Source organism: Actinoplanes sp. TFC3, assembly GCF_001553785.1.
Classification (GTDB): domain Bacteria; phylum Actinomycetota; class Actinomycetes; order Mycobacteriales; family Micromonosporaceae; genus Actinoplanes.
Genome location: NZ_LOJP01000001.1, coordinates 3,219,510 through 3,270,347, shown reverse-complemented (window position 1 = coordinate 3,270,347; position 50,838 = coordinate 3,219,510). Strand labels below are relative to the sequence as shown.

Sequence of the window (50,838 nt, the reverse complement as noted above, 5' to 3'; positions counted from 1 at the left end):
CACCCAGGCCCCGGTCACCCAGCCCGCCGAGGAACCGCCCACCCAGGACCCGGCGCCTCCCGCGGCGAGCGACCCCGCCCCCTGGCCGCCGCTGCCCTCGGACCTGCCGACGGTGATCGGCTAGCGGGTCATACGATCTCCTGCGGGAACATTTCGTACGCACGGAGGGACACCATGAGTACCGAGACGCTCGAGTTCCAGGCCGAAGCCCGCCAGTTGCTGCAGCTGATGGTCCACTCGATCTACTCCAACAAGGACATTTTCCTGCGGGAGCTCGTCTCCAACGCCTCCGATGCCCTGGACAAGCTGCGTCTGGCTGCCCTCACGGACGACGCGCTGACCGCCGAGGACCTGCACATCGAGATCGAGGTGGATGCCGAGGCGCGCACGCTGACCGTGCGCGACAACGGCATCGGCATGGCCCGCGACGAGGTGGTGGCGCTGATCGGCACGATCGCCAAGTCGGGCACCGCCGAACTGCTCAACAAGCTCAAGGAGAGCAAGGACAAGGAGTCCGCCGAGCTGATCGGGCAGTTCGGCGTGGGCTTCTACTCCACGTTCATGGTTGCCGACCGGGTCACGCTGCTGACCCGCCGGGCCGGCGAGGAGATCGGGACGCGCTGGGAGTCCGCGGGCGAGGGCACGTACACCATCGAGGAGGACCCGGACGCCGCGCCCGGCACCTCGGTGACCGTGCACCTGCGCCCCAAGGACGAGGAGGACGCGCTCTACGACTACACCGATGAGTGGAAGATCAAGGAGATCATCAAGCGGTATTCCGACTTCATCTCGTTCCCGATCCGCCTGGTCAAGCCCGAGGGTGACCCGGAGACGCTGAACTCGATGAAGGCCCTGTGGGCGCGCCCGCGCTCGCAGGTCAGCGACGAGGAATACCACGAGTTCTACCGTCACATCAGCCACGACTGGACCGATCCGCTCGAGATCATCCAGATGCGCGCCGAGGGCACTTTCGAATACGAGGCGCTGCTGTTCATCCCGGCCCGCGCCCCGCACGACCTGTTCCAGCGCGACGGCCGCCGCGGCATCCAGCTGTACGTCAAGCGCGTGTTCATCATGGAGGACAGCCGCGAGCTGATCCCGGACTACCTGCGCTTCGTCAAGGGCGTGGTGGACGCGGCCGACCTGTCGCTCAACATCTCCCGTGAGATCCTGCAGCAGGACCGGCACATCCAGATGATCCGGCGCCGGCTGGCCAAGAAGGTCCTGTCCACCATCAAGGACCTGATGGGCAAGGAACCGGAGAAGTACGCCACCTTCTGGCGCGAGTTCGGCCGCGCGGTCAAGGAGGGCCTGCTCGGCGAGGCCGAGGACCAGAAGGCCATCCTGGATGTGTCGTCGTTCGCCACCACCGCCGACGACAAGCCCACCACCCTGTCCGGCTACGTGAGCCGGATGAAGGAGGGCCAGGACGAGATCTACTTCATGACCGGGGAGAGCCGGGCGCAGGTGGAGAACTCCCCGCACATGGAGGCGTTCAAGGCCAAGGGGTACGAGGTCCTGCTGCTCACCGACCCGGTCGACGAGATCTGGGTCGAAGCCGTGCCCGAATACGAGGGCAAGAAGCTGCAGTCCATCGCCCGCGGCACCGTGGAACTCGACGAGGACGAGAAGCCGTCGCAGGAGAAGACGGGCGAGTTCGCCCCGCTGCTCACCTGGCTCGGCGAAACCCTCGAGGAGGTCAAGGAGGTCCGCCTGTCCACCCGCCTGACCACCTCGCCGGCCTGCCTGGTCAGCGACGCCAACGACATCACCCCCACACTGGAGAAGATGTACAAGGCGATGGGCCAGGACGTACCCCCGGTCAAGCGCATCCTCGAACTCAACCCGGACCACCCCCTGGTCACCGCCCTGCGCGAAGCCCATACCGGCCGCGCCGACGACCCGGCCCTGCCGGAAACCGCCGAGCTGTTGTACGGCACGGCACTGCTCGCTGAGGGCGGGGATCTGGCCGATCCGGCTCGGTTCGCAAAGCTGCTGGCCGACCGGCTGGCCCGCACGATCTGAGGAATCGACGGGGTGGGGTGCCTGGCGGGTGCTCCACCTTGTCGCCTTCCTTCGTCAGCGGTAAGCCACGCCCAGCCCGTACCGGGCCCGCCACCACCGTGCCCCGGGGCCAGTGCGCTCCGACCCGCAAAGCGGGTCGGCGGCGGCCGATCGTTCCCATTCGGGATGCGTGCCCACGAGCCACACGTCGCCGACGATGCGCACCCAGGACACCAGGGTCATGGACACCATCCCGAACCGCTGCTGCAGCCATGCGGCGTGCGCGTCAGCGGCCGCAGCCGGCGGAAGGTGAGCACGCCGGGCCATCTCATCGCAGACCAGTTGCGCTTCCGGAGCCCATTCCGAGTCGCGGACGGCGCTGCCGAGCTGGCGCAGTTCGGGCCAGACCACCTCCCGCTGGCCCTGCCGGTAGCGGCTGAGCCATCGAGGCGACGAGATCACGTCACGATCCTCCGCCTCGCCCCGCCGTACAGGTGCACCCTGTGGTCAACGGCGTGGTCCGGTTCGCGTGCGGTGAACGCGTCCGGCGCGCTCTTGCCGTGGCCGATGAAGATCAGCCAGTCCTCGTAGTACCAGCTCGGGTTGCAGGCGCACGTGGTGACGGTGAACCGGGAGTTCGCCCGGTGCGTCGCGATCTCGCCGGGCCGCAACGTGCAGAGGCGAGCAGGTCCGCTCTGGCGCGGATACGCAGCCCTGCCCGGTAACCGGTCAGCGACCAGCGCATCGCCCTTCCAGGTCAACCCCAGGTCAAGGTCGTGGGCACAATCCAGATCACCACTGGCCACGCTCTCCTGGCGCAGGTACCCGGTCGCCTCGTCGGCGAGCACGTCGTGAATGGCCACGGCATCGCTCGGCAGCGATGACGGGAGGATCACCGGTTGGCTCAGGCCTCGACGGGCGTTCGCATGGGGGGCGCCCCGGGCTGATGCGCTCCACCGTACCCGTATGCGCTGAATGGTGATCACGACTCAGCCTGACGCATCAGGTTCCGGCTGGACCACCCGTTTTCTACGGAGGTCGGTGGGGTTACCAGGGCCATGGCTCGCTGAGGTCCTGAGCCGTGGGGGAGCAGCGGACCGTCGGTGTGATGTCATAGCGGGGTGCCGACCATCTTCACGAAGATCATCACCGGAGAGCTACCCGGGCGGATCGTGTTCTCCGACGAGCGCGTCGCCGCGTTTCTGACCATCGCCCCGCTCACGCCGGGGCACACGCTGGTCGTGCCGCGCGCTGAGGTCGACGAGTGGACCGACCTTGAGCCGGAGCTCGCCGCGCATGTGCTCAGCGTCAGCCACACCATCGGCCGGGCCCTCAAACGGGCGTTCGATGCGCCGCGGGTGGGGCTGATCGTGGCCGGCTTCGAGGTGCCGCATGCCCACGTGCACGTGTTCCCGGCCGCGGACATGGCCGACTTCGATTTCGCCAACGCCAACCCGGACGCGAGCGCCGCAGAGCTCGATGCCCACCATGAGCGCATCCTCGACGCCCTGAATTAGTCCTGTCATCGAGGCGTCTCAACCGGTGGCCGCCTCGAGCCCGCTACGACCGGGTTCGGGTACTCTTCTACGCCAGGTCGAGGGGCGCTGCGACGGGGAAACCCGCCACGCTCGGCCTGGCACCATCCGACCCAAGGGCGTCCTCCGAGTTGATTCGCGGAGGAGGCAGTATGTCTACGACAACGCAGCAGACCGGCACGGTTGCGACGCTGCGGGAGTTGATGGCGCAGCGGGTGCTCGTGCTCGACGGCGCCTGGGGCACCATGCTGCAGGGTGCGAAGCTGACCCCGGCCGACTACCGCGGTGACCTGATCGGCGACGAGCACGCCAAGGACGTCACCGGCGACCCCGACCTGCTCAACCTGACCCGCCCGGACGTCATCCTCGACGTGCACCGGCAATACCTCGCGGCCGGCGCGGACATCACCACCACCAACACCTTCACCGCCACCAGCATCGGGCAGGCCGACTACGGCCTGGAGTCGCTGGTGCGCGAGATGAACATCCAGGGCGCCCGGCTGGCCCGCCAGGCCGCCGACGAGGCTGGGGGCAAGTTCGTCGCCGGGTCGGTCGGCCCGCTCAACGTCACCTTGTCGCTGTCGCCCAAGGTCGACGACCCGGCCTACCGCGCGGTCACCTTCGACCAGGTCAAGGCGGCGTATGCGGAGCAGATCGCGGCGCTGGCCGAGGGCGGCGTCGACCTGCTGCTGATCGAGACGATCTTCGACACGCTCAACGTCAAGGCAGCGATCGCCGCGGCCCGCGAGGTAGCCCCGCAGCTCCCGCTGTGGATCTCGGTCACCATCGTTGACCTGTCGGGGCGCACGCTGAGCGGGCAGACCGTCGAGGCGTTCTGGCGGTCCGTCGAGCGTGCCGAGCCCCTGGTCGTCGGGGTCAACTGCTCGCTGGGCGCGGCCGAGATGCGCCCGCACGTGGCCGACCTGGCCCGTCTGGCCGGCACCTACGTCGCCTGTCATCCCAACGCCGGGCTGCCCAACGCGTTCGGTGGCTACGACGAGACGCCGGCCGAGACCGCCGGGCTGGTCGGCGGGTTCGCCCGCGAGGGCATGGTCAACATCGTCGGCGGCTGCTGCGGCACGTCGCCCGCGCACATCAACACGATCGCCGAGACGGTTCGGGGGCTGTCCCCGCGCCCGGTCCCCGCGGCCGCGCCCGCCACCCGGTTCAGCGGGCTCGAGCCCTTCGAGATCGGCCCGGACACCGGGTTCGTGATGATCGGCGAGCGCACCAACGTGACCGGCTCGGCCAAGTTCCGCCGGCTCATCGAGGCCGACAACTACCAGGCAGCCGTGGACGTCGCCCTCGAGCAGGTGCGCGGCGGGGCCAACCTGCTCGACGTCAACATGGACGCCGACCTGCTCGACAGCGAGCAGGCGATGACCACGTTCCTCAACCTCATCGCCACCGAGCCCGAGGTCGCGCGGATCCCGTTCATGATCGACAGCTCGAAGTGGAGCGTGCTCGAGGCCGGGCTCAAGTGTGTGCAGGGCAAGGGCGTGGTCAACTCGATCAGCCTCAAGGAGGGCCCCGAGCAGTTCCTGGAGCAGGCCCGCAAGGTGCGCGGCTACGGCGCCGGCGTGGTCGTCATGGCCTTCGACGAGCAGGGCCAGGCCGACACCGCCGACCGCAAGGTTGAGATCTGCGGCCGGGCGTACGACCTGCTGGTCGGCGAGGCCGGGTTCGCCCCCGAGGACATCATCTTCGACCCGAACGTGCTCGCCGTGGCCACCGGCATCGCCGAGCACAACGGCTACGCCAAGGCGTTCATCGAGGCCCTGCCGCGGATCAAGCAGCGCTGCCCGGGCGTACGAACCAGCGGCGGCATCTCCAACCTGTCGTTCTCCTTCCGCGGCAACGACGTGGTCCGTGAGGCCATGCACTCGGCGTTCCTGTTCCACGCGGTGCGCGCCGGACTGGACATGGGCATCGTCAACGCCGGTCAGCTCGCGGTCTACCAGGACATCCCGGCCGACCTGCTGGAGCTGGTCGAGGACGTGCTGTTCGACCGCCGCGAGGACGCCACCGACCGGCTGGTCAGCTTCGCCTCCACGGTCACCGGCTCGGGCACCAAGCGCACCGTCGACCTGTCCTGGCGCAACGAGACGGTCGCCGAGCGGCTCAAGTACGCGCTGCTGCACGGCGTTGTCGACTTCGTCGAGGAGGACACCGAGGAGGCCCGGCGGCTGCTCGACCGGCCTTTGGACGTCATCGAGGGCCCGCTGATGGACGGCATGAAGGTCGTCGGCGACCTGTTCGGCGCGGGCAAGATGTTCCTGCCGCAGGTGGTCAAGAGCGCCCGGGTCATGAAGCGCTCGGTGGCCTACCTCGAGCCGTTCATGGAGAAGGACAAGGCCGGCACCCGCGGGCAGGGCAAGGTCGTGCTGGCCACGGTCAAGGGCGACGTGCACGACATCGGCAAGAACATCGTCGGCGTGGTCCTGGGCTGCAACAACTACGAGGTCGTGGATCTGGGCGTGATGGTGCCCGCGGCCAAGATCCTGGACACCGCGATCGCCGAGGGGGCCGACGCGATCGGGCTGTCCGGGCTGATCACCCCGTCGCTGGACGAGATGGTCGCGGTCGGTGCCGAGATGCAGCGCCGGGGGATCACGCTGCCGCTGCTCATCGGCGGTGCGACCACCTCGCGTCAGCACACCGCGGTCCGGATCGCTCCGGCGTACCAGGGCAGCACTGTTCATGTCCTGGATGCCTCCCGCGTGGTCGGGGTGGTCTCCGATCTGCTCGACCCGGGACGCGCCAAGACGCTCGACGAGAACAACCGCGCCGAGCAGGAACGCCTGCGGGAGCAGCACGCCAACCGGCACTCCCAGCCGCTGCTGGGCATCGAGGAGGCTCGCGCCAACCGCGAGGTCGTCGATTTCGCCGGGCTGCCCACGCCCAGCTTCACCGGGCTGCGCACGGTCGAGCCGTCGATCGCCGAGCTGCGCGAGATGGTCGACTGGCAGTTCCTGTTCCTGGCCTGGGAGCTCAAGGGCAAGTTCCCGGCGATCCTCGACAACCCGGTCGCCAAGGAACTGTGGGACGACGCCAACACGCTGCTAGACAAGATCATCGCGGAGGGCTCGTTCACGGCGAAGGGCGCGTACGCGTTCTGGCCGGCCCACAGCGACGGCGACGACATCGTGCTGGACAACGGCGTGCGCTTCCCGATGCTGCGACAGCAGACCGCCAAACCGGAGGGCCGGGCCAACCGCAGCCTCGCCGACTACATCGCGCCCGAGGGCGACCACCTGGGCGGGTTCGCGGTGGCCATCCACGGCGCCGGCGAGCTGGCCGCGCACTACGAGGACGACCAGGACGACTACCGGGCGATCATGGTCAAGGCGCTGGCCGACCGGCTCGCCGAGGCGTTCGCGGAATACCTGCACCTGCAGGCGCGCCGCGAATGGTTCGAGCCGGACGCCCAGCCCGAGCTGGCGGAGCTGCACGCCGAGCGGTTCCGCGGCATCCGCCCGGCGCTGGGCTACCCGGCCAGCCCCGACCACAGCGAGAAGAAGGACCTGTTCGAGCTGCTGGAATCGGACAAGCTGGGCATCGGGCTCACCGAGTCGTACGCGATGACCCCGGCCGCGGCGGTCAGCGGGCTGATCTTCGCCCACCCGTCGTCCCGCTACTTCACGGTCGGCCGGATCGGCAAGGACCAGGTCGAGGACTACGCGCAGCGCCGCGGCCTGAGCGTCGAGGAGATCGAGCGCTGGCTGCGGCCCAACCTGGCCTACGAGATCTGAGACCCGTCACCGGCGCCTGGCTGATCAATCTCAGCCAGGCGCCGGGTCAGGAACTCGCGTTGGCTCAGAATCTTGGTGGCCGGCCGGTCTCCTCGCCTGCGGGGTCCACGGTGATCGTCAAGGTGGCGACATATCCGCTGCTCACGTCGCCGGTGACAACCGCCATCTCGCGGGCGGCCAGGTCGTCGCGGAACACCATGTCGGTGGCGAGCGAAACGCTCGACATGTTCGTTTCGCTCTGCTCGTACCCGTCGGCTTCGGCGTAAACGGTGTCGGAAACATCCTCGGGCAAAGCGATCTGCGAGGTCTTGCGAATGGGCCCGGCGCCGCTGGTGACATCGGCGAGGGAGGAATACACCTCGAAATGGATGTGCGGCCAGCGCCCGGTGTAGCAGGCCGGATAGATGCTGGTAAACGTGACGGTGCCGGTGTCGTCGCCGACCTGGATGCCGCGAAGATAGTTCTCGTTCGTCACGCCCGGGGAATACAGCGAATAGCGGCCCTCCCGATCGCAGTGCCACGCATAAACGGCGGCTCCCGCCAGTGGCGCACAAGCAGGATCCTGCACAATCAAAGAGAATTGCAACGGTACGCCCGCAGCAACCGTGTTCGAGGCGCCGAACGAGGGCCGGAGGTCGCTGCGCACTATTCCGCTCTCGGTGCGCACATCGGGGCCGTTGGAACCGTCCGCGGGGTACGGGCCGGCAGTCTCGGACTCCACCTCCTGCAGGCATGCGGCCGCCGCTTCGGCTGAGGTGGTGCGTAACAGGCCGCCGCCGGCGACGGCCAGCCCGGCCCCGCCGAGCGCGGCCAGCATCCGCCGGCGGGACATCGTGGCCAGGTCGAACGCGAGCCCTCTGTCGTGCTGGTGTGGCATCGCTTGCTCCTTCCGGTTGACGAAGAAGGCAGCTAAGCATCGATGTCTATGAATGACCTGTGGTTGATCTCAAGCCGAGCCAGATCCGGTCCCGGGTGAACGGCAGCTCGGTGAAGCGCACCCCGGTGGCATCGCGCAGCGCGTTGGCCAGCGCCGGGGCGACCGGGTTGTACGGGCTCTCGCTCATCGACTTGGCGCCCAGCGGCCCGATCGCATCGGTGGTGGCGGCGAAGACGACCTCGGTGCGCGGCACGTCGGCGTACGCGGGGATGTGGTACTGCCGGAAGCCAGTCGTCAGCACCTCCCCGGTCACCGCGTCGAGCACCATGCGTTCGCTCAGCGCCGAGCCGAGCGCCTGCGCCACCCCGCCCTCCACCTGTCCGCGGCATTGCAACGGGTTCAGCACCCGGCCCGCGTCGGCGCTGTGCACGCTGCGCAGGATCCGCAGCTCCCCGGTGCCCGGGTCGACGGCGACGCGGAACCACTGCGCGTTGAAGGCCACCGACCGCGGCGTACCGGCCCAGTGGCCCCGGCCCGGCGGGATCCGCGCGGCGAGCTCGGGCAGGGGGATCAGCGTGCCATCGGCGAGTTCGGCCGCGTCGGGGGTCAGGCTGACCGCGCCGGTCACGTCGAGGATCGAGGCCCGCAAGGCCGCAGCGGCGGCGAGCACGGCCTGCCCGGCCACGACCACGCCGGTGGAGCCGAACGCGCCGGTGTCGTGACCGACCACATCGGTGTCGGACTGGCGGATGACAATGCGGTCGGCGGTGGTGCCCAGCACATCCGCGGCGATCTGCGCGTGCACGGTCGTGCTGCCGTTGCCGAACTCGGCGGTGCCCACAGCGACCTCGTACCGGCGGTCGGCCCGCAACGACACCGAGGCGTCGGCGTAGTGCCCGCCGGGCGGACCCGCGGCGATCATCGCGATGGCCATGCCCTCGCCGACCAGCCAGCCCGTCTCAGCGCTCGCGGGCTCCGGCTCGGCGCGGGCGGCCCGGATGGCGTCGAGGCACTGGTCGAGGCCGTAGCTGGCGATGGTCAGGTCGTCGGCGTGGCTGCCGGGCGCGGTCATCGCCTCGCCCGCCAGGATCACATTGCGTTCGCGCAGCAGCACCGGATCCAGGTTCAGCCTGCGGGCCAGCTCGTCCAGCGCCGACTCGACGGCGAAGGTGACCTGACCCAGCCCGTAGCCGCGGAAGGCGCCGGCGGGCACGGTGTTGGTGTAGACGGCGTACGCGTCGACCTTCTTGTTGGCGCACCGGTAGATCGCGATCGACTCGTGGCAGCCGTGATACATCACCGACGGGCCGTGGTTGCCGTAGGCGCCGGTGTCGACCACCACGCGCAGGTCCAGGGCGGTCAAGGTGCCGTCGGTGCGGGCGCCGGCTTTTATCCGTACCGTGAAAGGGTGCCTGGTCGTTGCCGAGGTGAATTGCTCGGCACGGGTGAACTCATGTTTGACCGGCCGGCCCGTCGCGCGAACCGCCAAAGCCACCAGGTCTTCGACGAGCATTTCCTGTTTGCCGCCGAACCCGCCACCGACGCGGCCGGTCAAGACGCGAACCTGGTCGAGCGGGAGATCGTACAGATCGGCTAAGGCGCGGCGGGTGAGGAAAGGCGTCTGGGTGCTGGATCGAACAGTCAACCGGCCGTTCTCGTCGTACCACCCGATCGCGCCATGGGTTTCCAAACTGGCATGCTGCACCCGCGGAGTACGGAACGTCTGCTCATAAACGACGTCGGCCTCGGCGAAACCGCGTTCCACATCACCAATCTCGTCGTCCAGGCGACCGACAACATTGCTGTCACCGCCGTGCACGAGCGGCGCGCCGGGCAGCAGCGCTTTCTCCGGATCAACAACGGCGGGCATCATCTCGTACGAGACAAGCAGCCGACGGCATCCCTGTTCGGCGGCGCTTTCACTGTCCGCTATGACGGCGGCCACCCGCTGACCCACATGCCGGACCACATCGTCAAGCACCCGCGTGTCATAGGGATCCTCGTCCGGATTCTCGTGCCGCCCGGTGGAAAACCGTTTCTCCGGCGCATCATGATGGGTGAGCACAAGGCGCACCCCCGGCACGGCCAGCGCGTCCCGAGCATCGATCCCGACAATGCGAGCATGCGCGTGCGGCGATCGGACGACCTTGAGATGCACCATTTCCGGTACGTCCACATCAAACGTGAACCGCGCCGCCCCCGTCACCACCTCAGGGCCGGCCGGGGCACCCGTTCCCGACCCAATCGCCGCGCCGATCCCCGGCTCGGCAACATTGCGAACGCCCGCAAGGGCATCGGCCACAGCCCGGTACCCGGTGCACCGGCACAAATTGCCTTTCAACGACCGATCCATCTCGGTCGACGGCGCCTGATCCAGCGCCACAGCGGTCATGATGAGACCGGCTGTGCAGAAGCCGCATTGGAATCCCTGAGCGTCGAGGAACTGCTGCTGAACCGGATGCGGATTGTCGGTGGAAAGGCCCTCGACGGTCGTGACCTCGTGGCCCTGTGCGCGAAAGGCCGGATAGAGACAACTGTGCACCGGCCGGCCGTCGACATGCACCGTGCAAGCGCCGCAATCGCCGGTGTCGCAGCCCTTCTTGACGCCGAACCACCCCTGTTCTCGCACGAAGGTGCGCAAACACTGCCCCGGCCGCGGCGGCTGCTCCGCGTCCTGCCCGTTGATCCTCACGGCTCGAGCCGCCGCCGGATCTCCTCGGCGTACCGCAGGGTGAGGTGTCGTCGCCACGTGGGCAGCCCGTGCACATCATCGGTCCACGCATCGTCCGGAATGGCTTCGTGCAGCGCAGCAGTCAGGCTGCGCTCGTCCGGCAGGCCGTCGAATCGTAGCTGGTAGGGGCGCACGGTCGCGGCCGTCACGGTCAGCACAAACCCCGCGGAAGCCGTAACGCGCCCGGCCAGCAGAGCGGCGGAACGTCCGTGCGTGAACAAGGACCCTTGACGGTACGTAACCGGCCCGCCCATAGCCGTCGCCGGGACGGTGACGGAGCGCAGCAGCTCCCCGTCGCGCAGCACAGTGGAACCGTCGCCCGTCACGAAATTGACGACAGGCACGGTGCGCTTGCCGTCCGGGCCGGCAACCAGGCACTCGCCGTCCAGGGCGGCCAGCAAGGTGATCCTCGGCCCGGCGGGGAGAGCGGCGCACAGGTTGCCGCCCACCGTGGCGACGTTCCAGATCTTGAAGCTGGCAAGGAACGCGTGGCAGCAGCCGGTGGCCAGGTTGCGAAACGCCGCCGGGGTTTGAGGTGCCTGAGCGAAGCGGAACAGCTCGGCAATGGTGCAGGTAGCCGCGATCTCCACCCCGTCGTCGCGCACAGTGATGGGCGTCCACCCCGCGGCAACCAGATCCAGCAACCGCGTCAGCGCTGGCCGAGGCTCCGCGAACAACGCCGTACCCCCACCCAGCCAGGCATCCCCCGGCCGCCACTGTCCAATCCGGGCGGGACTCACCACCTCAGCCACCGTGTGCAGATCCACCTGCGCCCCCAGCGTGTGCCGTCCCCATCCCCATCCCCGTGCCCTGCCGCTCCGCGCCCCTGCCTCGCGGCCTGCCGATTTTCGTCATCTCAGGGACACGCTACGTTACGCCCGATCTGTTTCCGGGGCGCTTCGATTGCTTGTCACAATGCCGGGCGCTGTTTCGTCCTTCTCTCGCCTGCCTCTGGTTCGGACACACCTGGGTTCGGGCATCGTGCTCGCCGTTTCTCACTTTTACGTCGGTGCAGCGCCTCGGCCGGCGTCGGTTCGGCGTACAGGCAGGGCCGGCTCGGTGATCTCCAGGATCAGGTCACCGACGGTGAACCCGACAACCACCACCCGCACCGCCTCCGCCGCGACCGGAACAAGTCGCGCATCTTCCGCCGTCGTCGGGCCGGCAGGTCCGTCGTGACGCTGAACCGAGCGGGGCTGTTGATCCGTACTGTGATCCATGAGGGTGTTGTTGACCGCCCGGGGGATGTGGCCGACCGGATCGCCGGCCTGGAACTTGGCGCCGACGACCACCTTCCCCAACCGTTCAGCGTGCGAGAGCTGGTGGCAAGAATGCGCGCAGTGGCCCGCCGTTCCAACGCCGCGGCGACGGAACAGACCCCCGATCCGGTACGGACCTACGGACCGCTCACGATCGACACCCGGACCCGCGACGTGCGCCTGCACCGGCTCCCGGTGGCGCTGAGCCCCAAGGAATACGACCTGCTCCTGCTGCTCGCCGACGACCCGGGAGCTGTGGTGGACCGCCGGCGGATCCTGGACGAGGTGTGGGGGCCGAGCTTCTTCGGGCCGGGCAAGACGCTGGACTTCCACGTCGCGAGCCTGCGCCGCAAGCTGGGCGACCCCGGCTGGATCGAGAACCGGCGCGGCGTCGGTTTCCGCCTGGTCGCCCCGGCGTGACATGCCGCCTGCTGCTGACGTACCTCACGTTCGCACTGCTGATCCTGGTGTCGCTGCCGCGTCCGCGTCCGGGGAGCGGGCTACGGGCAGGCGAAGCGCGGGCGACGCTTCGCGGAACAATGCGCGCGAGGGTGGCCGCGGCGATCATCAACGGGTGAGAATCGCCCGGTGCACCGGGCAAACGACTACTACGGTCACTCGACCATCCTGGCGCGCTACTGCGGATCGGCGAGTGAACCGCCGCCGCGGATCCACGGCTATCTGCAGCATGGCTGGAACATCGGTGACGGCATGGCCGGCGACCATGAGTATGTATCCGGTGTCCCCCTGTTCCTGTGGTCCGAGCGCACCCGCAAACGGGCGTGGTCGCTCGGCCGGCGGGAGACCTACGTCGTCGGGGCGCCGTGGGCGTACCTGGTGCGACTCAAGCCTGAACGGGCCGGCGCCCCCACGCGGAACGGCACCATCTGGTATCCGTTTCACGGGTGGGAAGGCCAGCATGTCCGTGGTGACCACGCGCGCCTGATCGACCAGATCAAGGCCACCGAAACCGGCCCGGTGACGATCTGCCTGTACTGGCAGGAGTACTGGACGCCAGGCGTGCGGCGGCGATACGAACGCGCCGGGTTCCGCGTGATCTGCCACGGCTACCGGGGCGATGCGCGCGGCCCGGGCGACCCGGATTTCCTCGACCGGCAACTGGCCGAGCTCAGAGGTCATCGCAGGGTGGCGTCCAACCGGCTCAGCAGCGCCGTCTGGTACGGGATCCTCGCCGGATGCGAGCCGGCTGTCTACGGCGACCCCATGGTGCTGGAGAACGAGGATCCGGCGCACGGCGGGCAGGCCAGGATCCGGCGCCAGTGGGCCGAACTGCACGGCGAACAGGCCGACACCGCAGTTGCCCGAGCCATCGCGGTGCACGAGCTGGGCGCGGACCGGCTGGCGACGGCCGGGGAGCTTCGCCACCTGTTGCGGTGGGAGGTCGAAACGGCATGAACACAGGAGCGCAGCCCCGGATGATCGGTGGCGAGATGCAGGTCTGGTCCGACCTCGACGGCAGGCGCGGGGCCGGTCCCGTACGCGGAACCGTGCTTGCTGCCGTGTTTGCTGCTGCCCGGGGACGCATCTTGGTGCTGGGGCCGCACGATCCCGCGCTGTTCGACTCCTTGGATGACACCACGGTGCTCGTGCGGGGCGTAGCCGATGCCCGGACGCTGGCCGGTCGCACCGGATTGACGGTGCTGTGCGGAAGTCCGGCGCAGCTTGCGGCGCAGGGAACCTTCGACACCGTCATCGCGCTCGACGGTCTCGGCCGCCTGGACACCACTGAGAGCGACGGGCTGACATGGAACGAGATGCTCGCCGTGGTGCACAGCGTTCTCGCGCCTGATGGACTGCTTGTTCTCGGTGCCGAGAACCCGCTCGGACTGCACCGCGTTGTGGCGCCGCCCCGGCGGCTGAGCGATGCCGATTGGGTGCCGGTGCCCGGAGATTCCCAGCCGGCGACCTTGACGCAGCTCCGCCAGGCAGCCGGTGATGTCACGAGGATCTACTGCACGTATCCCGATCCCGTCGCACCGGAACTCATCCTGAGGGAGGACGCGCAGGGCGGTGCCGTCGAAGCGGCCCTCGAACGCGCGTTCTCGGGTGCCAGGAAGGTTCTGGTGGATCCGGCGCGGCTGGCAATCAGCAGTGTGCGCCACGGTGCCGGCAGCGCCCTGGCCCCCGGCTGGATCATCGTGGCGGCCCGGGACGAGAATTTGCTGCCCCACGTGGTGAGCGAACTCGATGGCGCTGTGCCAGGTCCGACGCTTGAGCACCTCATCGAACTGGCCGCCGCCCGGCGTGATCTGCCGGGCGTCCGCGAGCTGGTGACGGACTGGCAGAGCGGTCCGGCTGCCGGGGTGCCGGCAAACCAGATCATCAAAGCCTCCGACGGTACGTCCGTGGCCCTCGGGGACGTCGTGGATCCCGCCTTCGCCCTGCGGGACCTGGCCTCCCGGCTGCTGCGGGCCGGCTTCCCGCATCCGTGGCCGGGTGTCAAGGGCACGACGGATCTGACGCGCATTCTTGCGGCGATGGGGGAGGTGCACGTCGAGGTCCAGGACGAACCCGGCCAGCGGGAGCTGCCCTTCGCCGAGCTGGTTGCCGAGCGCGACCGCCTGATCGGCGAGCTAGCCGACGCACGCGCTCAGGCTGCCTTCTTCGAGGCGGAACTCACCGGTCGTGAGCGGGATCTGCGCGAGGTACGCGAGATGGTGGAGCAGCTCAGCGGGACGGGTCCGGCGCGGGCGGGGCAGGCGTTCGTGGGCGGGGTCCGCGCTACTCGCCGGGTGCTGCGGCGCAACGGCTGACCCTGTCGTACAGGTCCTCGAGCCGCGCGGTTTGGGCGGCGACATCGAAGTGCTGCTCAATATGGGCACGCGCTTGCTTGCCCATGCGCTCGCGCAAGCCGTCCTCGGTTAGCAGCGCCCGCAGGTGGGCAGCCAGAGCGGCGCGGTCACCTTCGGCGCCGAGCAACCCGGTCTCGCCGTGCACCACCGCCTCCGGGATACCACTGTGGCGTGTCGAGACCACGGGTATACCCAGCGCCTGCGCTTCGAGGATCGTCGTGGGCAGCCCTTCGGCATCGCCATTGGCGGCGGTGCGCGACGGCGACACGAAAACTTTGCCCTCGGCCATGCTGCGCCCGGCGGCCGCGTGGTCGAGCGTACCGGCGAACGTCACATCGACGCTCAGAGTGCGGGCCTGCTCCGTCAAGCTTTCCCGCAAGGGGCCGTCACCGACGACGAGCACGCGGGGGGTGAGGTCGCTCAGCCCGGCCAGGGCGGCAATGAGGTCGTCGAGGCCCTTCTTCTCCACGAGCCGGCCCACGAAGACCGCATCCCAGCGCTTGGACCGGGGCACGGCAGGCGGGGGAACGGGAACGCCGGTGTGGTGCACGCACACCTTTGACGGTTCCGCGCCCAGGGCGATGGCGCGCTCGCGCACCGGACCGGAAACAGCGATGATCAGCGCTGCCCGGCGGAACACCGTCCGCAGGTTGCGGCGGTGCCGCAGGCCCTTGGCTCCCCGGGCGTACGGCTGCCGGGTCACATCGTGGCCGTGCAGCGTGACAACCAGCGGCACCCCCAGGGCTGCCGCCGTTGCGCTGACCAGCCAGCCGTCGCCACCGAAGTGGGCATGCACGAGGTCCGGCCTCAGGTCCGCCATGGTGCGGTACAGGCGCGGGGATCTGCCGGTCAGGCGCAGCCGCAGAAAACCGGGTGGGAACACGATGACGTCGTCGTCCTCGGCGAGCACCGAAGGGACCCGGAAGGCGCCCGCGAAGTGAGCCTCCCAGCGTGACAGGGCACGGGCCTGAGCCCGCACGAACGTCTCCGAGGCGGGCAGCATGGCGCTGCGCCACACAACGACCCGGTTCATCCGCGTCCCAGGATCCTGTCGCGCAGCACATGCCGTACCCGTGGGGGCAGGGCCCAGATCTGCAGATGGGTGAGGTAATCGACGGCGCTGGGACGACCGTGGCCCCTCGCCTCGGCGAGCAGTTCCCGGAAAACCGCGAGCTTGCGGGTCGGGGCTGCCATCGAACTCATCACGCTCAAGGTGAAGGCCGCGTAGGCGCGCGGGGTGAACAGCTCGCGGTTGCGCCGCAGCCAGGCCATCTGCGACTCGTACGGCATCTGCAGGCTGATCCGCTCCCGGTCCTCGTCCTGGTGCCACACGACGAGCGGCTCGTCGGCCATGAGCAGAGCGGTTCCGGCGGCGCGGATGGCTCGCAGCGCCCAGTCCAGCTCCTGCTGGCGGCGCAACCCCACGGTGAACGGCACTTCACGCAGCAGGTCGGTGGGCGCCATGATCGTCGACGTCTGGATGAAGCCTTCGCCGTGGAACAGCCCCTTGCGCACGGTGCAGTATTCGCTCAGATGCTCACCGCCGGCGGGCAGCCGGCGAGGCATGACGAACTCGGCCCGCGGCGTGCGGTTGAACAGCCGGCTCGCCACGATCGGCCGGGGAGCTCCGGCGTGCAGGGCCAGAGACAGCTGCACGGCAAGCTTGTGAGGCAGCCATTCGTCGTCATCGTCCAACAGGGCCGTCCACGGTGCGCGGGCGGCGCGCACGCCTTGGTTACGGGCGTTCGGGGCGCCGCCCTTGCGGTCCAGGGGCACCGTTCGTACCCGCGGATCCCCGATCTCGGCCAGTGCCTTCGACGTGACATCGTCGGGACCGTCGATCACGACGACCACCTCGAAGTCCGGCATGTTCTGAGCCAGCACGCTGCGAACGGCGCGGGTCAGCAGCTCGGGACGGTTGCGGGTCGGGATGACCACGCTCACCTCGGCAGGGGTGTCCATGACGCGGCAACGCTAGGCAGCGCCGGCGACCCGCTGCTGAACGGAAGACGGCGGCACGTGATGCGGGTCAATAAATGTAAGGTCTCTCGCATGCGCGTGCGTACCGTCCTCGCGGCGTTGCTTCTGGCCGCCGCCGGACTCGTGACTGGCCTCGCGGCACCGGCCGCAGCCTCACCGCCGTCAGCGATGTTCCCTGGCGCCCCGGCCGGTGCCGTCCCGGTGCGTCAAGCCCCCGGCGACCCGGTGAAGTGGTACCGGGTGCGTGACAACTACCAGGGCGAGCCCGAGTTCCTGTACGAGATCGCCGAGCGCTTCCTGGGCAACGGCGACCGGCTGACCGAGATCTTCACGCTGAACAAGGGGCGGGTGCAGCCCGACGGTGCGGCGTTGACCGTGCCGGACGAGATCGAAGCGGGCTGGATTCTGCAACTACCCAGCGATGCCTCCGGCGACGGAGTCGAGGCCGGCCCGCTGCCCACCGCCGTCCCCCCGGTCGCCGCCAGCGCAGGCGTACCCGGCGCCGGCCCCTCCACCGGCACGGCATCCGGTGAGGATCAGGCGGCCAAGGATGCCGGCGGATCCCCGCTCGTGCCCGTTCTTCTGGGCGTAGCCGGGCTGGTGGTCATCGCGGGCATCGTTGCGGCGGTGGTACTGACCCGGCGTCGGCGAGCCACTCCGGTCAGCGCAACCGGGCTCATCCCTCGGCAGCGCACCGGGCCGCCCGCGCATCTGTTCGACACGGCAGCTTCCTGGACCATCGACCGGGCGCTGCGCGTGCTCGTCACTTCGAGCGCCGAGGCTGCACCGCCGATCTATGGCATCTCGGTGGACGAGGCGCGCATCAAACTACGCCTGGTGACGCCCGGCAATGAGGTGCCGGAGCCGTGGGAGGCGCAGGACGAAGGCCGGCTGTGGGTTGCCTCGCTGCGCGACTTGCAGGCGCTGCCCGCGGACCCCGGCGTTGCGGCGCCCTGTCCGCGGCTGGTCACCTTGGGCAGCTTGTACGGCACCCGCGAGCTGGTCGACATCGGGCAGGCCCCGGGCATCATCGCCGTCCAAGGCGACCCGGCGGCAGGCCGGTCCCTCGCCGCGTCCTGGGCGCTGGAACTCACCACCAGCCCCTGGTCGGAGGAGGTCCGGGTCATCGCCGGCGGCCTGAGCACCGTCGTCGCGCCGGGAGCCCACGTCAAGTCCCTGGAGACGGTTGACGAGGCGCTCGCGGCCGCCGGAACCGACCCGGCGGGCGTCGGCGTTGTCATGCTGGCCGCGCCGCCTGCGGAGCATGACCTCGAAAGGGTACGAGCCCTGGTGACCCGCGACGACGCCGCGTGGGCAGTCGTCGTGCTGGGCCACACGAGCCAGGACCGGTGGCGCTTCCTGCTGCAGGCCGACGGACGGCTCGACACCGGTTCGCTGGGCATCCTCGCCTACACCTCCGGAGTGTCGTCGCCCGCACAGTAGGAAGTGCGCGGGGCTCGTGTTTACGCAGGGTGATCGAGGGAGCGGGGACCGTACCCCTGGGGTCACGATTTGCTCTCGGGGTTGCTGTGCGGGTCACTTCGGGGTTTTGGGTTCGGGGCGTCGGGCACCTGCGGTCGCGTGGAGGAGAGGTTTCAGCTGCTTGAGCGGCTCGGTGTGGGCGGTACGGCCGTGGTGTGGCGGGCTCGTGACGCCGTTCTCGAGCGCGACGTAGCGCTCAAGGTGCTGTCCGCGGCTGCGGCTCCTGACCCTGCCAAGCTGGAACAGTTCCGCCTCGAGGCGCGCGTGGCGGCCGGGTTGCGGCACCCGCACATCGTCGAGATCTTCGACTACGGTGAGGCGCCGGGGATGCCCGGCGAGCTGCCCATTCCGTACGTGGTCATGGAGCTTGTCGAGGGCCGGACCCTGGCCTCGATGCTCTCCGGCGGACCGCTGCCGTGGCGCACCGCGACCGTGATCTGCGCCGAGGTGGCTGCGGCGCTCGCCGCCGCGCACGACCATGGCGTCGTTCACCGCGACGTCAAGCCGGGCAACATCATGGTGGGCGAGGACGGCGCGAAGCTGGTCGACTTCGGCATCTCCGCCTCGACCGGCACGGCCGATGTGGTGGAAGGCGAACTGCTCGGCACCCCCGCGTATCTCGCGCCGGAACGCCTCGATGCCGGCCCGGTCCACCCGGCCAGCGACGTCTACGGTCTGGGGCTCCTGCTGTACCGAGCCCTCGCCGGGCGGATGCCGTGGCAAGCGCAGAACCTGACCGACGTGGTACGCGCGCACCTTTGCGCCGAGCCTGACCCGCTGCCTGCCATCGACGGCCTGCCCCGAGCGGTCACGACCGTCCTGGACCGCTGCCTCGCCAAGCGTCCGGAGGATCGGCCCACGGCTGCGCAGGTCGCGGATCAGCTCAAACGCGCTGTGATGAGCCGCCGCAAGCCGCTGCGTCTGCTGACGAGTGGGCCGCTGCATGTCGTCGACCGGGCCTTTGCTTCGCGCTCCTTCGTGCCGCCGCGATTGCGGGGCTGGAGAGCCGGTGCTGCGGCGAGCATCGCGAAAGAAGCGAGCCAGACGCGGGAATGGTCGCCGGAGGAGACCGGCAGCCATGAGATCGCATCGGGAACCGGCGGCTTCCAGGCGGGGGAGCGGGCGGGGGCCTTCATGACGGTACGGACTGGGCGGAGATCGGCGAGCTGCTCGACGCCAGTTACCGGCGGACGGCGGGGGTGCGACGGGTGGCTCGGCTCGACAGCCTCGCCACCAAGCCGGCTGTGCCCTGATCGAGGCTCCGAGCGGTACCCGATGCCGCGCCGGAAGGGCTAGCGTGCAGGGGTGCCCATCGGCAGGCTTCATCATCTGATTGTTGACTGTGCGGACCCGGTGATCGAGGCCCGGTTCTGGAGTGCGGTGCTGGGCGACCCGGTGACGTACGCGGATGAGGATTTTGTTGTGGTGTCCGCCAATGCCACGACGTCGGGGGTGGCGTTTCAGCGTGCCCCGCGGCTGCCGGCGCCCACGTGGCCGGAGCCGGGGATGCCGCAGCAGATGCACCTTGATGTGATGGTGGACGATCTGGAGGCCGCCGGGACTGCGGTGCTGGCGCTGGGGGGTCGCGCGCTGGGTGGGGATCACGTGTACGCCGACCCTGCGGGGCATCCGTTCTGCCTGATCAAGCGGCCGGGGTGGGCGCCGCCGGTGCAGGGCGGCCCGGGACAGGCGGATGCTGCGAAAGGACAGCCGGACGCTGGGGAGGGCGACGGCAGCGATTGACGCCGGCCGGGGTGCGGGAGACGTTCGGGAGGACGAAGTGCTCAAGCTCGGTCCGCACGTGGCCGCCCGGTTCTGCAGGGAGATCGCCGTGCTACCAGCCTGGCCCGGCCCGGCGGGGACGGTCAATGCCCCGCGCCGGTTTCCGTCCCGCGCACCAAACGCCGGGCTCTCGTAAGATGAGCAGAATGCTGGCCGTCTCGTGGCGTGATGTGGTCCTCGCCGTGCTGCCGTCCGCCCAGCTCACCGATGGTGCCCCGAGCGAAGCGGTGGCCGCGGCGAGCGAGCGGCTGGGTGCGGCGCTGCCCGAGGACTTGGCGGCGTTGCTCGCCGAGACCGACGGTGTGCGCTCCCCGGACGGCCAGGATCTGGTGTGGCCGCTGGCGCGCCTGGTGGTCGCCGACGGCTTGCTGGTGTTCGGCGACAGCGGCGGGGGCAGCGACCGGGTGGCCTATGATGCGCTCAGCCCGGCGCACATCGTGGTCTGGAACCGCGACACCGACGAGCGCCGGCCGGTCGCCGTTGACCTGGCCGACTATCTGACCCGGGTGCTGGTCGAGGACGATTACTGACGTGTCGGCCGCGGGTGCAGCAACTGCTCGGCGATTTCCTGTACGCGCGCCCGGGTGATCCCCTCGCTCTGCTCAACGGCCAGCGGGTGATAGGTCGGTTCCAGCACGACATGCGGACGTTCGCCTACTGAGCCGGTGTGCACCTGGGTGCGCAGGTTGAGCGTCGGCTCGCGGTAGACCGGCAGCTCGGTGGCGAACCAGCCGAAGTACGCAGGCTCCCGCTCGCGGCCCGGGGTGCTCCACAGGTCGAGCATCCGGCTGAAGGCGGCGCTGCTCAGCGACACCCAGACACCCCAGTCGAAGTCCTGCACGGCATCGGTGACCGCGATGACCAGCCGGGCCCGGACGAAGTAGTGCTCGCCCGCGATGATGCAGATCTCGTCCTCGAGCAGGCTCTTCTCATCCCGGGCCAGATCCTCCCGCCAGTACGCCGGGGCGGCCGCGCCGTAGGAGAACGGCAGCCCGTCATGGCGTCTCCCGCACCCGCCGCAGACAAACCCGTGATCATCCACGCGGCGACGATAGCCCCCGGACATGAACCCGCGGTGTCGTGACTGGACGCCCGCGCCGCTGTCATCGGGAGCCGGCGGCGCGGGCGTTGCTGAGGAGGGGCGCGGTGGCGATCAGCTCCTCGGTGAACACGGCCCGGCGGCCGGTGAGGTGGCCGCCGTACCTGGTCAGAGCCTCGGCGACGTCGTCAAGGCGCACAGCGGTGGACGCCGGCGAGCAGGTTCTCGTAGTGATCGAGCACCCGGTCATGGTGGGGGCGGGGTACGACAGGTTGGTCACTGGACCTTGCCAAAACTCTAGTTCGGCTATAGGAAAAGAGGGTGAGCGAGAGCATTGCACCGTTGCCGCTGGCTGTTGCGCTTGAGGGACTGGGGTGGCATCCCGCCGCGTGGCGCACGTCGCCCGTGCCGCCGGCCGCGGTCTTCGGGGCCGGCCACTGGGTGAACCTGGTCCGTGAGGCCGAGGCCGGGCTGCTCGACTTCGTCACCTTCGACGACACGTTCGGCCCGCCGACCGACGAGCCGGGGCAGCTCAACGGGCGCCTCGAAGCGGTGCTGGTGGCCTCGCGCGTGGCCCCGGTGACCCGCCACATCGGCCTGGTGCCGGTGGCCACGACCACCTACACCGAGCCGTTCCACCTCTCGACCGCGCTGGCCACGCTCGACTACCTCAGCGGCGGCCGGGCCGGATGGCAGGTGCGCGTGTCCGCCCGCCCCGGCGAGAACCGGCTGCTCGGGCGAGCACCGGCGACGGCGTTGTTCGACGAGGCGGCCGACGCGGTCGAGGTGGTCCGGCGGCTCTGGGACAGCTGGGAGGACGACGCGGTGATCCGCGACGTGGCCACCGGGCGCTACATCGACCGGGACAAGCTGCACTACATCGACTTCGCGGGCGAGTGGTTCTCGGTCAAGGGGCCCTCGATTGTGCCGCGCCCGCCGCAGGGCCAGCCGGTGATCACGGCGCTGGCCCACGCCGCCCCGGCGTACGAGTTCGCCGCCCGCTCGGCCGATGTGGTGTTCGTGACGCCCTCGGATGGCGATGACGCCGCTGCGATCGTACGGGCGAATCCGGGGTTGAAGGTCTTTGCCGATCTTGTCGTGTTTCTCGATGATCATGCGGCGGCGGCTCGGGAACGACGCGAACGGCTCGACGAGCTGCACGGTGAGGCGTGGCAATCCGATGCGCTGACGTTCGCCGGTTCGCCCGAGCAGCTGGCCGACCTGCTGCTGAGCTGGCGCGAAGCGGGGCTCGACGGGTTCCGGTTGCGGCCCGGCGCGCTGCCCTACGACCTCGAGGCGATCACCCGCCTGCTCGTGCCGATTCTGCAGGACCGCGGCGTCTTCCGCACCGCACCGCCCACCGGCACGCTGCGCGAGCGCCTCGCTCTGCCGGTCGCCGTCAACCGCTACCAGCAGCAGGGAGTCCGACGGTGAGCAAACAGATCATCCTGGCCGCGCACTTCCCGGGCGTGAACAACACGACCGTGTGGAGCGATCCGGCGGCCGGCAGCCAGATCGAGTTCTCCTCGTTCGTGCGGCTCGCGCAGACCGCCGAGCGCGGCAAATTCGACTTCTTCTTCCTGGCCGAGGGGCTGCGCCTGCGCGAGCAACGCGGGCTGATCCATGACCTGGACGTGGTCGGGCGCCCCGACACGCTGACCGTGCTGGCCGGGCTCGCCGCGGTCACCACGCATCTCGGGCTGGCCGGCACGCTCAACGCGACCTTCCACGAGCCGTACGAACTGGCCCGTCAGCTCGCCACCCTGGACCACCTCTCGGGCGGACGCGCGGCGTGGAACGTGGTCACCTCGTCCGGGCCGTTCTTCGGCGAGAACTTCCGGCGCGGCGGCTTCCTGGACCACGGCGACCGCTATGTGCGTGCCGGGGAGTTCATCGACACCGCCCGCGAGCTGTGGGATTCGTGGTCGGAACTCACGCCCAGCCGCGACGCGGGGGTCTTCGCCGGCACCGGGCGGTTCGCGCACACCAGCGCCCAGTTCGACATCGCCGGGCGCTTCGGGGTGCCACGCAGCCCACAGGGCCACCCGGTGATTCTGCAGGCCGGGGACTCCGGCGCAGGCCGCGAGCTCGCCGCCGCCAAGGCCGACGCGATCTTCTCGCGCCACCATGAGATCGAGGACGGCCGCGCCTTCTACCGCGACGTCAAGGGCCGCCTCGCCCGCTACGGCCGGGACCCGGACAGCTTGAAGATCATCCCGGGGGTGTCGTTCGTGCTCGGCGACAGCGAGGCCGACGCGCAGGAGAAGGCCCACCACATCCGCCGTCAGCAGGTCAGCCCGCAGACCGCCATCCTGCTGCTGGAACAGGTCTGGAACCGCGATCTTTCCGGGTACGACGCGGAGGGCCCCCTGCCAGTCATCGACCCCTGCGAGGACGAGCACACCATCATCCAGGGCCGCGCCGGGCAGTTCGCCGACCGGCTGGCCACGGCGGCCGAGTGGCGCGAGCGCGCCGGGAGCAAGAACCTGAGCATCCGCGAGTTGATCATCGAGGTCACCGGGCGCCAGTCGTTCATCGGCACGCCGGCCCGGGTCGCCGGCCAGCTCAACGAGTACGTCCAGACCGAGGCGTGCGACGGGTTCATCCTGGTGCCGCACCTGACCCCGGGCGGGCTGGACGACTTCGTCGACTCGGTGGTACCGCTGCTGCAGGAACGGGGCGTTTTCCGTACCGGATATGCGTCCCCGACCTTGCGCGGGAATCTGGGGCTCGCATGAAGTTCCTGCTCATCACGCTGATCGTGCACAACGACGCGCAGAGCCCCCGCGACCGGCTGCGCGAGGTCGTGGACACCGCGGTGCTGGCCGAGGAACTGGGCTACGACGGCTTCGGCGTGGGCGAGCGCCACGAGCGCCCGTTCATCTCCTCCTCGCCGCCGGTGGTGCTCAGCCACATCGCCGCACGCACTTCGCAGATCCGGCTGTTCACCGCGGTCACCACGCTCAGTCTGCTCGACCCGGTGCGCGCCTTCGAGGACTACGCCACGCTCGACAACCTCTCCGGCGGGCGCCTCGAGCTGATCATCGGCAAGGGCAACGGCGCCGCGCAGGCCCAGCTGTTCCACGTCACCGCCGAGGACCAGTGGGATCGCAACCGGGAGAGCTACGAGCTGTTCCGCCGGCTGTGGCGCGAACCCAAGGTCACCTGGCAGGGCCGGTTCCGTCCGTCGCTGCACGAGGCCGAGACCTGGCCTCGCCCGTTGCAGCAACCCATCCGGGTCTGGCACGGCAGCGCGACCAGCCGGGCGTCGGTTGACCTGGCCGCGCAGTACGGTGACCCGCTGTTCTCGGCCAACGTCACCAACCCGATCGAGCCGTACGCCGAGCTGATCCGCTACTACCGCGAACGCTGGGAGCACTACGGTCACGACCCGGCAGACGCGCTGGTCGGTGCCGGATCCGCCGGCTTCTACGTGGCTCCCACGTCGCAGGAGGCCATCGAGACGTACCGGCCGATCTTCGACGCGCGCCTCGCCACGTTGCGCCGCGTCGGGGTGAAGCCGGTGTTCGCCACGCTGGAGGACGCCATCGAGCGCAGCTCCATCCTGGTCGGCAGCCCGCAGCAGATCATCGACAAGGTGCTGCGCTACCACGGCGAATTCGGCCACGAGGTGATGCACCTGCACGCCGACGCGGACGGGCTGACCGGCAAGCAGCACCGCGCCACCCTCGAGCTGTTCCAGAGCGACATCGCGCCGGTGCTGCGCCGCGTCATTCCGAGCCGGCCGCTGGGGCACCAACGGAAGGAGACGCTGTGACCGTACCGCTGAGCATTCTTGATCTGGCCCCGGTCGTGGCCGGTGGCACCGCCGGGGACGCCTTGCGCCGCACGCTGGATCTGGCGCGGGCCGCTGAGAACTCCGGGTACGCCCGCTACTGGGTGGCCGAGCACCATTTCACTGCGGGGGTGGCCAGCTCGCAGCCGGCCCTGCTGCTCGGGCAGATCGCCGCGGTGACCGAGCGGATCCGGCTGGGCTCGGGGGCTGTGCAGACCGGTCACCAGACCCCGCTGTCGATCGTGGAGCAGTTCGGGCTGCTGGACGCGCTGTACCCGGGGCGCTTCGACCTCGGGCTGGGCCGCTCGGGTCAGCCGCGCTCCGAAGCGGTCGCCGCGCCGGCCCCGGAGCCCGCCGGGAACGAGGAACGTGTGGTGGGCGGGCTGCTCATCCCCAAGTCCTTCTCGTTCGCCCCGCTGCTGGCCTCCACGCGGTGGAAGCTGTTCGCGCGGCTGTTGCAGCAGGCCGGGGCCTCGCCGCCGCCGTTCACCGAGGTGCTCGACGAGATCGAGGCGCTGCTGGCCGGGCCAGTCACCGACGAGCAGGGCAACGAAGCCCGCGCGGTGCCGGGGGAGGGCGCCGACCTGCAGCTGTGGTTGCTGGGCAGCAGCGGCGGGGAGAGCGCCCAGGTGGCCGGGGCCCCGGGGCTGCCGTTCGCCGCCAACTACCACGTCGCCCCGGCGCAGGTCCTGGACGCGGCGGCGGCCTACCGGGCGGCGTTCCAGCCGTCGAAAACCCTGGACCAGCCGTACGTCATGGTGTCGGCCGACGTGGTGGCCGCCCCGGACGACGCCACCGCCCGGTCCCTGGCCGCCGGATACGGCCTGTGGGTGCACAGCATCCGCACCGGACAGGGGGCGATCCCATACCCGTCGCCGGAGCAGGCGGCGCAGCACCGGTGGAGCGACGAGGAACGCGAACTCGTCGCCGACCGGGTCGCCACGCAGTTCGTCGGATCGCCGCAGACAGTAGTGGCCGGGCTGCGCACGCTGCAGCGCGTGACGGGGGCCGACGAACTGCTGGTGACGACCATGACCTACGAGCACGCCGACCGGGTGCGCTCGTTCGAGCTACTCGCCCGCGAGTGGCTCGGCTGAACCTTCGCCGCGGGTCAGGTGGGTGCGCTGGCCCTCCTTGTCGAGGATCGTGATGACCTCGGCCGGGCCTTCGTGGGCCCCGAACGCGTGCGGCACCATCGTCGAGAACTCGGCGGCCTCACCGGTGCGGACCAGGATCGTGCGCTCACCCAGCACCAGCTCGACGGTGCCGGACAGCACCATGAACCAGTCCCGGCCCGGATGCACCCGCTTGGCGATGGCCTGGCGCGACGGCGCGGGCCGGGTGATGCGCATCTTCGCCACGGTCACCCCGGTGGGACCGCCGTCGCGCGACAACAGCCACGTGGTGATCCCGCGGTTGTCGTCGCGCGACGGCCGGATCACCACATCGCCGTCGTCGGCCGGTTCCACGAGCTGATCCAGCGTGGTGCCCAGGGCCCGCGCGATCGGGGTGAGCTGGTCCAGGGCGATGCGCCGGTGCCCGGTCTCGATGCGGCTCAGCGTCGAAGGGCTCAGAAAACATCTCCCGGCCAGCTCGTCCAGGGACCAGCCGCGGGCCAGCCGCAGGGCTCGGATGCGGGTGCGGACGAGGGCGTCCAGCTCACCGTCTTGCGTCATACGCAAGACCTTATGCTGTACGAGCAAAGCGCCGCTACCGTGGTGCCATGACTTCCTCTCACCACCACGACCACGACCACACCCATGGCGCAGCCGTGCCGGACTTCTTCGCCGAGATGCTGGACCTTGACGTGGCCGTGCTGCACGAGTACCACGCCGAGCTGCTGAGCTGGCTGGCCTCCCTCGCCGGGCCGGTGCACCACATCCTCGACATCGGGGCGGGCACCGGTACCGGGTCGCTGGGCCTGGCCCGCCGGTTCTCCGAGGCCGAGGTGGTGGCGCTGGACCTTTCCGCCGAGCTGCTGGCCCGGCTCAGCGATCGGGCGGCCGGCGCCGGGCTGGGGGAGCGCATCCGGGTGGTGGCCGCCGACCTGGACGCGGGCTGGCCCGCCGAACCCGAGGCGTTCGACCTGGCCTGGGCGTCGGCGTCGATGCACCACCTGGCCGACCCGGACGCGGTCATCGCCGGGGTGCTGGGCAGCCTGCGCCCGGGTGGGTTGTTCGCGATCGTGGAGCTGAGCGGGTTCCCGCGCTTCCTGCCCGCTCGTCCCGGAGCCGGGCTCTCGGCCCCGGCTGCGTTGTCGCCGGCCGCGTTGGAGGAGCGGCTGCACGCTGCGGTGGCCGAGCGGCATGCGCGTGACCTGCCGCATCTCGGGGACGACTGGGGGTCGCGGCTGGCCAAGGCCGGGTTCACCGTCGAGGCGACCCGGCAGTTCGACATCCATCTCACCGCGCCGCTGCCCGCCGCCACCGGCCGCTACGCCCAGGTGTCGCTGCAGCGCCTGGCCGGGGGCCTGCGCGAGCAGCTGAGCAGCGAGGAGATCGCCGCTCTGCACGCCCTCACCGGTGACGAAATCCTGCACCGCGACGACCTGGAGGTGCGGGCCTCGCGTACCACGTGGATCGGGCGCCGCCCCTAGGATCACCATCGCTGCGGCAATTGCGGAAACGGACTGGCCGGGGCAGTACCAGCGGGACTCCGGGTGGGGGGCGCTGGCGCCCGGACGAGATTTTCGCGGTGGCACGTGAGTAACTCAAGGCCCGCAAGCAGGCCCGCGAACAGGGCGGCAGGGGGTCCCGGGCAAGCGGTTGTCCGGGCATCGGCCGCGATCACCGCTTGCGGGATACCGCAAGATCATTCATATTGACCCTTCTCAGTAGGCTGGCTGGGTGCTTATCTGTCCTGGGCGGACAGTCAGCTGGACATCATGCGGGGGAGGTGTGATGGGGGCGGTAGTCCCTGTGCTGACGCGGTGGGGCGTGAGTCCGGATGCGGACCTGACCTACCGGGCGCTTCTGCAGCCGGAGCCCCGCGACGCCGCGGACCTGGCCCGGGAGCTGGGCATGAGCCGGCCGCGGGTGCAGGCGGCGGTGGACGAGCTGGTGGCGCTCGGGGCCGTGAGCGCGGAACCCGGAGCCCTGCAGCCCGCGCCCGTTGACGTCGTGCTCACCCGTCTGCGCCGGCCGCGCCGGGCGCCGGTGGCCGAACGGGCGGGGGAGCAGTGGCGCCGGCATGTGGCGGCCGTCGACGGGTTGGGCTCGCTGGCCGCGGCGAGCGTGCGGCGCTGGTCGCGGGCCTCGGCCCGGCGGCGGGCGGCGCAGCTCGTCGAGATCGAACAGTACGAACACCTGGCCATCAACACCGAGGAAGTCTTCACCGCCGAGTCGCTGTCGGCCGCCCGCCCCCTCGACCGCGCGCTGATCGACCGGGGCGTGCGCACGCTGGTGCTGGAACGCCCGCCGCTCGACGGTGACCGGGGTGTGCCCGCACGCAGCGTCGCCGACATCCCCGAGGGCGCCTACCGCCAGGCCGACGACGTGCCGCTCAAGCTCATGGTCTTCGACCGCCGGGTGGCGTTCTTCCCGGCCGACCCGCTGAACTTCGAACACGGCTACGTCGAGGTCGCCGACCCGGTCGCGGTGGCGCGGTGCTGCGCGTTGTTCAGCAGGTTGTGGGCCGCCGGGCACGACCCGTTCCGGCGGGGCGTGGCGCCGGTCGAGGTGTCCGAGCGCGAACGCCGGCTGCTGAGCCTGCTGGCGGCCGGGCACACCGACATCTCCGCGGCCGCCGGGCTCGGGATCAGCCCGCGGGCGGTCTCGTACACGATGCGGGCGTTGATGGACCGGGCCGGGGTCGACAACCGGTTCCAGCTCGGGTTGCTGCTGGGGGCCACCGGCACGGTGCGCCCCGACTTCTATCAGAGGGACTGAGCATCATGCGAAGAAGAATTGTTGTCCTGCTGACGGCCGGTGCGGCGGTGCTCGCCGTCACGCTGGGCACCTCCTCGGCGCCCAGCGCGACCACGGCTCACCCGTCGCCGTTCTGCGCCACCTGTCTGGCCATCCCGGAGTAGGCGCGGGCCGGGGGCGCGCCGAGCAGATCCAGCAGCGAGCGGGGCAGCGGTCCGAAGCCCGGCGTGCCGGGTTCGCGGGGCCGGATCGGCCGCCGGGTCGTCGCCGCGGGCAGTCAGCAGGCTCGCCACGGTACCCGCAGCGCCCGCTGAGATCAACTATCGTCGATTCCTGGCTGCACTCTACCCAGTCGATAGGAGAAGTAGATAGTCTGGCGGCATGCCCTCCCTGGACTTTCACTGGTTCCTGCCCACCAACGGCGACAGCCGGGACATCGTCGGCGGCGGCCACGGCGTTCCCGTCGGCGCGGCCGGTGGCGTACGCCCGCTGACCATCGGCTACCTCGGGCAGATCGCCCGCAGTGCCGAGCAACTCGGCTTCGTCGGCGCGCTGACCCCCACCGGGGCGTGGTGCGAGGACGCCTGGCTGACCACGGCGATGCTCACCGAGGTCACCCAGCGGCTCAAGTTCCTCGTCGCGTTCCGGCCCGGCCTGATCTCGCCCACGCTCGCGGCGCAGATGGCCTCGACCTTCCAGCGCCTGTCGGGCAACCGGCTGCTGCTCAACGTCGTCACCGGCGGGGAGTCGCACGAACAACGCTCCTACGGCGACTTCCTCGACAAGGAGGCGCGCTACGAACGTACAGCGGAATTCCTGGGCATCATCCGTGCCCTGTGGCGCGGCGAAACCGTGGACTTCACCGGCAAGCACCTGCACGTGCAGGCAGCCAAGCTGAGCCGCCTGCCCGACCCGGTGCCCGAGATCTACTTCGGCGGCTCCTCCCAGGCGGCCGGGCCGGTGGCCGCCGAGCACAGCGACGTGTACCTGACCTGGGGGGAACCGCCCGCGCAGGTCAAGGAGAAGCTCGACTGGATCCGCTCGCTCAACCCGCGCCTGCGCTTCGGCATCCGCCTGCACGTCATCGCCCGCGACACCGCCGGGGCGGCCTGGGCCGAGGCCGACCGGCTGATCGCCAACGTGCCCGGGTCCGCCATCGAGGCGGTGCAGCAGGGCCTGCGCCGCAGCGAGTCAGAGGGCCAGCGGCGCATGCTCGGCCTGCACGGCGGCAACCGCGACAGTCTTGTGGTGGCGCCGAACCTGTGGGCCGGGGTGGGCCTGGTCCGCGGCGGTGCCGGCACCGCGCTGGTGGGCAGCCACACCGAGATCGCCGACCGCATCGCCGAGTACGCCGAGCTGGGCATCACCGAGTTCATCCTGTCCGGCTACCCGCACCTGGAGGAGGCGTACTGGTTCGGCGAGGGCGTGCTGCCGGAGCTGGGCCGCCGCGGCCTGTGGAAGCACCCCGACGGCACCGCCGGCACCCAGCAGGCGAGCATCCCCTTCGCCGGGGTGGCGGCCACCAGGTAGCCCCCCGGCCAGGATGTCGCCGAGGTAGCCGTGCCCGCGCTGGGCCGGGAACAACCCCGATGGAGGCGATGATCAGGTTGTAGCTGTTGCGCGCCCGGGTGGACCGCAACCGGACAATGGGGCGATGGACGACTTCCTTCAGGCCGCGGCAGCGCTGATCGCGATCCCGTCGACCGCGGACCGGCCGGAGGAGCTGCAGCGGGCGCTGGACCTCGTGCTGGCGCAGGTCGGCGATGGTTTTACGGTCGAGCGGTTCGCGTCGCGGGGCAAGCCGGGCGCGCTGGTGCGGACCGCGGGTCCCCGGCCGCATTTCCGGGTGCTGCTCAACGCCCATCTCGACGTGGTGCCCGGCGCGGACGAGCAGTTCGAGGCGCGGCGCGACGGTGATCGGCTGTGGGGTCGCGGGGCGCAGGACATGAAGCTGGCTGCGCTGGTGATGGCGCAGGTGTTCCGGGATGTGGCGCGCGAGGTGGCGTACCCGATCGGTCTGCAGGTGGTCACCGACGAGGAGGTCGGCGGGTTCGACGGGACCGCGCATCAAATCGCGGCGGGGGTGAGCGCGGACTTCGTGGTGATCGGCGAGCAGAGCGCGTTGCGCATCGTCACCGATTCCAAGGGCATCCTGCAGGTACGGCTGCACGCCACCGGCTCGGGCGCGCACGCGGCGTACCCGTGGCTGGGCAGCAATGCGCTGGTCACGCTCAACCGGGCGATCGAACGGATCCTGGCCCGATATCCCGTGCCCGAAGCCGAGGCGTGGGCAACCACTGTGAACGTGGCGCGCGTCGAGACGAGCAACCGGGCGGTCAATCAGGTCCCGGCCGATGCCACGGCTTGGCTGGACATCCGGTTCCCGCCGTCGGATCGGGCGATCTGCGGACGTACCGAATCGGAGGTCTGCGCTTTTCTGGAAGATCTTTGCGGGGTACGGGTGAGCGTCGACAGCCTCGGACCGCCCCACCACGCCGCGCCGGACAGCGAGTTCGTCGCGTTGTTGCGCGCGGCCGCCCGGCAAGCCGGGTTCAGCGGGGACTTCCTGCGCAAGCACGGCGCGGCCGACGCTCGGTTCTACTACGCCGCCGGTACGGATGCTGTCATCTTCGGCCCCGGCGGCTCCGGGCAGCACGGGCCACGCGAATATGCCGATCTCACCACGATCGAGCCCTACCGCGCGGCGCTGACTACTTTTCTGCGCTCAGTGCGCTGAACCGCCGGATCAGTTCCTTGGCGCGTTCCTTCTGCACGGCGGTGGCCTGCCCCACAACGAAGGTGCCCAGCAGCCACGGGTACGTGACGTGCACCGCCTCGGTGACCTGCGTGCCGGTCGGCGTGGGGGTCAGGGTCACCGTGGACACCAGATGCACCCAGCCCGGCGAGCGGACGTCGTTGTGCAACGTGCGGCCCGGCTCGGGGAAGCTCATCGTCACCCGGATGTGGTTGTCCCACTTCAACGGGCCCAGCTTGAAGCGCTCGACCGCGACGTAGCGGACCTCGCCGGCTTCGGTGTGGACATCGGTGACGGCCACCACGAGCGGCGACAGGCCGACGTAGTTCTCGGCGTGGCTCAGGTGCTCGTAGATCGCCGCAGGTGCGGCGGGCACATCGAAGTTGTAGGTCAGGTCTCGCGCAGGCACGAGGCGCATCTTCGCACCGTGGATCAACCTTTGGAAAACCTTTGCTGGGAAATTGCTTTGAACCCTGTCCTTGATCGCCTCGTACTGATGGGCGTCCGGGCACCAATTGCCAACCCAGAAGAGGCAGAGCATGACTCGTGTCCAGTACCGCAGGCGGGGCGCAGAACGCTTCTCGCGCCGCAAGGTTCTCGCCATCGCCGCGACCGTGGGCGTGGGCGCCACGACCGCCGGGGTGGCGGGGCGGAGCCTGGCCGGGGAGCGTGGCGGCGGCGCAGCGGACGGCGAAGCGCTGGTGCTGTCGCTGCGCGACGCCAAGAAGGGCACGTTCGACCTGTTCATCGGGGGCTCGAAAAGCACCATCACCGACGCCGACCTGGTCAAGAAGCTGCTCAACGCTGCGAAGAAAGGCTGAGCAATGTCCTCGCACCGCGAAGCGCCGGAGATCAGCAAGGACCCGGTGGCCGACAGCTCCGACCTGTACGCGTTCATCAGCCCGGACGACCACGACACGGTCACGCTGATCGCCAACTACGTGCCGCTGCAGCTGCCCGCGAGCGGGCCGAACTTCTTCGAGTTCGGCGACGACGTGCTCTACGAGATCCACGTCGACAAGAACGGTGACGGCCGGCCCGACCTGACGTACCAGTTCCGGTTCCGTACCGAACTGCGCAACGACCGCACGTTCCTGTACAACACCGGGCCGATCGAGTCGCTCGACAGTGCGAACTGGAACCGGCGGCAGTTCTACTCGGTCACCCGGGTCGACGAGAGCGGCAAGCACACGGTGCTGGCCGAGAAACTGCCCTGCCCGCCGTGCAACGTGGGCCCGCTGTCGATCCCGGACTACGGCAAGCTCGCCGACGATGCGGTGCACAAACTCAAGACCGGGGAGAAGGTGTTCGCCGGGCAGCGCGCCGACCCGTTCTTCGTCGACCTGGGCGCCATCTTCGACCTGGCCACGCTGCGCCCGTTCCAGGACAAGCACCTGGTCGGGCAGAAGCTGTTCAACTACGCGGGCAAGGCGGTCAACGCCACCGACCAGATGAACGTGCACACCATCGCCATCCAGGTGCCGCTGCACGCGGTGCGCAAGGACGGCAAGAAGAAGGTGCGCGGACGGGACCCGGGCGCGGTCATCGGGGTGTGGACCTCGGCGAGCCGCCGCCAGGTGCAGGTGCGCCACGGCGCCAAGGACGACAACGATGTGTACGTGGGCCCGCAGGTCCAGGTCTCACGGCTCGGCAACCCCCTGTTCAACGAGGTCATCGTGCCGATGGCGCAGAAGGACCTGTGGAACAGCCTGCCGCCCAGCGAGGACAAGCGCTTCGCCGAGTTCGTCGAGCAGCCCGAGCTTGCCGGGCTGCTGCCGGTGCTCTACCCGGGGCTGTTCGACAACCTGGCCGAGCTGAACAAGAGCAAGCACCCGCGCGCCGACCTGGTGGCGATCCTGCTCACCGGCATCCCGGACGGGCTGATCGAGGACTTCCAGAACAACACCGGCGAGACCCAGGCCGACATGCTGCGCCTGAACACCGCGGTGCCCCCGGCCAAGGAGGAGAACGCCTTCGGCCTGCTCGGCGGTGACCTGGCCGGCTTCCCCAACGGCCGCCGGCTGGCCGACGACGTGGTCAGCATCTCGCTGCGCGCCATCGCCGGGGTGACCGTGCCGCTGGTTGACGAGAAGTTCAAGCCCGACGCCGCGGCGGCGCAGGTCGAGCAGGGCCTGACTGCCAAGGACGTCAGCTCCAAGCTGCTCAAGAAGTTCCCCTTCCTCGGCGTGCCGTTCGACGGCTTCAACAACCCGGAGGCGGCCAAGTGAGCGTCGGCGTGCACCACCACCACACCCTCGCGCCCTCGGGTCAGGGCACCGTCGTGCTCAACATCGGCGCGGGCATCGGGGCCCTGGTCATCCACACCCCCGGCAGCCTGCACGGCCACGAGATCGAGGTCAGCCCGGTGCAGGACCTCGCCACCCGTACGCACGCGGCGGTGCGGGCACGCTATGTACGCGACGGTGTGCGCTTCAGCGTTGTCATCGACAGCCTCACCGCCGGGCGGTACGTGATCTGGCGTGATCCGGTCACCCCGCTGGCCGAGGTCGACGTTCGTGGCGGTGCGGTCGCCGAGTACACCTGGCCCGAGGGGGTCAATTCTTAACTGCTCGTGCCCCCCGCGCGGCGCTACGGTAACGAGATGGAAAGGGCCGCCCGTTCCGTCCTGCGCACAGTGGACTTCGAGGAGGCGCGCGCGTTCTCCCGGCGGATGTTCTACGGTCCGCTGGAGGTGAAGCCGGCCGGGGACATCACCATGCTCACCTTCTTCGGTGACGTGGTGGACCTCGGCCCGCTCACCGTCGGTGAGATGAGCTACGGCATCGAGCTGATCGTCGCGCTCAGTGACCTGCGCACCGCCTACCACGTGCTGGCCCCCCTGACCGGAGCGGTGCAGGTGCAGCACCGCGGCATCTCCACCACCGCCGACCCGGGCCGCGCCGCGCTGTTCCAGCCCGGCGAGGACATCGAGCTGCGCCTGTCGGCCGACTGCCGGGTGGTCAGCGTCAAAGTGGACCGCCTGGTCTTCGAACGCGAACTGGCCTTCCCCGGCGACGCCGACCCGGGACCCCCGGCCCTGGGCGCCACCTTCGGCTTGGCCGGCGGCCCCGGCCGTAGCTGGATGAGCCTGACCCGCCTGCTGCACAGCGAGGTCCGCGAACCCGACGGCCTGACATCGTTGCCCAGCCTGATGAGCCGCTGGTGCGACCTGGCGATAACGACGCTGGCCAGCGCGGTGGAACAGCCCCACGGCGAGGACATCCCCGGTATCCCCACGGCCCGGCGCCCCCGCCCGGTCAAACGCACCCTGGATGCCATGCACGCCGAACCGGGCCGCGCGTTCACCGCCCCGGAGCTGGCTGCGGTGGCTGGGGTGGGGGTGCGGGTGCTGCAGGATTCGTTCCGCCGGCATGTGGGGGTTCCGCCGCTGACGTACCTGCGCCGGTTGCGGCTGGAAGGGGTGCATGCCGAGCTGCTGCGCGCGGACCCCAGTGAGATCAGCGTGAGTGAGGTGGCGCATCGGTGGGGGTTCACGCATCTGGGGCGGTTCGCGGGGTCGTACCGGGACCGCTACGGCATGACACCCTCGGAGACGTTGCGTGATCGCGGTTGAGCCGCTCATTCGGCGATCTGGCGGGCGCCGCCCGGGCTGCGCTGGGCGGCGGGCGTGACCTTGCGGCGGTTCAGCGCATGGCTGGCGGTTCGCGCAAAGGCGTGTACCGGCTGACCATGGACGACAACGCCACCGCGATCGCCTACCTGTGGACCGGCGAGGAGAACTACTGGCCGGGCGAGACCTTCGACCGCGCCGACCCGTTCACCGCCCAGGCCGGCCTCGACATGTTCCTTGCGGCGCACGCGCGGCTCGCGTCGCTGGGATTACGGGTGCCGCGGCTCTACCACGTCGAGGGTCCGGTCGCGGTTGTCGAGGACTTCCCGGGCGGCTCGTTGCAGAACCGCTTCGACGCCGATCCGCGCGAGATGGCGCCGACCATGCGGGAACTGGCCGAGGCGCTGACGGCAATGCGCGGCTTCCGGGCGCCGGCCTTCGGGACCGTCGCGCATGTGGATGCCGGCGGACGGTCACGCTGGGAGTCGTGTGAGAAGGGCGCTTTCGCGTACGGCCAAAGTTGCCTCGCCGAAGCTGCCGCCCGAGATGATCGCATCGCCGGGGCTCAAGAACGGTTGAACGAGCGACTGAACGACCTGCACGCCCGGATTCGCCCGCGTCAAGAATTCTGCGTGGTGCACGGCGAACTGGGGCTCGACCATGTCCTGGTCGACGCCGAGGGCCGGCCGGTGCTGATCGACATCGAGGATCTGGCCTACTCCGACGTCGAATGGGAGCACGTGTTCCTGCGGATCCGGCTGCAGGACGACTATCGCTGGTCAGCCGTGTCCGGGCTGGACGAAGACCGGCTGGCGTTGTACATGCTGGTGCAGCGGCTGTCGCTGGTTGCCGGGCCGCTGCGCCTGCTTGAGGGCTATTTTCCGGACCGGGTCTTCATGCGTAGCATCGCCGAGCACAATCTGGGCGCGGCTCTCCGGCTCATCTGAGGAGCGTGCGGGTCCGATTGCGTCCGCTCGGCGCTGCCGCTTCCCCGGCTGGGCTGGTGTGCGTGGGGTTCACCGGAGCACGTGTCACCGTTACTCACTGCGCTTGCGTCACTGTCGGACGCGTGGGCCGAGATTGCCGATGACCACGCCGACCCGGGTCAAGGCCGATGAGCGGTCGTTGGTCTCAGCGAGTTTGCGGGGCGCCGTGGATGCTCTGTCTGTGGCAGGGTGCATCTGTTCTCTGCCCGTCGTTGGCGGTAGGACTGGCAACAGCGAGTGCGCTCTCGAGAGGAGATCCACCATGGCTCAGTACGCCGTCCTGATCTACAACAACGACTCTGCCCACGCACCGGAGGCCACCCCAGCCGACACCGAGTCGTGCGACCAGCACGCTGACGACCTGGCGGCCGCTGAGTCGATGGTCATGGCCTTCGCGCTGACACCGCGTGACATGGCGACGTCGCTGCGGGCGGGCGCGACCACCGACGGGACGTTCCACGACTCTCCGGAGATCGTTGCCGGCTTCTACGTCATCGAGGCACCGGACCTGGACGCGGCGCTGGCCATCGCGGGCACCAACCCCGTGCTCCGCGAAGGCGGCGGTGTGGAGGTGCGACCAGTTCACAGCGGTGGAATCGTGGAACGTGCGAGCGAGCAGCAGACCGCGTAGCGGTCGAAGCAGATCCCTTCGACGCCCAGGTGTGAGCAGCGCCGAACGCACGCTCATGCCGCACAGTGCGCGGCGTGGCAGTGCCTACGCCGGCTTGGGGTCATCGACGTGCAGGTCCAGGTGTACCTGCTGAGGCGCGCCGTCCGGCCAGTCAGGAGGAACGTGCTCCGGCGCGAGCTGGACGCCGATTCGCCACTCGCCGACCGCGTCAATGACGCTGTGGAACGTCTCGTCCTCGAAGACATGGCCGCCCAGCATCCCGGCCCAGAAAGCACTCTCGGCGGCCAAGTCAGCGGCGTCGAACACGACAACGGTCCGTATCAGTCTCACGGGGTTGATCCTACGAACACCGCGTACGGCTCACCCGGTTCGACGCTCTGGTAACAGCACGCTTCTCGGCTCCTTGCTGCCCGAGATACTCCATGATCGTTTGCGCGGAGGGTGAACGGGTGCGGCAACTGCCGTCGGTACCGGCGAGGGAGATCAAGATTCACGAGTGGCGCCGGTCCTCGCTGCCCTTTGCCGGTGAAGGTGAGGCAGGAGGAGGGCGTTGAACTGGGCTATCTCATCTTCGATGGCAGAGGCTGGCCGTTGGTTCGTCATCGAAGATGAGGCAAGTCGGAGGATTTGTCGGTGCCCGTGTAAGCGGGATCGTCCTGCGAAGCGTTCTCGAACTTAGGTCGGGAGCTCGGCATTCAAGAGATCAGCTGCTTCCTCAAGGACGGCCGCGAACTCGTCCCGCGGGATCTTGGCGACGAAGATCTTGCCCAAGTCCTCGGACAAGGGGGGTGATGCGCGCCAATAGCCGAAGACGATCACGAGATCGTCACCGTCCATGTAGGCGTAGGTCGTCACGTTGTCAACGGTCTCGCCCCAGTGCATCAGCCAAAACCGCTCCCGGAAGTCTGTCTTGTTGTCCGTATTGAGCAGCCGGAAGTTCTCCTCCGGCGAATGTTCCGGGTAAGGGCAGGGGCTGACGTCATGGTGGCGGACCTGCGCTGCTGCGGACCGCAGGAAGTTGATGAAGGTGGGCAGAAAGACCGTGTTGTCGTCCGTGGTGAGCCATTTGCCACCGGCCCAGAGGTCGACGGTGCGCTGGCTGGGCGACGTGGGCTCGCCGATCTCTATGCAGAATCGGGCTCGGTCACCGAATCGTCGCGTCATCAGTTCGCCAAAATAGCAGCTCGCGATGTCTGGAGGGGCTGGGTTCGTCGTGGTCGAGCAACCGTTCGCGTTGCCGACATAGGTTGAGGATCAACACGATGGGGAAACCGAGGCGGGGCCTTGAGCGTATCTGCTTCCTCTCCTACCGTGGAGAAAGGCGCTACGTTGGGCGCCATGGAGGCACTCGGACGGTTCGCCGGCGTGACGATCGACTGTCAACATCCGCAGCGGCTTGCCGATTTCTGGTCGGCGGCGCTCGGCGGACCAGTGACGGAGTCCCTTCCCTGCTGGCGGCGGGTGACCGTCGATGATGGCACGCCGGTGTTGACGTTCCAGCCAGTCCCGGAACCCAAAGCCGGTAAGACGCGACTGCATCTGGATATCACCGTCGCCGACGCCGGCGAAGCAGTGCGTCGGATCGGCGCCCTGGGTGGCCGATGGACCGGCGAAAGGCACGACTACCCCGAAGGTGCCGTCCTCGTCATGGCCGATCCGGAGAACAATGAGAGTTCTGCATCGTGCAGCACCACCGAACGTAGTATCTGATCGGCTCGCCGACTGAAACACCTGACGACGCCGTGCGGGCGGCTCTTGAACACACGACTATCGCTGCGGGTGTCCTGTATCCGGGTCTTGGGCTGCCGGCGAGCGGGAGGGGATTGGCGGTGCCACCAAAGCGTGTGGGATTGAGATGGACGATTCAAGCTGTGGTCCCGGCGTACCTGATGTCTCTGTATGACCACTTCGTAAGCGGAACACCCTGGTCCGGCGCCCTGCTTTACGGAGCGGTGTTCGGCGTCATCGTTCGGGGGATGTTGTCGCTGGTAGAGACGGCGTACTGGTGGCGCGACCGGAGAATGCGTCGGCGGTAGCCGGCCGGGATGATTGCTGAGCCCGGCCGTCCGCTGCTGTCCCTGGACGTTGACGGCCGACGGTCCCAAGCTGCTGGCCTTGGGCTGCCACCTGGTCTGGGCGGCGACTTGGATGGATGACGCCCGGGGCAGATAATCCCGGAGGTAGCGATTAACGTATCGCTTCATGAGTCAAGATCCCGCTCCTGAGAAGCTGGCACCCCGGCCACCCGGCGACTATGGGATTGACGCTCCGCGGCTGCTGATCGTGCCCGTGGTGCTGATCGGTGCCGGTGTCGCTCAGGGTGTCATCCAGCGGACGTTCTGGCCGTTGGTCGGTGTCGTGCTGATTCTGGCCTGTTGCGGGCTGGCCTTCTATGCCTCGCGGTCCGGGAAGTTCGTGGTCTGGGGGCGGTTGCTCGATGGGCTGAACCTGCGCGGCAGTGAGGACATCGTGGATCTCGGCTGCGGTCGCGGGGCACTGTTGATCTCCGCGGCGCGGCGGGTGCCTGCCGGGCGGGCGGTGGGTGTCGACCTGTGGCGTGCTGATCAGTCGGGTAACAGCCCGGATGCGACCATGCGCAATGCGGCCGCCGCGGGGGTAGCGGACCGCGTGGAGCTTCATACCGGCAACTTTGTCGAGCTGCCGCTGGCGGACGCATCATTCGACGTGGTCATCTCGAACGTGGCACTGCACAACCTGAAGGCGCATGACGACCGGGACCGTGCGATCGATGAGGCGGTACGGGTGCTGCGGCCCGGCGGGCGGCTGCTGATCGCCGACCTGGGTGGCACCCGTCAGTACCAGCAACGGTTGCAGCGCCTGGGGATGGCCGACGTCAGCCGGCGTGGTCTGGGCTGGCGGTTGTGGTGGAGCGGTCCCTGGCTGTCCACCCACGTGGTGAGCGCCCGCAAACCGAGCTAGCTGCCCGGCAGGTAGAGGAGCCCTTCACCTGCCGTCGCCGCTACGACCAGAAACCCTCATGCACGGCCTTGGCGCTGGCCAGATCCACCGGCCCGTCAACCACCACCATGCGATCCCCGCGCCCCAGCACCTCACGGGCCGGCAACCGCAGCGGCGGCACCCCTGCCGCGTCCGCCACGATGGCAGTCAACTCTTCTGCGGCCAGCGCGTACACCAGCCGGCCGACCCCCGACCAGTACACCGACCCGGCGCACATCGCGCACGGCTCGGTGCTGGCGTACATCACGCTCGCCGCCAGCACCGTAGCGTCCAGTTTGCCGGTCTGGCGGACCAGGTTGAGCTCGGCGTGACCGGTGGGGTCGGCGCCGGTGACCACGGTGTTCAGGCCTTCCAGGATTATCCCGTCCGGGGTCACCAGCACTGCACCGAACGGGTGGTTACCGCGGTCTCGCGCCTGCTGGGCCAGGGCCACGGCACGCTCGAGGTGTTCGAGCTCCGTGGCCGTCAAGTCACCCGAGGTCATGGCATCTCGATTCTCTGGCCCTTGCCGATGACCACGATGCCGCTCTCGCTGACCGTGTAGAGCTTGCGGTCGCGCTCGAGGTCGACGCCGATCTGGGCGCCCTCGGGGATCTCGACGTTCTTGTCGATGATCGCATTGCGGATGATGGCGCGCCGACCCACCTGCACGCCTTCCATCAGCACCGAGCCCGAGACCTGCGACCAGGAATTGACGCGCACGTTGGGCGAGATCACCGAGCGTTCGACCAGTGAGCCGGAGACCACCACGCCGGGGGAGATCATCGACTCGACGGCGCGGCCCTGGCGGTCGTCGTAGCCGTGCACGAACTTGGCCGGGGGCCAGGAGCCGTGGTTGGTGAAGATGGGCCAGTCCATGTTGTAAAGGTTGAACACCGGGACCGTGGCGATCAGGTCCATGTGCGCCTCGTAGAACGAGTCCAGCGTCCCCACGTCGCGCCAGTAGCCGCGGTCGCGGTCGGTGCTGCCGGGCACGTCGTTGTCGCGGAAGTCGTAGACGTTGGCCTCGCCCTTTTCCACGAGCATGGGGATGATGTTGCCGCCCATGTCGTGCTTGCTGTCGGGGTTCTTGGCGTCGGTCGACACCGCCTCGCACAGCGCGCGGGTGGTGAACACGTAGTTGCCCATCGACGCGTAGATCTCGTCGGGGGAGTCGGGCAGGCCGTCCACGTCGACCGGCTTCTCGCGGAACGCGCGGATGCGCTTGCCGTCCTCGGCCACGTCGATGACGCCGAACTGGTCCGACAGCGACTTGGGCTGGCGGATCCCGGCGACCGTGACCGAGGCACCCGAGGCGATGTGGTCGGCGACCATCTGCTTGGGGTCCATGCGGTAGATGTGGTCGGCACCGAACACGATGACGTAGTCGGGCTTCTCGTCGTTGATGAGGTTGAGGCTCTGGTAGATGGCGTCCGCGGAGCCGGCGAACCAGCGCGGGCCCAGCCGCTGCTGCGCCGGTACGGGCGTCACATAGTTGCCGAGCAGCGTCGACATCCGCCACGTCTTCGTGATGTGCCGGTCGAGCGAGTGCGACTTGTACTGCGTCAGCACCACGATCTTGAGATACCCGCCGTTGGCGAGATTCGACAACACGAAGTCGATCATGCGGTAGACGCCGCCGAACGGGACCCCGGGCTTGGCCCGGTCTGCGGTCAGCGGCATCAGGCGCTTGCCTTCGCCACCTGCCAGAACGATTGCGAGCACCTTCACAGCCATGACCGTGAACCTATATTTCCTTCAGCCCCCGCGCCACCCGGACGCACTATTGTGCGTGACGTGACCGACTCGCACTCGAAATCTGCCCTCACCGCCGCCTCGGATCTCCGGGTCGACCTGATCACGCGGGAATACCCGCCGGAGGTGTACGGCGGCGCCGGCGTGCACCTGGAATACCTCAGCCGGGACCTGCGGGCGCTGGCTGATGTGCGGGTGCACTGCTTCGGCGCCCCGCGCGACGAGCCGGGCGTGACCGCCTACCCGGAGCCGGCCGAGCTGGCCGGTGCCAACGCCGCGCTGCGCACCATGGGCGTCGACCTGGAGATCGCCGCCGGGTGCGAGGGCACGAACATCGTGCACAGCCACACCTGGTACGCCAACCTGGCCGGGCACACCGCCAAGTTGCTGTGGGGCGTGCCGCACGTGGTCACCACGCACAGCCTGGAGCCGCTGCGCCCGTGGAAGGCCGAGCAGCTCGGCGGTGGCTACGCGCTGTCGTCGTTCTGTGAGCGCACCGCCATCGAGGGCGCCGACGCGATCATCGCGGTGTCGGGGGGCATGAAGCGTGACGTGCTGACCGCGTACCCGAGCGTCGACCCGGACAAGATCCGCGTGGTGTACAACGGCATCAACACCGAGCAGTACGCCCCGGACCGCGGCACTGACGTCATCGAGCGCCTCGGCATCGACCTGAACCGCCCCAGCGTGGTCTTCGTCGGCCGGATCACCCGGCAGAAGGGCCTGCCGTACCTGATGCGGGCCTGCCACGATCTGCCCCCGGAGACCCAGATCGTGCTGCTGGCGGGCGCCCCGGACACCCCGGAGATCGCCGCGGAGGTCGAGGGGCTGGCCATCCAGCTGCGCAACGCCCGCGACGACAAGGGCGTGATCTGGGTGCAGGAGATGCTGCCCAAGCAGGAGGTCGTGCAGGTCCTCACGCATGCCACGGTGTTCGTGTGCCCCTCGGTCTACGAGCCGATGGGCATCGTGAACCTGGAGGCAATGGCGTGCGAGACCGCCGTGGTGGCCACCGCGACCGGCGGCATCCCCGAGGTGGTCGCCGACGGCGAGACCGGCCTGCTGGTGCCGATCGAGCAGCTCGCCGACGGCACGGGCACGCCGGTGGATCCGGACCGCTTCGTCGCCGACCTGTCCGCCGCGATCCGCACGCTCATCCTCGACCCGGCGCGCGCGCAGCAGATGGGCCTGGCCGGACGCCGCCGCGCGGTCGAGAAGTTCTCCTGGGCCACCATCGCCCAGGACACCATGGCGGTCTACCGATCAGTGCTCTGACTCAGGATCGCCTGGGCGACCGCGCGCCCGGACAGCCATGCTGTCTGGACGCGCGGTTTGCCGAACGCATCACCGGCCAGCCACACGGTGCCGTCGCGCACGAACGGCCCATCCTGCGGCTGGGGCTGCGCGTAGGTCCAGCGGTGCGCGTGGACCTGGGGTTTCTCAGTGATGCCGAGCAGCTCACCGACCGCCTGCGCCACGATCGTCGCGGCCTGCGCGGGATTGTCCAGGTGCTCGCGGGCCAGGCCGGGCGTGGTGTGGGCAACCAGCACCGGCGCATCGTCGCCACGCCGCGAGCCGTCATCACAGACCGTCGTGAGCACCGGGCTGTCGTTGACAAAGGCTCCGGTCAAATTCCAGACCTTCTTCCGGTACGTCAAAACGACCGCGATCACCGGTTCCCAGGCTTGCCCCCGCGCCGCCTCGGCCACCAGCCCGGGTGGGTTGAGCCGCAGCGCCTGCGGCCCGGGCATCGCCAGCACCACGTGGCCGGCCTGCGGCAGCTCGTTCAGCTCGGTTCCGAGGCGCACGTCGAGGCCCTCGGCCAGGTCCACCGCGAGGCTGCGCAGACCGCCGGAGGCCGCCCAGCGCATCGGCCCGCTCGCCGGCTCGCCGGGAAAGACCGCGAACGTGCCGGTCCACGGCCGGGCCAGCCCGCGTGCCTGCCACCGCTCGGCAAGGCTGTGGAACTCCGGATCGTCGGCCACGAAGTAGGCGGCTCCGATGTCGGCGTACCGGCCGTCCAGTCGTTTGCTGGCCAGCCGCCCGCCGACCACCCGCCCGCGCTCGACAACGCGCACGTCCACGCCCGCCGCGCTGAGCTCCCGCGCGCACGCCAGCCCGGTGATCCCGGCTCCCACCACCACAACATCCACTCGGCCAGGCTACGGCGTGAGCTGCGCTACAAGTCCCGGATGCGCGGCTGGCCGGGGGCATCGGGCACACTGGGTCGATGCGCCGACCCCCCGTGCGACTGACGCTCGTGATTGCCGCGGTGGTGCTGGGCGTCGCGGTGCTGGGACTCGGACTGCTGCGCGCGGCTACGTATGAGGAACCCGCCTCGGTGCCGCTGGCCACCGGGCAGCCGCAGCAGATCGTGCCCGCCGGCGGCACCGCCGGGCGCTGCGGGACCGCACCGGTCAAGGCCGCTCACGAGCTGCGCGGCATGTGGCTGACCACGGTCATGAACATCGACTTCCCGAGCAGACCGGGGCTGAGCCAGGCGCAGGTCAAGGCCGAGTATCTGCGGTGGCTCGACCTGGCCGTGGCGCGCCGGCACAACGCGATCTTCGTGCACGTGCGCCCGTCCGGGGACGCGTTCTGGCCCTCGGCGTATGCGCCCTGGTCGGAGTGGCTGACCGGCAAGCGCGACGGCAAGTCACCGGGCTGGGATCCGATGGCGTTCATGGTCGACGAGGCCCACCAGCGCAACCTGGAATTCCACGCCTGGTTCAACCCGTACCGGGGGACCCAGCCCGGCCCTTCCGGACCCGGCGCCGACTTCACCAGACTCGCGCCCAACCATCCGCTGCTGCAGCACCGCGACTGGGCGATCACCTACCCCGAGGGCAAGACCGCGCGGCTGTACTTCGACCCGGGAAACCCGGCCGCCCGCAGGTTCGTCGAGGACGCGATGCTGGAGGCGGTGCAGAAGTACGACGTGGACGGGGTGCACTTCGACGACTTCTTCTATCCGTACCCCGGCGACGGTGACGGTGTTTTCCACGACGAGAAAAGCTTCGCCAAACGCGCGGACAAGAAGCAGAGCCTGGCGGCGTGGCGGCGCGACAACGTCAACACCCTGGTACGCGAGATGAGCGAGCGGATCAAGCAGCTCAAGCCGTGGGTGAAGTTCGGTATCAGCCCGTTCGGGATCTGGCGCAACCGCAGCAGCGACCCGGCCGGCTCGGATACGGGGGGACTGCAGAGCTACGACGCCCAGTACGCCGACACCCGCAAGTGGGTGCGCGAGGGCTGGCTGGACTACGTGGTGCCCCAGCTGTACTGGACGATCGGCTTCGACAAGGCCGACTACGCCAAGGCGCTGCCGTGGTGGGCCGGCGTGGTCAAGGGCACCGAGGTGCAGCTCTACGTGGGGCAGGCCGACTACCGCGTCGGGGAGAGCGGCGCGTGGAGCCAGCCCGACCAGCTCAGCAGGCAGATGACGCTCAACGACAAATACGGCGTGCAGGGCAGCATTCACTACAATTCCCGGGCCGTACGAGCGGACAAGCTGGGGGCGGTCAGCCGCTACACCCGCGACCACTACGCCACCCCGGCCCTGCTGCCGGCGATGACCAGGCTGCCCGTGGCACCACCCACCGCCCCGCAGGTGAGCGCCGCCCGGCGCGCGGGCAACACCGTGAGCATCGAATGGTCGGCGGGCACGGGCGCCGAGCCGGTGTCCTGGGCCCTCTACCGGGTCGACGGCCAGGTGGCGAACCTGGTGGCGACCGGGCGGCGCGGGGCCCAGGACGTCGTGGACCCGGCGCCGCCCGCCGGAGCCGCCACCTACTGCCTGAGCGGGCTGGACCGCTCGGGCAACGAAGGCCCCCTGAGCGATCCGGTGTCGCTCAGCCAGTGACCTTCCCCTCGACCACTTCCAGGTGGCGGGTGGTGTGCACGGCGTCGAGCATGCGGCGGTCGTGGGTGACCAGCAGCAGCGTGCCCGGATAGCCGGCCAGGGCCGACTCGAGCTGCTCGATGGCGGCCAGGTCCAGATGGTTCGTCGGTTCGTCCAGGACCAGCAGGTTCACCCCGCGGGCCTGCAGCAGCGCCAGCGCCGCCCGGGTGCGCTCGCCGGGGGACAGGGTGGCGGCCGGACGCATCACGTGGGCGGCCTTGAGGCCGTACTTGGCCAGCAGCGTGCGCACATCGGAGTCGGCGAACTCCGGCACGGCCGCGCCGAACGCGCCCATCAGCGGCTCGTCGCCCAGGAACAGCCCCCGGGCCTGGTCGACCTCGCCGACCACCACGCCGGGACCCAGGTGCGCGCTGCCCTCATCCAGCGGCAGCCGGCCCAGCATGGCGGCGAGCAGCGTGGATTTGCCGGAGCCGTTCGCGCCCGTGATGGCGATCCGGTCGGCCCAGTCCACCTGCAGGCTGACCGGTCCGAGAACGAATGCTCCCCGCCGTACCGTGGCATCGCGCAGCGTCGCCACCACCGCCCCCGCCCGCGGCGCAACGGCGATCTCCATGCGCAGCTCCCACTCCTTGCGGGGCTCCTCGACCACGTCGAGGCGTTCGATCATGCGCTGCGTCTGGCGCGCCTTGGCGGCCTGCTTCTCCGTCGACTCCGCGCGCATCGCCCGGCCGATCTTGTCGTTGTCCTTGGACTTGCGCCGGGCGTTGCGCACCCCGGTCTCCATCCACCCGCGCTGCATGCGGGCCCGGTCCTCCAGCGCTGCCTTCTTGCCCGCGAACTCCTCGAACTCCTCACGCGCGTGCCGCCGCCCGGTCGCGCGTTCCTCCAGGTACGCCTCGTAGCCACCGCCGTACAGAGTGACCTGCTGCTGGGCCAGATCCAGCTCCAGCACCCCGCTCACCGTGCGGGTCAGGAACTCACGGTCGTGGCTGACCAGCAGCGTGCCCGCGCGCAACCCGCCGACGAACTCCTCCAACCGGCCCAGCCCGTCGAGGTCCAGGTCGTTGGTCGGCTCGTCGAGCAGGAAGATGTCATAGCGACTGAGCAGCAGCGACGCCATCTGCGCCCGCGCCGCCTGGCCCCCCGACAACGCCGTCATCGGGTGCTGCAGACCGACTGCGAGACCCAGCTCGGCCACGGTCTGCCCGGCGCGTTCGTCCAGATCGGCGCCACCGAGATCCAGCCAGCGTTCCAGGGCCGCCGCATAGGCCTCGTCGGCGCCGCTCGCCCCGGAAACCAGATCCTCCGCGGCCGCGTCCATCTTCTGCTGCGCGGGACCCACGCCGGTGCGCCGCGCGAGGAAGTCGCGCACGGTCTCGCCGGGGCGCCGCTCGCGTTCCTGGGGCAGATATCCGACGTTCGCGGTGGGCGGGCTCAGCGTGACGCTGCCGCTCTCGGGCGGGATCAACCCCGCGAGGGTACGCAGCAGCGTCGTCTTTCCCGCCCCGTTCACCCCCACCAGGCCGATCACGTCCCCGGGCGCGACCACCAGATCGAGGGCGCTGAACAACATGCGGTCGCCGTGCCCCGCGGCAAGGTCCCGGACAATCATCGTGGCGCTCATGACTCCATCGTCCGGGCTTGGTCATGCGCCGCTTGACGGGGGTAGCGTTCTCGGGGTGACAGAGGCTTCCACGCTGGTCCCCACACCTCCTACCGATCTTCCGCGCACCCTCGGCGAGCTCCGGGCCGCCGGCCACGAGTTCCGCACCGTGAAAGAGGAGCTGCGCGACAACCTGCTCGACCGGCTGCGCAGCGGCGCCCCGCGTTTCCCCGGCATCGTCGGCTACGACGAGACCGTGCTGCCCGAGGTCGAGCGGGCGCTGCTCGCCGGGCACGACCTGGTGCTGCTCGGCGAGCGCGGGCAAGGCAAGACCCGGCTCATCCGTGGCCTGATCGACCTGCTCGACGAGTGGACGCCCTGCATCACCGGCTCCGAGCTGCGTGAACACCCCTACCAGCCGCTCACCCCGGCGATGCGCCGGCTGGCCGAGGAGACCGGCGACCTGCTGCCGGTGTCCTGGCTGCACCGCTCCGAGCGCTACGGCGAGAAGCTCGCCACCCCCGACACCAGCGTCGGTGACCTGATCGGCGATGTCGACCCGATCAAGGTGGCCGAGGGCCGGGCGCTGGGCGACCCGGAGACCATCCACTTCGGGTTGGTGCCGCGTACCAATCGGGGGATCTTCGCCGTCAACGAGCTGCCCGACCTGGCCGAGCGTATCCAGGTGTCGCTGCTCAACGTGCTGGAGGAACGCGACATCCAGGTGCGCGGCTACCAGCTACGGCTGCCGCTGGACCTGCTCCTCGTGGCCTCGGCCAACCCGGAGGACTACACCAACCGCGGGCGCATCATCACCCCGCTCAAGGACCGCTTCGGCGCCGAGATCCGCACCCACTACCCCCTGGAGGTGGAGCTGGAGTCCGAGCTGATCCGCCAGGAAGCGGCGCTGTCCGCCTCGGTGCCCGAGCACCTGATCGAGGTCATCGCCCGCTACACCCGCGCGGTGCGCGAGTCCCCGGCCGTCGACCAGCGCTCCGGCATCTCCGCCCGCTTCGCCATCGCCGCCACCGAAACCGTCGCCGCGTCCGCGCTGCGCCGCTCGGGTCTGCGCAACGAACGCGAAGCCGTGGCCCGCATCTGCGACACCGCGTCGGTCACCTCCACCCTGCGCGGCAAGGTCGAGTTCGACAGCGGCGAGGAAGGCCGCGAGGTTGAGGTGCTGGCCCACCTGCTGCGCCTGGCCACCGCGGAGACCTTCCGCGCCCGCCTCGCCGGGCTCGACCTGTCCGGTTTCACCGAGTTGGTCGCCGAGGGCGCCATCATCGAGACCGGCGACCTGGTCCCGGCCGAGGAGCTGCTCGCCCAGATCGGCACCGTGCCCGGGCTGGCCAAGGTGCTCGACCGCCTCGGGCTGGGCGACGCCCCCAGCCCCGGGCAGGCGGCCTCGGCCATCGAGTTCGTCCTCGAGGGCCTGCACCTCACCCGCCGGCTGGCCAAGGAGCTGACCGACGACGGACGCACGCTCTACGGGAGCTGACATGGCCGGCAACCGATTCCGGTACGGTGCCTGGCGCGACGGGCCCGATCCGCTGGCCCCGCCCTACGACGTGCGCGCCGCGGTGGACGAGGTCGGTGAGCGCGTCCTGGAAGGCGAAAGCCTGCGCGACGCGCTGCGCGACCTGATCCGCCGCGGCCCCCGCGAGGGCCGCGGCCTGGACGAGCTGCGGGCCCGCGCCCGCCGGATGCGCCGCGACGCGCTGCGCCGCGGCAACCTCGACGGCGCGGTCACCCGCGCGCAGCAACTGCTCGACCAGGCCGTCGCCGCCGAACGCGACGAGCTGCGCGGGCGCGAGGACCTTGACGCCCGCTTCAACGAGGCGGTGCTGGACAACCTGCCGCGCTCAACTTCGCGCGCGGTTGAGGAGCTCAGCGACTACCAGTGGGCCAGCGACGAGGCGCGCGGGCTCTATGAGCAGATCCTCGACGGCCTGCGCCGCGAGGTGGTCGAGCAGCGCTTCGCGGGCATGCGCGACGCCCTGCAGGGCAGCGACCCGGCCGCCGACGCGCGGGTGTCGGAGATGGTCGGCGACCTCAACGACCTGCTCGGCAAGCACGCCCGCGGCGAGGACACCGACGACGCTTTCCAGCAGTTCATGGACAAACACGGCGACTTCTTCCCGGAGAAGCCCGCCACCGTCGAGGAGCTGATCGACTCCCTGGCCCGCCGCGCCGCCGCAGCCGAGCAACTCATGCGCTCGCTCAGCCCGCAGCAGCGCGAGGAGCTGTCCCGGCTGATGGACCAGGCGCTGGGTGACGGCCCGCTGCGGGGCCAGTTGGCCGAGCTGACCGACAACCTCAAGGCGCTGCGCCCCAACCTCGGCTGGGGCCAGGGCCAGCGCATGAAGGGCGGCCAGGACCTCGGGTACGGCGACGCGACGGCGGCGCTGGGCGAGATCGGCGAACTCGACGACCTGATGGATCAGTTCGGGCAGGAACACCCCGGGGCCACGCTCGACGACATCGACGTGGAGGCGGTGGAACGCCAGCTCGGCCGGGGTGCCGCCGACGACGTGCGACGCCTGCGCGAGCTGGAACGCGAGCTGCGCCGGCAGGGGTGGGTCACCCGGGACGACGAGGGACTGACGTTGTCACCCAAGGCTTTGCGGCGCTTGGGACGTACCGCGTTGTCCCAGGTCTTCAAGGATCTGACCAGCAAGCAGCGCGGCAACCACGACCTGCGCGACGCCGGCGCCGCGGGCGATCTCATCGGCTCGTCCCGGCGCTGGCAGTTCGGCGACGAGCAGCCCCTCGATGTGGTCCGCACCATCGGCAACGCCGTCCGCCGAGCCGGCCCCGGCACCCTGCCGGTCCGCCTGCAACCCGACGACTTCGAAGTGGCCGAAACCGAACGGCGTGCCTCAGCCGTGGTGGCGCTGTGCGTGGACCTGTCGTACTCGATGTTCGCCGACGGCCGCTGGGGCCCGATGAAGCAAACGGCCCTGGCCCTGTCCCACCTCGTGGCCACCCAGTTCCCCCAGGACTCGCTGCAGATCATCGGCTTCGGCCGCTACGCGATGCCGCTGTCGCAGGGTGAACTGGCCGCCATCGACCCGGACATGGTCCAGGGCACCAACCTGCAGCACGCCCTCAAGCTGGCCGGCCGGCACCTGCGCCGGCACCCGGGCGCGGAGCCGGTGGTCCTGGTGGTCACCGACGGCGAACCCACAGCCCATCTCGAACCCGACGGCGAGGCCTCCTTCAACTGGCCGACGCTGCCGGAGACGGTGCAGCTCACGGTGCACGAGGTGGACCAGCTGACCCGGTACGGGGCGACGCTGAACCTGTTCATGCTGGGCGAGAACCCGGGGTTGCGCAGGTTCGTGGACGCGGTGGCCCGGCGCAGCGGGGGGCGGGTGTTCAGCCCGGAGATCTCGGAGCTGGGGCGCTACGTGGTCGACGACTACGTGCGCAGCCGGCGGGGGAAGCGGTAGGCGGGATCCCCTTTTCTCGCAGTCCGGGCGCTGACGTGCAGGCCACGGCGGGTGCGGCCACGCCGATCGGTGCGACGCGAAGGCCGCCGGCAGCGACCGCCCAGCACCCAGCCGTTCAGCGGTGAGCCGTACGCAGCGTGAGGTGACGCCCACCGGGTGGACGGGTCGCGGGAGGCTGTCGCCCGGGGATTTGGTCGGTGGCGGGTTCGTTGCGGGAGCAGGGGCGTGCTTGTGCGCGGGCGGCCTTGACGGGGGAGGCCGGTCAGCGTCCGGTGTCTCGGACTGTTGTCGATCGGGGAGGAGGTGGTGGGTGACGGCGGCGCACTGGGCGGTACGGGGTGATGGGGGG

49 protein-coding genes and 1 riboswitch are annotated in these 50,838 nt (G+C 69.7%); of the genes, 31 read left to right on the top strand and 18 right to left on the bottom strand.

Annotation, left to right across the window (positions count from 1 at the left end):
* The first annotated feature begins 174 nt into the window (after positions 1–174).
* Positions 175–2,025 carry a molecular chaperone HtpG gene (htpG, locus tag TFC3_RS14650; protein ID WP_067500037.1) on the top strand — a complete coding sequence of 617 codons (1,851 nt, stop codon included), beginning with the start codon at positions 175–177 and terminating at the stop codon, positions 2,023–2,025.
* A gap of 54 nt (positions 2,026–2,079) precedes the next feature.
* On the opposite strand, the gene TFC3_RS14645 is transcribed toward htpG, so the two are convergent.
* Complete coding sequence (locus tag TFC3_RS14645; protein ID WP_067500034.1) at positions 2,080–2,466, bottom strand: hypothetical protein; 387 nt, start codon at positions 2,464–2,466, stop codon at positions 2,080–2,082.
* The gene (locus TFC3_RS14640) at positions 2,463–2,867 is read right to left on the bottom strand and encodes a hypothetical protein (protein WP_236718127.1); all 405 of its coding nucleotides are present in this window, start codon (positions 2,865–2,867) and stop codon (positions 2,463–2,465) included. Before TFC3_RS14640 ends, TFC3_RS14645 begins: the two co-directional genes overlap by 4 nt.
* A gap of 258 nt (positions 2,868–3,125) precedes the next feature.
* Between TFC3_RS14640 and TFC3_RS14635 the strand changes: the two genes are divergently transcribed.
* Positions 3,126–3,521 carry an HIT family protein gene (locus TFC3_RS14635; protein WP_067500033.1) on the top strand — a complete coding sequence of 132 codons (396 nt, stop codon included), beginning with the start codon at positions 3,126–3,128 and terminating at the stop codon, positions 3,519–3,521.
* Positions 3,522–3,594: 73 nt separating this feature from the next.
* A riboswitch (S-adenosyl-L-homocysteine riboswitch) is annotated at positions 3,595–3,671 on the top strand.
* A gap of 20 nt (positions 3,672–3,691) precedes the next feature.
* A complete protein-coding gene (metH, locus tag TFC3_RS14630) occupies positions 3,692–7,291 on the top strand; it encodes a methionine synthase (RefSeq protein ID WP_082772055.1) in 3,600 nt (1,199 codons plus the stop codon).
* 64 nt (positions 7,292–7,355) lie between these two features.
* Here metH and TFC3_RS14625 read toward each other — a convergent pair whose 3' ends face one another.
* The 4 genes from TFC3_RS14625 to TFC3_RS14610 all read right to left on the bottom strand — a co-directional run bounded on the left by TFC3_RS14625 (position 7,356) and on the right by TFC3_RS14610 (position 12,191).
* Complete coding sequence (locus TFC3_RS14625) at positions 7,356–8,168, bottom strand: intradiol ring-cleavage dioxygenase (protein ID WP_067500031.1); 813 nt, start codon at positions 8,166–8,168, stop codon at positions 7,356–7,358.
* A 46-nt stretch (positions 8,169–8,214) separates the two neighbouring features.
* Positions 8,215–10,860 (bottom strand): molybdopterin-dependent oxidoreductase, encoded by a 2,646-nt coding sequence (locus tag TFC3_RS14620; RefSeq protein ID WP_067500029.1) that lies wholly within the window; start codon positions 10,858–10,860, stop codon positions 8,215–8,217.
* Positions 10,857–11,666 carry a xanthine dehydrogenase family protein subunit M gene (locus TFC3_RS14615; protein WP_067500028.1) on the bottom strand — a complete coding sequence of 270 codons (810 nt, stop codon included), beginning with the start codon at positions 11,664–11,666 and terminating at the stop codon, positions 10,857–10,859. The genes TFC3_RS14620 and TFC3_RS14615 overlap by 4 nt, the downstream gene beginning before the upstream one ends.
* A 234-nt stretch (positions 11,667–11,900) precedes the next feature.
* Positions 11,901–12,191 carry a hypothetical protein gene (locus TFC3_RS14610; protein ID WP_153040233.1) on the bottom strand — a complete coding sequence of 97 codons (291 nt, stop codon included), beginning with the start codon at positions 12,189–12,191 and terminating at the stop codon, positions 11,901–11,903.
* A 48-nt stretch (positions 12,192–12,239) separates the two neighbouring features.
* Here TFC3_RS14610 and TFC3_RS14605 point away from each other — a divergent pair, with 48 nt between their 5' ends.
* The 3 genes from TFC3_RS14605 to TFC3_RS14595 all read left to right on the top strand — a co-directional run bounded on the left by TFC3_RS14605 (position 12,240) and on the right by TFC3_RS14595 (position 14,932).
* The gene (locus TFC3_RS14605; RefSeq protein WP_201787160.1) at positions 12,240–12,578 is read left to right on the top strand and encodes a winged helix-turn-helix domain-containing protein; all 339 of its coding nucleotides are present in this window, start codon (positions 12,240–12,242) and stop codon (positions 12,576–12,578) included.
* Between the two features lie 168 nt (positions 12,579–12,746).
* Positions 12,747–13,574, top strand: coding sequence for a hypothetical protein (locus TFC3_RS14600; protein WP_067500024.1), 828 nt, complete (start codon positions 12,747–12,749; stop codon positions 13,572–13,574).
* Positions 13,571–14,932, top strand: coding sequence for a hypothetical protein (locus TFC3_RS14595; RefSeq protein WP_153040232.1), 1,362 nt, complete (start codon positions 13,571–13,573; stop codon positions 14,930–14,932). The genes TFC3_RS14600 and TFC3_RS14595 overlap by 4 nt, the downstream gene beginning before the upstream one ends.
* Here the strand turns inward: TFC3_RS14595 and TFC3_RS14590 are convergent.
* Together TFC3_RS14590 and TFC3_RS14585 are read right to left on the bottom strand one after the other, a co-directional pair.
* A complete protein-coding gene (locus TFC3_RS14590; RefSeq protein WP_067500018.1) occupies positions 14,901–16,004 on the bottom strand; it encodes a glycosyltransferase in 1,104 nt (367 codons plus the stop codon). The two genes, TFC3_RS14595 and TFC3_RS14590, sit on opposite strands and share 32 nt — an antisense overlap.
* Positions 16,001–16,933: a glycosyltransferase gene (locus TFC3_RS14585; protein WP_067500016.1), complete on the bottom strand. Its 933-nt coding sequence runs from the start codon at positions 16,931–16,933 to the stop codon at positions 16,001–16,003. Before TFC3_RS14585 ends, TFC3_RS14590 begins: the two co-directional genes overlap by 4 nt.
* A 90-nt stretch (positions 16,934–17,023) precedes the next feature.
* On the opposite strand from TFC3_RS14585, the gene TFC3_RS14580 reads away from it, so the two are divergent.
* The 4 genes from TFC3_RS14580 (at position 17,024) to TFC3_RS14565 (ending at position 20,745) form a co-directional block, all read left to right on the top strand.
* Positions 17,024–18,394 (top strand): hypothetical protein, encoded by a 1,371-nt coding sequence (locus tag TFC3_RS14580; protein WP_082772054.1) that lies wholly within the window; start codon positions 17,024–17,026, stop codon positions 18,392–18,394.
* 138 nt (positions 18,395–18,532) lie between these two features.
* Positions 18,533–19,729: a serine/threonine-protein kinase gene (locus TFC3_RS14575; protein WP_161952593.1), complete on the top strand. Its 1,197-nt coding sequence runs from the start codon at positions 18,533–18,535 to the stop codon at positions 19,727–19,729.
* Between the two features lie 9 nt (positions 19,730–19,738).
* Positions 19,739–20,176 (top strand): VOC family protein, encoded by a 438-nt coding sequence (locus TFC3_RS14570; RefSeq protein ID WP_236718126.1) that lies wholly within the window; start codon positions 19,739–19,741, stop codon positions 20,174–20,176.
* A 185-nt stretch (positions 20,177–20,361) separates the two neighbouring features.
* On the top strand, positions 20,362–20,745 hold the full coding sequence (locus TFC3_RS14565) for an SMI1/KNR4 family protein (RefSeq protein WP_082772052.1): 384 nt from the start codon (positions 20,362–20,364) through the stop codon (positions 20,743–20,745).
* On the opposite strand, the gene TFC3_RS14560 is transcribed toward TFC3_RS14565, so the two are convergent.
* Both TFC3_RS14560 and TFC3_RS14555 read right to left on the bottom strand, forming a co-directional pair.
* The gene (locus tag TFC3_RS14560; RefSeq protein WP_067500010.1) at positions 20,739–21,257 is read right to left on the bottom strand and encodes a DUF2199 domain-containing protein; all 519 of its coding nucleotides are present in this window, start codon (positions 21,255–21,257) and stop codon (positions 20,739–20,741) included. The genes TFC3_RS14565 and TFC3_RS14560 overlap by 7 nt on opposite strands.
* Before the next feature lie 61 nt (positions 21,258–21,318).
* On the bottom strand, positions 21,319–21,534 hold the full coding sequence (locus TFC3_RS14555) for a hypothetical protein (protein WP_067500009.1): 216 nt from the start codon (positions 21,532–21,534) through the stop codon (positions 21,319–21,321).
* A 41-nt stretch (positions 21,535–21,575) separates the two neighbouring features.
* On the opposite strand from TFC3_RS14555, the gene TFC3_RS14550 reads away from it, so the two are divergent.
* The 4 genes from TFC3_RS14550 to TFC3_RS14535 are packed head-to-tail and all read left to right on the top strand — an operon-like array spanning position 21,576 to position 26,147.
* On the top strand, positions 21,576–22,688 hold the full coding sequence (locus TFC3_RS14550; protein WP_067500008.1) for an LLM class flavin-dependent oxidoreductase: 1,113 nt from the start codon (positions 21,576–21,578) through the stop codon (positions 22,686–22,688).
* The gene (locus tag TFC3_RS14545; RefSeq protein ID WP_067500007.1) at positions 22,685–23,992 is read left to right on the top strand and encodes an NtaA/DmoA family FMN-dependent monooxygenase; all 1,308 of its coding nucleotides are present in this window, start codon (positions 22,685–22,687) and stop codon (positions 23,990–23,992) included. The genes TFC3_RS14550 and TFC3_RS14545 overlap by 4 nt, the downstream gene beginning before the upstream one ends.
* Entirely contained in the window at positions 23,989–25,032 is a 1,044-nt protein-coding gene (locus tag TFC3_RS14540) for an LLM class flavin-dependent oxidoreductase (protein WP_067500006.1), read from the top strand. Before TFC3_RS14545 ends, TFC3_RS14540 begins: the two co-directional genes overlap by 4 nt.
* Complete coding sequence (locus tag TFC3_RS14535) at positions 25,029–26,147, top strand: MsnO8 family LLM class oxidoreductase (RefSeq protein WP_067500004.1); 1,119 nt, start codon at positions 25,029–25,031, stop codon at positions 26,145–26,147. The genes TFC3_RS14540 and TFC3_RS14535 overlap by 4 nt, the downstream gene beginning before the upstream one ends.
* On the opposite strand, the gene TFC3_RS14530 is transcribed toward TFC3_RS14535, so the two are convergent.
* Positions 26,121–26,726: a helix-turn-helix domain-containing protein gene (locus TFC3_RS14530; RefSeq protein ID WP_067500002.1), complete on the bottom strand. Its 606-nt coding sequence runs from the start codon at positions 26,724–26,726 to the stop codon at positions 26,121–26,123. The two genes, TFC3_RS14535 and TFC3_RS14530, sit on opposite strands and share 27 nt — an antisense overlap.
* A 47-nt stretch (positions 26,727–26,773) precedes the next feature.
* On the opposite strand from TFC3_RS14530, the gene TFC3_RS14525 reads away from it, so the two are divergent.
* From TFC3_RS14525 to TFC3_RS14510, 5 genes are all read left to right on the top strand, one after another.
* A complete protein-coding gene (locus TFC3_RS14525) occupies positions 26,774–27,646 on the top strand; it encodes a class I SAM-dependent methyltransferase (protein ID WP_067500000.1) in 873 nt (290 codons plus the stop codon).
* Between the two features lie 340 nt (positions 27,647–27,986).
* Complete coding sequence (locus TFC3_RS14520) at positions 27,987–28,937, top strand: helix-turn-helix transcriptional regulator (RefSeq protein ID WP_161952592.1); 951 nt, start codon at positions 27,987–27,989, stop codon at positions 28,935–28,937.
* A gap of 5 nt (positions 28,938–28,942) precedes the next feature.
* A complete protein-coding gene (locus TFC3_RS37980; RefSeq protein ID WP_161952591.1) occupies positions 28,943–29,080 on the top strand; it encodes a hypothetical protein in 138 nt (45 codons plus the stop codon).
* 217 nt (positions 29,081–29,297) lie between these two features.
* Positions 29,298–30,446 carry an LLM class flavin-dependent oxidoreductase gene (locus TFC3_RS14515; RefSeq protein WP_067499996.1) on the top strand — a complete coding sequence of 383 codons (1,149 nt, stop codon included), beginning with the start codon at positions 29,298–29,300 and terminating at the stop codon, positions 30,444–30,446.
* Positions 30,447–30,570: 124 nt separating this feature from the next.
* On the top strand, positions 30,571–31,653 hold the full coding sequence (locus tag TFC3_RS14510; RefSeq protein ID WP_067499994.1) for a M20 family metallopeptidase: 1,083 nt from the start codon (positions 30,571–30,573) through the stop codon (positions 31,651–31,653).
* On the opposite strand, the gene TFC3_RS14505 is transcribed toward TFC3_RS14510, so the two are convergent.
* A complete protein-coding gene (locus tag TFC3_RS14505) occupies positions 31,628–32,089 on the bottom strand; it encodes an SRPBCC family protein (protein WP_153040230.1) in 462 nt (153 codons plus the stop codon). The genes TFC3_RS14510 and TFC3_RS14505 overlap by 26 nt on opposite strands.
* A gap of 121 nt (positions 32,090–32,210) precedes the next feature.
* On the opposite strand from TFC3_RS14505, the gene TFC3_RS14500 reads away from it, so the two are divergent.
* The 6 genes from TFC3_RS14500 (at position 32,211) to TFC3_RS14475 (ending at position 36,859) form a co-directional block, all read left to right on the top strand.
* Entirely contained in the window at positions 32,211–32,492 is a 282-nt protein-coding gene (locus TFC3_RS14500; RefSeq protein ID WP_067499992.1) for a hypothetical protein, read from the top strand.
* A 3-nt stretch (positions 32,493–32,495) separates the two neighbouring features.
* The gene (locus TFC3_RS14495) at positions 32,496–33,899 is read left to right on the top strand and encodes a DUF4331 domain-containing protein (RefSeq protein ID WP_067499990.1); all 1,404 of its coding nucleotides are present in this window, start codon (positions 32,496–32,498) and stop codon (positions 33,897–33,899) included.
* Positions 33,896–34,237, top strand: a complete 342-nt coding sequence (locus TFC3_RS14490) for a phospholipase (RefSeq protein WP_082772050.1) — start codon at positions 33,896–33,898, stop codon at positions 34,235–34,237. The genes TFC3_RS14495 and TFC3_RS14490 overlap by 4 nt, the downstream gene beginning before the upstream one ends.
* Before the next feature lie 36 nt (positions 34,238–34,273).
* Positions 34,274–35,245: an AraC family transcriptional regulator gene (locus tag TFC3_RS14485; RefSeq protein ID WP_067506677.1), complete on the top strand. Its 972-nt coding sequence runs from the start codon at positions 34,274–34,276 to the stop codon at positions 35,243–35,245.
* Complete coding sequence (locus tag TFC3_RS14480) at positions 35,242–36,189, top strand: phosphotransferase family protein (protein ID WP_067499988.1); 948 nt, start codon at positions 35,242–35,244, stop codon at positions 36,187–36,189. Before TFC3_RS14485 ends, TFC3_RS14480 begins: the two co-directional genes overlap by 4 nt.
* Before the next feature lie 301 nt (positions 36,190–36,490).
* Complete coding sequence (locus TFC3_RS14475) at positions 36,491–36,859, top strand: YciI family protein (RefSeq protein ID WP_067499987.1); 369 nt, start codon at positions 36,491–36,493, stop codon at positions 36,857–36,859.
* Positions 36,860–36,943: 84 nt separating this feature from the next.
* Here the strand turns inward: TFC3_RS14475 and TFC3_RS14470 are convergent, their stop codons facing one another.
* On the bottom strand, positions 36,944–37,189 hold the full coding sequence (locus TFC3_RS14470) for a VOC family protein (RefSeq protein WP_161952590.1): 246 nt from the start codon (positions 37,187–37,189) through the stop codon (positions 36,944–36,946).
* A 345-nt stretch (positions 37,190–37,534) separates the two neighbouring features.
* A complete protein-coding gene (locus tag TFC3_RS14465) occupies positions 37,535–38,023 on the bottom strand; it encodes a hypothetical protein (RefSeq protein ID WP_067499986.1) in 489 nt (162 codons plus the stop codon).
* A 174-nt stretch (positions 38,024–38,197) separates the two neighbouring features.
* Here TFC3_RS14465 and TFC3_RS14460 point away from each other — a divergent pair, with 174 nt between their 5' ends.
* Positions 38,198–38,569, top strand: a complete 372-nt coding sequence (locus tag TFC3_RS14460; protein ID WP_067499984.1) for a VOC family protein — start codon at positions 38,198–38,200, stop codon at positions 38,567–38,569.
* Positions 38,570–39,061: 492 nt separating this feature from the next.
* Positions 39,062–39,799: a class I SAM-dependent methyltransferase gene (locus TFC3_RS14455; protein WP_067499982.1), complete on the top strand. Its 738-nt coding sequence runs from the start codon at positions 39,062–39,064 to the stop codon at positions 39,797–39,799.
* 40 nt (positions 39,800–39,839) lie between these two features.
* Here the strand turns inward: TFC3_RS14455 and TFC3_RS14450 are convergent, their stop codons facing one another.
* A complete protein-coding gene (locus TFC3_RS14450) occupies positions 39,840–40,322 on the bottom strand; it encodes a nucleoside deaminase (RefSeq protein WP_067499980.1) in 483 nt (160 codons plus the stop codon).
* Positions 40,319–41,554 (bottom strand): glucose-1-phosphate adenylyltransferase, encoded by a 1,236-nt coding sequence (gene glgC / locus TFC3_RS14445; protein WP_067499979.1) that lies wholly within the window; start codon positions 41,552–41,554, stop codon positions 40,319–40,321. Before glgC ends, TFC3_RS14450 begins: the two co-directional genes overlap by 4 nt.
* A 60-nt stretch (positions 41,555–41,614) precedes the next feature.
* Here glgC and glgA point away from each other — a divergent pair, with 60 nt between their 5' ends.
* Complete coding sequence (gene glgA / locus TFC3_RS14440; RefSeq protein WP_067506674.1) at positions 41,615–42,847, top strand: glycogen synthase; 1,233 nt, start codon at positions 41,615–41,617, stop codon at positions 42,845–42,847.
* On the opposite strand, the gene TFC3_RS14435 is transcribed toward glgA, so the two are convergent.
* Positions 42,829–43,725, bottom strand: a complete 897-nt coding sequence (locus TFC3_RS14435) for an NAD(P)/FAD-dependent oxidoreductase (RefSeq protein ID WP_067499978.1) — start codon at positions 43,723–43,725, stop codon at positions 42,829–42,831. The two genes, glgA and TFC3_RS14435, sit on opposite strands and share 19 nt — an antisense overlap.
* Before the next feature lie 77 nt (positions 43,726–43,802).
* On the opposite strand from TFC3_RS14435, the gene TFC3_RS14430 reads away from it, so the two are divergent.
* Entirely contained in the window at positions 43,803–45,434 is a 1,632-nt protein-coding gene (locus tag TFC3_RS14430) for a glycoside hydrolase family 10 protein (protein ID WP_067499977.1), read from the top strand.
* Here the strand turns inward: TFC3_RS14430 and TFC3_RS14425 are convergent.
* Complete coding sequence (locus tag TFC3_RS14425) at positions 45,424–47,058, bottom strand: ABC-F family ATP-binding cassette domain-containing protein (protein WP_067499976.1); 1,635 nt, start codon at positions 47,056–47,058, stop codon at positions 45,424–45,426. The two genes, TFC3_RS14430 and TFC3_RS14425, sit on opposite strands and share 11 nt — an antisense overlap.
* A 55-nt stretch (positions 47,059–47,113) precedes the next feature.
* Between TFC3_RS14425 and TFC3_RS14420 the strand changes: the two genes are divergently transcribed.
* Together TFC3_RS14420 and TFC3_RS14415 are read left to right on the top strand one after the other, a co-directional pair.
* Positions 47,114–48,535, top strand: coding sequence for a sigma 54-interacting transcriptional regulator (locus TFC3_RS14420; RefSeq protein WP_067499974.1), 1,422 nt, complete (start codon positions 47,114–47,116; stop codon positions 48,533–48,535).
* Between the two features lies 1 nt (position 48,536).
* Positions 48,537–50,489 carry a VWA domain-containing protein gene (locus tag TFC3_RS14415; protein WP_067499973.1) on the top strand — a complete coding sequence of 651 codons (1,953 nt, stop codon included), beginning with the start codon at positions 48,537–48,539 and terminating at the stop codon, positions 50,487–50,489.
* Positions 50,490–50,838 lie beyond the last annotated feature (349 nt).

What these genes read in the sequence shown, in the direction of transcription:
- TFC3_RS14580 (WP_082772054.1), top strand. Translation starts at nt 17,024, where the DNA reads ATGCGCGTGCGTACCGTCCTCGCGGCGTTGCTTCTGGCCGCCGCCGGA.
- TFC3_RS14525 (WP_067500000.1), top strand. Translation starts at nt 26,774, where the DNA reads ATGACTTCCTCTCACCACCACGACCACGACCACACCCATGGCGCAGCC.
- TFC3_RS14450 (WP_067499980.1), bottom strand. Translation starts at nt 40,322, where the DNA reads ATGACCTCGGGTGACTTGACGGCCACGGAGCTCGAACACCTCGAGCGT.
- TFC3_RS14590 (WP_067500018.1), bottom strand. Translation starts at nt 16,004, where the DNA reads ATGAACCGGGTCGTTGTGTGGCGCAGCGCCATGCTGCCCGCCTCGGAG.
- TFC3_RS14625 (WP_067500031.1), bottom strand. Translation starts at nt 8,168, where the DNA reads ATGCCACACCAGCACGACAGAGGGCTCGCGTTCGACCTGGCCACGATG.
- htpG (WP_067500037.1), top strand. Translation starts at nt 175, where the DNA reads ATGAGTACCGAGACGCTCGAGTTCCAGGCCGAAGCCCGCCAGTTGCTG.
- metH (WP_082772055.1), top strand. Translation starts at nt 3,692, where the DNA reads ATGTCTACGACAACGCAGCAGACCGGCACGGTTGCGACGCTGCGGGAG.
- TFC3_RS14505 (WP_153040230.1), bottom strand. Translation starts at nt 32,089, where the DNA reads ATGCGCCTCGTGCCTGCGCGAGACCTGACCTACAACTTCGATGTGCCC.
- TFC3_RS14510 (WP_067499994.1), top strand. Translation starts at nt 30,571, where the DNA reads ATGGACGACTTCCTTCAGGCCGCGGCAGCGCTGATCGCGATCCCGTCG.
- TFC3_RS14500 (WP_067499992.1), top strand. Translation starts at nt 32,211, where the DNA reads ATGACTCGTGTCCAGTACCGCAGGCGGGGCGCAGAACGCTTCTCGCGC.
- TFC3_RS14485 (WP_067506677.1), top strand. Translation starts at nt 34,274, where the DNA reads ATGGAAAGGGCCGCCCGTTCCGTCCTGCGCACAGTGGACTTCGAGGAG.
- TFC3_RS14515 (WP_067499996.1), top strand. Translation starts at nt 29,298, where the DNA reads ATGCCCTCCCTGGACTTTCACTGGTTCCTGCCCACCAACGGCGACAGC.
- TFC3_RS14495 (WP_067499990.1), top strand. Translation starts at nt 32,496, where the DNA reads ATGTCCTCGCACCGCGAAGCGCCGGAGATCAGCAAGGACCCGGTGGCC.
- TFC3_RS14530 (WP_067500002.1), bottom strand. Translation starts at nt 26,726, where the DNA reads ATGACGCAAGACGGTGAGCTGGACGCCCTCGTCCGCACCCGCATCCGA.
- TFC3_RS14425 (WP_067499976.1), bottom strand. Translation starts at nt 47,058, where the DNA reads ATGAGCGCCACGATGATTGTCCGGGACCTTGCCGCGGGGCACGGCGAC.
- TFC3_RS14460 (WP_067499984.1), top strand. Translation starts at nt 38,198, where the DNA reads ATGGAGGCACTCGGACGGTTCGCCGGCGTGACGATCGACTGTCAACAT.
- TFC3_RS14585 (WP_067500016.1), bottom strand. Translation starts at nt 16,933, where the DNA reads ATGGACACCCCTGCCGAGGTGAGCGTGGTCATCCCGACCCGCAACCGT.
- TFC3_RS14465 (WP_067499986.1), bottom strand. Translation starts at nt 38,023, where the DNA reads ATGACGCGACGATTCGGTGACCGAGCCCGATTCTGCATAGAGATCGGC.
- TFC3_RS14595 (WP_153040232.1), top strand. Translation starts at nt 13,571, where the DNA reads ATGAACACAGGAGCGCAGCCCCGGATGATCGGTGGCGAGATGCAGGTC.
- TFC3_RS37980 (WP_161952591.1), top strand. Translation starts at nt 28,943, where the DNA reads ATGCGAAGAAGAATTGTTGTCCTGCTGACGGCCGGTGCGGCGGTGCTC.
- TFC3_RS14430 (WP_067499977.1), top strand. Translation starts at nt 43,803, where the DNA reads ATGCGCCGACCCCCCGTGCGACTGACGCTCGTGATTGCCGCGGTGGTG.
- TFC3_RS14415 (WP_067499973.1), top strand. Translation starts at nt 48,537, where the DNA reads ATGGCCGGCAACCGATTCCGGTACGGTGCCTGGCGCGACGGGCCCGAT.
- glgC (WP_067499979.1), bottom strand. Translation starts at nt 41,554, where the DNA reads ATGGCTGTGAAGGTGCTCGCAATCGTTCTGGCAGGTGGCGAAGGCAAG.
- TFC3_RS14565 (WP_082772052.1), top strand. Translation starts at nt 20,362, where the DNA reads ATGCTGGCCGTCTCGTGGCGTGATGTGGTCCTCGCCGTGCTGCCGTCC.
- TFC3_RS14455 (WP_067499982.1), top strand. Translation starts at nt 39,062, where the DNA reads ATGAGTCAAGATCCCGCTCCTGAGAAGCTGGCACCCCGGCCACCCGGC.
- TFC3_RS14540 (WP_067500006.1), top strand. Translation starts at nt 23,989, where the DNA reads ATGAAGTTCCTGCTCATCACGCTGATCGTGCACAACGACGCGCAGAGC.
- TFC3_RS14475 (WP_067499987.1), top strand. Translation starts at nt 36,491, where the DNA reads ATGGCTCAGTACGCCGTCCTGATCTACAACAACGACTCTGCCCACGCA.